This is a genomic window from Sphingomonas quercus (genome assembly GCF_018863195.1).
GTDB classification, from domain to species: domain Bacteria; phylum Pseudomonadota; class Alphaproteobacteria; order Sphingomonadales; family Sphingomonadaceae; genus Solisphingomonas; species Solisphingomonas quercus.
On the sequence record NZ_JAHKRT010000007.1, the window covers coordinates 57,410 to 114,456 of the forward strand.

51 protein-coding genes and 3 tRNA genes (1 of these 54 cut by a window edge) are annotated in these 57,047 nt (G+C 66.4%); 16 read left to right on the forward strand and 38 right to left on the reverse strand.

The window, feature by feature from the left end:
* Positions 1–66: 66 nt before the first annotated feature.
* From KOF26_RS13280 to infA, 7 genes are all read right to left on the reverse strand, one after another.
* On the reverse strand, positions 67–837 hold the full coding sequence (locus KOF26_RS13280; RefSeq protein ID WP_216325804.1) for a molybdopterin-dependent oxidoreductase: 771 nt from the start codon (positions 835–837) through the stop codon (positions 67–69).
* The gene (locus tag KOF26_RS13285) at positions 834–1,595 is read right to left on the reverse strand and encodes a cytochrome b/b6 domain-containing protein (protein WP_253201436.1); all 762 of its coding nucleotides are present in this window, start codon (positions 1,593–1,595) and stop codon (positions 834–836) included. Before KOF26_RS13285 ends, KOF26_RS13280 begins: the two co-directional genes overlap by 4 nt.
* Positions 1,596–1,717: 122 nt before the next feature.
* Positions 1,718–1,981, reverse strand: a complete 264-nt coding sequence (locus KOF26_RS13290; RefSeq protein WP_216325807.1) for a hypothetical protein — start codon at positions 1,979–1,981, stop codon at positions 1,718–1,720.
* Positions 1,982–2,009: 28 nt separating this feature from the next.
* Positions 2,010–2,156 carry a hypothetical protein gene (locus KOF26_RS13295; RefSeq protein WP_216325810.1) on the reverse strand — a complete coding sequence of 49 codons (147 nt, stop codon included), beginning with the start codon at positions 2,154–2,156 and terminating at the stop codon, positions 2,010–2,012.
* A 512-nt stretch (positions 2,157–2,668) separates the two neighbouring features.
* Entirely contained in the window at positions 2,669–2,902 is a 234-nt protein-coding gene (locus tag KOF26_RS13300; RefSeq protein WP_216325813.1) for an antitoxin Xre/MbcA/ParS toxin-binding domain-containing protein, read from the reverse strand.
* The gene (locus KOF26_RS13305) at positions 2,902–3,105 is read right to left on the reverse strand and encodes a hypothetical protein (protein WP_216325816.1); all 204 of its coding nucleotides are present in this window, start codon (positions 3,103–3,105) and stop codon (positions 2,902–2,904) included. The genes KOF26_RS13300 and KOF26_RS13305 overlap by 1 nt, the downstream gene beginning before the upstream one ends.
* A gap of 220 nt (positions 3,106–3,325) precedes the next feature.
* Entirely contained in the window at positions 3,326–3,586 is a 261-nt protein-coding gene (gene infA / locus KOF26_RS13310) for a translation initiation factor IF-1 (protein WP_216325819.1), read from the reverse strand.
* Between the two features lie 324 nt (positions 3,587–3,910).
* Here infA and KOF26_RS13315 point away from each other — a divergent pair, with 324 nt between their 5' ends.
* On the forward strand, positions 3,911–4,387 hold the full coding sequence (locus KOF26_RS13315; protein ID WP_216325822.1) for a nuclear transport factor 2 family protein: 477 nt from the start codon (positions 3,911–3,913) through the stop codon (positions 4,385–4,387).
* A gap of 20 nt (positions 4,388–4,407) precedes the next feature.
* Here KOF26_RS13315 and KOF26_RS13320 read toward each other — a convergent pair whose 3' ends face one another.
* The 5 genes from KOF26_RS13320 to KOF26_RS13335 all read right to left on the reverse strand — a co-directional run bounded on the left by KOF26_RS13320 (position 4,408) and on the right by KOF26_RS13335 (position 7,457).
* The gene (locus KOF26_RS13320) at positions 4,408–5,106 is read right to left on the reverse strand and encodes a spermidine synthase family protein (RefSeq protein WP_253201437.1); all 699 of its coding nucleotides are present in this window, start codon (positions 5,104–5,106) and stop codon (positions 4,408–4,410) included.
* Positions 5,103–5,342 carry a hypothetical protein gene (locus KOF26_RS13325; protein ID WP_216325825.1) on the reverse strand — a complete coding sequence of 80 codons (240 nt, stop codon included), beginning with the start codon at positions 5,340–5,342 and terminating at the stop codon, positions 5,103–5,105. The genes KOF26_RS13320 and KOF26_RS13325 overlap by 4 nt, the downstream gene beginning before the upstream one ends.
* A 59-nt stretch (positions 5,343–5,401) precedes the next feature.
* Positions 5,402–5,608: a cold-shock protein gene (locus KOF26_RS13330; protein WP_216325828.1), complete on the reverse strand. Its 207-nt coding sequence runs from the start codon at positions 5,606–5,608 to the stop codon at positions 5,402–5,404.
* Between the two features lie 681 nt (positions 5,609–6,289).
* On the reverse strand, positions 6,290–6,421 hold the full coding sequence (locus tag KOF26_RS17335; RefSeq protein WP_301183143.1) for a hypothetical protein: 132 nt from the start codon (positions 6,419–6,421) through the stop codon (positions 6,290–6,292).
* 49 nt (positions 6,422–6,470) lie between these two features.
* Positions 6,471–7,457: an SDR family oxidoreductase gene (locus tag KOF26_RS13335; RefSeq protein ID WP_216325831.1), complete on the reverse strand. Its 987-nt coding sequence runs from the start codon at positions 7,455–7,457 to the stop codon at positions 6,471–6,473.
* Between the two features lie 153 nt (positions 7,458–7,610).
* On the opposite strand from KOF26_RS13335, the gene KOF26_RS13340 reads away from it, so the two are divergent.
* Positions 7,611–7,793, forward strand: a complete 183-nt coding sequence (locus KOF26_RS13340; RefSeq protein ID WP_435876855.1) for a DUF5818 domain-containing protein — start codon at positions 7,611–7,613, stop codon at positions 7,791–7,793.
* 364 nt (positions 7,794–8,157) lie between these two features.
* Positions 8,158–9,444, forward strand: a complete 1,287-nt coding sequence (locus KOF26_RS13345) for a tyrosine-type recombinase/integrase (RefSeq protein WP_216325838.1) — start codon at positions 8,158–8,160, stop codon at positions 9,442–9,444.
* Between the two features lie 437 nt (positions 9,445–9,881).
* On the opposite strand, the gene KOF26_RS13350 is transcribed toward KOF26_RS13345, so the two are convergent.
* Together KOF26_RS13350 and KOF26_RS13355 are read right to left on the reverse strand one after the other, a co-directional pair.
* Positions 9,882–11,468, reverse strand: a complete 1,587-nt coding sequence (locus KOF26_RS13350; protein WP_216325841.1) for a DNA polymerase — start codon at positions 11,466–11,468, stop codon at positions 9,882–9,884.
* The gene (locus KOF26_RS13355) at positions 11,461–13,161 is read right to left on the reverse strand and encodes an RNA-directed DNA polymerase (protein WP_363182250.1); all 1,701 of its coding nucleotides are present in this window, start codon (positions 13,159–13,161) and stop codon (positions 11,461–11,463) included. Before KOF26_RS13355 ends, KOF26_RS13350 begins: the two co-directional genes overlap by 8 nt.
* Positions 13,162–13,540: 379 nt before the next feature.
* Between KOF26_RS13355 and KOF26_RS13360 the strand changes: the two genes are divergently transcribed.
* Both KOF26_RS13360 and KOF26_RS13365 read left to right on the forward strand, forming a co-directional pair.
* Positions 13,541–17,317, forward strand: coding sequence for a hypothetical protein (locus KOF26_RS13360; RefSeq protein WP_216325847.1), 3,777 nt, complete (start codon positions 13,541–13,543; stop codon positions 17,315–17,317).
* 34 nt (positions 17,318–17,351) lie between these two features.
* A complete protein-coding gene (locus KOF26_RS13365) occupies positions 17,352–18,353 on the forward strand; it encodes a hypothetical protein (RefSeq protein ID WP_216325850.1) in 1,002 nt (333 codons plus the stop codon).
* Between the two features lie 358 nt (positions 18,354–18,711).
* Here KOF26_RS13365 and KOF26_RS13370 read toward each other — a convergent pair whose 3' ends face one another.
* On the reverse strand, positions 18,712–24,351 hold the full coding sequence (locus KOF26_RS13370) for an autotransporter domain-containing protein (protein ID WP_301183144.1): 5,640 nt from the start codon (positions 24,349–24,351) through the stop codon (positions 18,712–18,714).
* A gap of 857 nt (positions 24,352–25,208) precedes the next feature.
* Between KOF26_RS13370 and KOF26_RS13380 the strand changes: the two genes are divergently transcribed.
* The 4 genes from KOF26_RS13380 to KOF26_RS13395 all read left to right on the forward strand — a co-directional run bounded on the left by KOF26_RS13380 (position 25,209) and on the right by KOF26_RS13395 (position 29,878).
* Entirely contained in the window at positions 25,209–25,508 is a 300-nt protein-coding gene (locus KOF26_RS13380) for a CopG family transcriptional regulator (protein ID WP_216325858.1), read from the forward strand.
* A gap of 151 nt (positions 25,509–25,659) precedes the next feature.
* The gene (locus KOF26_RS13385) at positions 25,660–25,866 is read left to right on the forward strand and encodes a helix-turn-helix transcriptional regulator (RefSeq protein ID WP_216325861.1); all 207 of its coding nucleotides are present in this window, start codon (positions 25,660–25,662) and stop codon (positions 25,864–25,866) included.
* 920 nt (positions 25,867–26,786) lie between these two features.
* Complete coding sequence (locus KOF26_RS13390) at positions 26,787–28,697, forward strand: ATP-binding protein (protein ID WP_216325862.1); 1,911 nt, start codon at positions 26,787–26,789, stop codon at positions 28,695–28,697.
* Positions 28,697–29,878, forward strand: a complete 1,182-nt coding sequence (locus KOF26_RS13395) for a PP_RS20740 family protein (RefSeq protein ID WP_216325865.1) — start codon at positions 28,697–28,699, stop codon at positions 29,876–29,878. The genes KOF26_RS13390 and KOF26_RS13395 overlap by 1 nt, the downstream gene beginning before the upstream one ends.
* Here the strand turns inward: KOF26_RS13395 and KOF26_RS13400 are convergent.
* On the reverse strand, positions 29,875–30,387 hold the full coding sequence (locus KOF26_RS13400) for a very short patch repair endonuclease (protein ID WP_216325867.1): 513 nt from the start codon (positions 30,385–30,387) through the stop codon (positions 29,875–29,877). The two genes, KOF26_RS13395 and KOF26_RS13400, sit on opposite strands and share 4 nt — an antisense overlap.
* Before the next feature lie 71 nt (positions 30,388–30,458).
* Complete coding sequence (locus tag KOF26_RS13405; RefSeq protein WP_216325870.1) at positions 30,459–31,520, reverse strand: DNA cytosine methyltransferase; 1,062 nt, start codon at positions 31,518–31,520, stop codon at positions 30,459–30,461.
* A 477-nt stretch (positions 31,521–31,997) separates the two neighbouring features.
* On the opposite strand from KOF26_RS13405, the gene KOF26_RS13410 reads away from it, so the two are divergent.
* Together KOF26_RS13410 and KOF26_RS13415 are read left to right on the forward strand one after the other, a co-directional pair.
* Positions 31,998–32,345, forward strand: coding sequence for an MbcA/ParS/Xre antitoxin family protein (locus tag KOF26_RS13410; RefSeq protein ID WP_253201438.1), 348 nt, complete (start codon positions 31,998–32,000; stop codon positions 32,343–32,345).
* The gene (locus KOF26_RS13415) at positions 32,342–32,881 is read left to right on the forward strand and encodes an RES family NAD+ phosphorylase (RefSeq protein ID WP_216325876.1); all 540 of its coding nucleotides are present in this window, start codon (positions 32,342–32,344) and stop codon (positions 32,879–32,881) included. Before KOF26_RS13410 ends, KOF26_RS13415 begins: the two co-directional genes overlap by 4 nt.
* A 168-nt stretch (positions 32,882–33,049) precedes the next feature.
* On the opposite strand, the gene KOF26_RS13420 is transcribed toward KOF26_RS13415, so the two are convergent.
* From KOF26_RS13420 to KOF26_RS13445, 6 genes are all read right to left on the reverse strand, one after another.
* A tRNA-Glu gene (locus KOF26_RS13420) sits at positions 33,050–33,125 on the reverse strand.
* A 56-nt stretch (positions 33,126–33,181) separates the two neighbouring features.
* Complete coding sequence (locus KOF26_RS13425; protein ID WP_216325879.1) at positions 33,182–34,555, reverse strand: class II 3-deoxy-7-phosphoheptulonate synthase; 1,374 nt, start codon at positions 34,553–34,555, stop codon at positions 33,182–33,184.
* A 76-nt stretch (positions 34,556–34,631) separates the two neighbouring features.
* Complete coding sequence (wecB, locus tag KOF26_RS13430; protein WP_363182251.1) at positions 34,632–35,735, reverse strand: non-hydrolyzing UDP-N-acetylglucosamine 2-epimerase; 1,104 nt, start codon at positions 35,733–35,735, stop codon at positions 34,632–34,634.
* Positions 35,736–35,813: 78 nt separating this feature from the next.
* A complete protein-coding gene (locus KOF26_RS13435; protein ID WP_216325885.1) occupies positions 35,814–36,488 on the reverse strand; it encodes a response regulator transcription factor in 675 nt (224 codons plus the stop codon).
* A gap of 66 nt (positions 36,489–36,554) precedes the next feature.
* Entirely contained in the window at positions 36,555–37,166 is a 612-nt protein-coding gene (gene folE, locus KOF26_RS13440; protein WP_216325887.1) for a GTP cyclohydrolase I FolE, read from the reverse strand.
* A gap of 23 nt (positions 37,167–37,189) precedes the next feature.
* Positions 37,190–37,266: transfer RNA gene (locus KOF26_RS13445), tRNA-Arg, on the reverse strand.
* 385 nt (positions 37,267–37,651) lie between these two features.
* Between KOF26_RS13445 and KOF26_RS13450 the strand changes: the two genes are divergently transcribed.
* On the forward strand, positions 37,652–37,855 hold the full coding sequence (locus KOF26_RS13450) for a hypothetical protein (RefSeq protein ID WP_216325889.1): 204 nt from the start codon (positions 37,652–37,654) through the stop codon (positions 37,853–37,855).
* 265 nt (positions 37,856–38,120) lie between these two features.
* A tRNA-Lys gene (locus tag KOF26_RS13455) sits at positions 38,121–38,196 on the forward strand.
* Positions 38,197–38,216: 20 nt separating this feature from the next.
* On the opposite strand, the gene rodA is transcribed toward KOF26_RS13455, so the two are convergent.
* From rodA to KOF26_RS13480, 5 genes are read right to left on the reverse strand one after another with little or no spacing between them, the layout of a single operon-like run.
* Entirely contained in the window at positions 38,217–39,338 is a 1,122-nt protein-coding gene (rodA, locus tag KOF26_RS13460; protein WP_216325892.1) for a rod shape-determining protein RodA, read from the reverse strand.
* Positions 39,335–41,356: a penicillin-binding protein 2 gene (gene mrdA / locus KOF26_RS13465; protein ID WP_216325896.1), complete on the reverse strand. Its 2,022-nt coding sequence runs from the start codon at positions 41,354–41,356 to the stop codon at positions 39,335–39,337. The genes rodA and mrdA overlap by 4 nt, the downstream gene beginning before the upstream one ends.
* Positions 41,353–41,862, reverse strand: a complete 510-nt coding sequence (locus KOF26_RS13470; protein ID WP_216325899.1) for a rod shape-determining protein MreD — start codon at positions 41,860–41,862, stop codon at positions 41,353–41,355. The genes mrdA and KOF26_RS13470 overlap by 4 nt, the downstream gene beginning before the upstream one ends.
* Before the next feature lie 5 nt (positions 41,863–41,867).
* Positions 41,868–42,758, reverse strand: a complete 891-nt coding sequence (gene mreC / locus KOF26_RS13475) for a rod shape-determining protein MreC (protein WP_216325902.1) — start codon at positions 42,756–42,758, stop codon at positions 41,868–41,870.
* Positions 42,759–42,766: 8 nt separating this feature from the next.
* Positions 42,767–43,807: a rod shape-determining protein gene (locus KOF26_RS13480; RefSeq protein ID WP_216325904.1), complete on the reverse strand. Its 1,041-nt coding sequence runs from the start codon at positions 43,805–43,807 to the stop codon at positions 42,767–42,769.
* Positions 43,808–43,925: 118 nt separating this feature from the next.
* On the opposite strand from KOF26_RS13480, the gene mutL reads away from it, so the two are divergent.
* Positions 43,926–45,683: a DNA mismatch repair endonuclease MutL gene (gene mutL / locus KOF26_RS13485; RefSeq protein WP_216325909.1), complete on the forward strand. Its 1,758-nt coding sequence runs from the start codon at positions 43,926–43,928 to the stop codon at positions 45,681–45,683.
* 110 nt (positions 45,684–45,793) lie between these two features.
* Positions 45,794–46,219, forward strand: coding sequence for a BLUF domain-containing protein (locus tag KOF26_RS13490; protein WP_216325914.1), 426 nt, complete (start codon positions 45,794–45,796; stop codon positions 46,217–46,219).
* Positions 46,220–46,224: 5 nt separating this feature from the next.
* On the opposite strand, the gene KOF26_RS13495 is transcribed toward KOF26_RS13490, so the two are convergent.
* From KOF26_RS13495 to miaA, 6 genes are all read right to left on the reverse strand, one after another.
* Entirely contained in the window at positions 46,225–46,845 is a 621-nt protein-coding gene (locus KOF26_RS13495; protein ID WP_216325917.1) for a YceI family protein, read from the reverse strand.
* Between the two features lie 141 nt (positions 46,846–46,986).
* Positions 46,987–48,006: a ketol-acid reductoisomerase gene (ilvC, locus tag KOF26_RS13500; RefSeq protein WP_216325920.1), complete on the reverse strand. Its 1,020-nt coding sequence runs from the start codon at positions 48,004–48,006 to the stop codon at positions 46,987–46,989.
* 55 nt (positions 48,007–48,061) lie between these two features.
* Positions 48,062–48,580: an acetolactate synthase small subunit gene (gene ilvN, locus KOF26_RS13505; RefSeq protein ID WP_216325924.1), complete on the reverse strand. Its 519-nt coding sequence runs from the start codon at positions 48,578–48,580 to the stop codon at positions 48,062–48,064.
* 48 nt (positions 48,581–48,628) lie between these two features.
* Positions 48,629–50,404: a biosynthetic-type acetolactate synthase large subunit gene (ilvB, locus tag KOF26_RS13510; RefSeq protein ID WP_216325927.1), complete on the reverse strand. Its 1,776-nt coding sequence runs from the start codon at positions 50,402–50,404 to the stop codon at positions 48,629–48,631.
* A 223-nt stretch (positions 50,405–50,627) separates the two neighbouring features.
* A complete protein-coding gene (locus KOF26_RS13515; protein WP_216325930.1) occupies positions 50,628–51,662 on the reverse strand; it encodes a collagen-binding domain-containing protein in 1,035 nt (344 codons plus the stop codon).
* 66 nt (positions 51,663–51,728) lie between these two features.
* Positions 51,729–52,646 (reverse strand): tRNA (adenosine(37)-N6)-dimethylallyltransferase MiaA, encoded by a 918-nt coding sequence (gene miaA, locus KOF26_RS13520; protein ID WP_435876856.1) that lies wholly within the window; start codon positions 52,644–52,646, stop codon positions 51,729–51,731.
* On the opposite strand from miaA, the gene serB reads away from it, so the two are divergent.
* On the forward strand, positions 52,645–53,529 hold the full coding sequence (gene serB / locus KOF26_RS13525) for a phosphoserine phosphatase SerB (protein ID WP_216325934.1): 885 nt from the start codon (positions 52,645–52,647) through the stop codon (positions 53,527–53,529). The two genes, miaA and serB, sit on opposite strands and share 2 nt — an antisense overlap.
* A 13-nt stretch (positions 53,530–53,542) precedes the next feature.
* Here the strand turns inward: serB and KOF26_RS13530 are convergent, their stop codons facing one another.
* From KOF26_RS13530 to ruvX, 4 genes are all read right to left on the reverse strand, one after another.
* On the reverse strand, positions 53,543–54,454 hold the full coding sequence (locus tag KOF26_RS13530; protein ID WP_363182252.1) for an SPOR domain-containing protein: 912 nt from the start codon (positions 54,452–54,454) through the stop codon (positions 53,543–53,545).
* A 136-nt stretch (positions 54,455–54,590) separates the two neighbouring features.
* A complete protein-coding gene (locus KOF26_RS13535; RefSeq protein ID WP_216325936.1) occupies positions 54,591–55,829 on the reverse strand; it encodes a dihydroorotase in 1,239 nt (412 codons plus the stop codon).
* Positions 55,826–56,785, reverse strand: coding sequence for an aspartate carbamoyltransferase catalytic subunit (locus tag KOF26_RS13540; protein ID WP_216325938.1), 960 nt, complete (start codon positions 56,783–56,785; stop codon positions 55,826–55,828). The genes KOF26_RS13535 and KOF26_RS13540 overlap by 4 nt, the downstream gene beginning before the upstream one ends.
* A gap of 105 nt (positions 56,786–56,890) precedes the next feature.
* Positions 56,891–57,047, reverse strand: the end of a protein-coding gene (ruvX, locus tag KOF26_RS13545) for a Holliday junction resolvase RuvX (RefSeq protein ID WP_216325940.1). It continues 302 nt past the right edge of the window; 157 of the gene's 459 nt are visible here — the last part of the coding sequence; the start codon falls outside the window, past its right edge — the gene reads right to left on this strand; its stop codon occupies positions 56,891–56,893.

Consider the following 57,047-nt stretch of genomic DNA (forward strand, 5'->3'; position numbering starts at 1 on the left):
GTGGCCATAAAGGCCGATTTCCCTGACCGCCTGCCGCCTGCACGGGCGGTGCCGCGGCCTCGCCGGTCAGATCCCGGCATACCAGTCATAGTCGGCGACATCCTCCCAATAGCCGCCCTTGCCGCCGGCGATGCCGTCGAGGGAAGCGACCGCTTCGATGCGCTGCACATATTTGGCATGTTTGTAGCCGAGTTGACGTTCAACGCGCAGGCGGACGGGAGCGCCGTGCCCGACCGACAGCGCCCGATCGTTCAGCGCCAGCGCGAGGATGGTCTGGGGGTGGAGCGCGTCCACCATGTCGATGGATTCATAATAGGGACGGCGCGCGCGCCCGAGGCGATCCGCGCAATGGAAGACGATGTAGCGCGCGCTATCCTTCACGCCGGCGACGTCGAGCAGGGTGGCAAGACGCGGCCCCGTCCACTTTCCGATCGCGCTCCAGCCCTCGACGCAATCATGGCGGGTGATTTGCGCGCGAAGCGGCATCGATCGCAGCTGCGCGACGGAGAACGCCGTCGGCCTGTTCACCAGGCCGTCGACCGGAATCCGCCAATCCACGAAGTTGGAGGCGACATGGGCGGCATAGTCCGGCGTTCCCGGATCGCGCGTGCCATTGGTGCGGAACACCGGCGACATCTGGTCGGGACGATATTCGCGCGCCGGAGCATCGCGGTTCGACAGCAGGCGCTGGAGCGAGCGGTTCCAGTCATCGCCGCGGAACAGCAGGCCCTTGCGAAATGTCGGATCGTCACCGAGCCGATCGCACCCGGCCAGCAAAGAGCCGGCGCCGGCGGCGAATGCGCCCACCAGCCCGCGCCGGGTGATGAGCTTGCTCACGGCGTTTCTCCCGGCACGCGCCACCAGCCCGTGATCATCGAACGAATCCCGTTGATCGGCCCGGCCGCCACCACCAGCAGGAGATGGACGAGGATGAACCCGGCGATCGACATCGCGGCGATGAAATGGATCGAGCGCGCCGACTGCCGGCCGCCGAACAGATCGAGCAGCCAGGGCCAGGCGGCATCCATCGCCGGCGACATGGTGAGCCCGGTCAGAATGACGAGGGGCAGCAACACGAAGATCAGCACCACATAGGCCAGCTTCTGCAGGATGTTGAATGCCGTGGGGTCCGCCGGATCGTGGAACCTGAAGGCGAGATGCTCGCGAATGTCATGCAGCAACGCGCGCGGGGCGAGCTCGCGCAGCCGCATCCGGAAGGCGCGGGCATGGCCGTTGGCCAGCGCGGCGACCATGAACAGGAGCAGTCCGAACCCGAGGATCAGCGCGAAAGTGAGGTGCCATCGGCGCGCGAGCGCGAGATTATATTGGGACGGGATGGTCAGCCACCCGGGCACCCGCCCACCTTCGAAGACGCTGCTGACGTTGAACCAGGGCCTGTCGAAATTCGCCCCATATTGGCCCCAGTAAAGATGCGGATGGGCGTTCAGGATCATGAGGCCCGATCCCAGCATCACCAGGATGGTGACGGCGTTCACCCAATGCCAGATGCGCGTCGCCAGCCCGTGGCGCTTGACCAGCGAGCTCGGCCGGGCCTGCGGCGGGGCAGCCATGTCAGCCGGCTCGGACGTCGCCATATCGCCAATTCTCCCGCATCCCGTCGCCTCGCCGAAATCCATGATGGCATGAATTCGCACGGTGGCGCAGGATGGTTACACCTTCTCAGGCGCGCGGGTAGCTCATTTTAGCAGGCGGGGCTTCAGGAGATTCCCGTGCCGGGCGTCACCGGATGAGCGATCAGCTCCGGCTCGGACGCCAGCTGTATCGCGATCGATCTTATCGACGACCAGGGAAAGAAGACATGTCGCCGATCCTTGCCGCTTTCGCCCAGTACGACGATGCCGACATCATCCGCTCCGGCAAGGATCGCCTTCGAATGCTCCAGCCCGCTGGCAAGCTGCAGCGCGACGACAAGTGAGCCACTGCCGCGATCCAGATGATCCTTGAGCATTTCGAGCAACATCGTCTCCTGAACGATAGCGGGTAACGGGTCAGCTGGTTTCGGACGAAAGCGGCGTTTTGGGGCCGGAGACGAGCTTGTCGCCTGCGACGCGGGCCCGCGCGATCCTCGCCAGCACGATCATCGGGGTCGCCCCCAGCAGCGTACCCACCAGCACGCCGATCAGAAATTCTGTCATCGCTCGCTATGCGTCTAGCGCGCCGCCTGCCAGGGAAGGCCGGGAAGACGCGACATCCTGCAGTTGCAGACCATGCAGGTCGTCGTGAAGTTCCCATTTCCCCAGCGGCTGGCATGCAAATCGGGAACGTGCCGCCCGAACCATTTATGAAACACCGGTGATCTCCTCGATCGGTGGATGCGCGGCCGTCAGGCGAACGTATGGGCGGGGCGGACGAGTCGCGCGGGATGGGACGTGCCCAAGGGGCGGTCGGCCCGGTCCTTCTCGATGAGCCGCGCATAATTTCGCGCGAGTTCCTGATGGGCGTGGCGCGACGCGCTGCAACTTGCCTCGCGCGCACGGACGAGCGAAACCTGATGGCGATAAAAGAGATAATTGAGGTCCATGACTTCTCCTGCTGTTGGTAAGCGGGAGCGCGACGCCTGTCTCTCAGCCACCGGCGCTTACTTCAGTCTGCCGGTGATGTGCCATCTTATCACAGGTCCGTGATTTCGAGGCATGGATTCGTATCCTCAGGCGGCCCCACTGCCCATCAGCGCCTCGACAGCGGCCAATCCCTCGTCACTCGCAATGGCGAGATCGAGGGGGCGCGCGCCGAGCGCCCCGTGATGGGTGTTCAGGAATGCGGTGACGGCGGCGGCATCGCCGAACCGCGCGATCGCCATGCGCGTGACGCGGCCCTGCCGATCGGCCTGCGCCGCTGACAGGGGTTGCGTCTTGACGCGATGGGCGAAGGGGCGGCCCATCAGAGGACCGCCGCGTCGACAAGCGCGCGCTTGCTCGCGAGATCGGCGCGGATCGCCTCGGCATGCTGCAGCCGCTCGGCCAGCACCCGCCATGCGCGCGCCGAGCGGAGGTGGCATTCGCGGACATTGCCGAGCGCGGTGCGGCTGGCCGCCCGTTCGTCAATCTCGGCCTGGGCGAAATAATAACCACTTGTCGTGGACATGCCGATTTCCTTTCAGGCGCCGCTCGCGACGACAATAGATGGATCAGTCGATCATTTCGGCGACGATACGGCGCAAGTCGCGCCTGGAAAGCGGGGCTGTGGTCACCGGAATGGCCTGGAACGGGTGATGGGGGGTTCGGGTCTTGCCGACCGGTAGCGATATAGTCTGAGTTTGCATATTTATCCCTGGCGCAAACGCGCCGATATCAAGTTGGACGCGCTAACGGCGCGGGCCACGACGGGGGCCGGAGCCGCCACCCGCCGTTCTTTCACGGAAGATGATGCGACCCTTCTCAAGATCATAAGGCGTCATCTCCACGATGACTCGATCCCCTACCACCGAGCGAATGCGGTGGCGCCGCATCTTGCCCGCGGTGTAGGCGATGATTTGATGATCATTCTCCAGTCGAACCCTGAAACGGCCATCGGGGAGAATGTCTTCGATCTGGCCGTCGAGGGAGAGGAGTTCTTCCTTGGCCACCCGGCTCAGCCCTGCCCGAGAGTGACGGCTGCCTGCTGGCAGTGCCTGTCAGTCTCCAGCGTGTGACTCGCGAAACACTCGGCGGTGCCGATCGGCATAAACTTCCCTTCGCAAAAACTCGGTGTTCCGCGCGACGTGAACGTCCGCGGAGCCAGCAGCGAGAAAAGGAAGGATCAGCCCGGAGGCTTCAAGTTCCGTCACAAGCGACGTTAGCCCGCCCCATATAGGCGAGGCCGGCTCAATTATCAACCTGGCGCGGCCTGGTTTGACGTAGCCGCGACAGACAATATCATCGGCGCCGATCGATACGTCATTGGAGGGACCATGAAAGCCTATACGCTCGCCGGCATCGTTGTTTGCGGCCTGATTGCCACCGGCTGCTCGAAGCCTGCCGCGCCCCCCGCGCCCCCCGCGCCGGCCGCTGCGGCCGCGCCGACCACGGAGGCCGCGATGCGAGCCGCCGTGGACCGGCACGTCACCGCCGTGAAGGCCGCCAATGTCGACGGCGTGATGGCCGATTATGCCGACGATGCGGTGCTGGTCTCGCCGCCGGGCATGGTCACCCCGACCGGCACTTTCGTCGGCAAGCAGAAGGTGCGCGATTTCTTCGTCTGGTTGTCGACCCCGGCAGTGCTGCCGGCCGCGCAGAGCATGGAATCGAGCAGCGAGATGGTCGGCCCCGATACGCTGCTGTTCCGCTGGACCCAGTTTCCGGGGACGCCCAAGCAGGTAAAGGGATCGGACGTCTTCGTGTTCCGTGACGGCAAGATCGTGTTCCAGACCACCGCCGCGCTTCCCTGACGGATCGGCCGGGCTCGCCCCTAATCTGGCCGCACCGCGAGCCAGATCAGGTGGCGGGTGTCCTCCTCGGTGTCGCCGGACGGGATGCTGACCTCTTCGACCTCGAACCCGGCCTTGCGCAGGCGGCTGGAAAAGGCCGGGTCGGAATAAGCGGACCAGATCGCCAGCACGCCGCCTCCCCGGAGCGAGGCGTAGATGTCACGCAACCCCCAGTCGCAATAGAGCCGGTCGTTGGCGAGGTTGATCAGGCCATCGGGGCCGTTGTCGACATCGAGCATGATGGCGTCGAAGCCCGCCCGCTGCTCGGCGATGACATCGTGAACGTCGCGGATTTCGAGCGAAACGCGGGGATCGCCGAGCGAATTGCCGTGGATCGACGCCAGTGGTCCGTGCGCCCAGCTGACCACCTTGGGAACAAGCTCCGCGACGACGATGGTCGCCGAGGCGGGCAGCGCCGATCGCGCCGCGGCGAGCGTGAAGCCCATGCCGAGGCCGCCGATCAGCACGCGGCTGGCCCGTCGGCCAAGGCGCGCACAGGCGAGGGTGGCCAGGGCCTCCTCCGATCGATAGGCCCAGCTTCCCATCAGCTGTTCCTCACCGAACAGAATCTCGTAATCGTCACCGTGGCGGACCAGGCGCAATTGTCCGCCCCCCGGAATATCGGCCGTATCGATAAGCACCCCTGACGGCCCGAGCGCTGCGGCCGCGGCCAAGGTCAATCAACGGCCTCCGACGATGCCGTCATGAGGGACTCGCCGTCATCGCCCGAGCCGGTGAGAAGCTTGGCCGAGGCGGCCTGGATGCGGGCATTGTCCGTACGCTCGGTCCTGACCGCCAGGGCAGCCCATGCATCGGATGCGCGCTGGCACCGCTCGCGGACATTTTCGAGCGTGGCGGCATCGGCCGCCAACTGCTGTTTGGCGGCCTGGTCCTGGTAGAAATGCAAGGCTGACATTGGGGGCTCCCGAGGATGAGGGGAACAGGCGAGGTCGATGACCTCGCCTGTCTCAATCCTCAGGCAGCCTGCAGGTTCACCGCAGAAGTCTTGCCGCGCCGATCGGTCTCGAGCTCGTACGAAACGCGCTGATCCTTGTCGAGGGTGCGCATGCCGGCCCGCTCGACGGCGGTGATGTGCACGAACGCATCGGTGCCGCCGTCCTCGGGCGCGATGAAGCCATAACCCTTGTCGGCGTTGAAGAATTTGACGGTTCCGGTGATCATCTGGGTATCCTTTATCCCATGTGTGACGGGCATGCGCCACGCGGCGCATCCCGGCTTCGTGAGGCAAGAAAGGGACAAAGGAAGCCTGAGCGGCCCGTTATCCGTCGCAGGCGACGTCAGCATCCCGAATATAGGCGGGTTCGCGTCCGAATCTAGTCCGAATGTCCGTGAGCGTGATCGGCCCTGTCGATTGCGTGCAGCAAGTCATCAAGGGAGGGATCGTGCTCAGGCAGAAATGTCTGCCTCAGCCCCTGGCTTATGATCCTCAGATCGACCCCGAACGCGGGGGCAGGGACGACTCGGTCGCGATCGTCCACCGATATCTCCGCTGGTGGTGAGCTGAAACCGGGTTAAGCGATCGACGCGGTTTTTGTTCCGCTGATGCGCATCCTCGTCGGGGATTATCTGGCCCGTCCTGTCCAGGGACAGGTTGCCTGAGGGAGGGGGCCTCGGTCCCCCGGCGCCGGCTGATCCAAATTAGCGCGCGACGCGCCACTTTCGGCTATACAGAATCTCGACGCCGTCCGTTTGGCGCCGTTTGCCGAGAGTAACTGGAAAGCTCCCGCTCCAAAATCGCCGGAGGAGCTAACTATGCCTCACTTTGAACTATTCACATTGGACGGTGAGTTTGCCTCATGCATCGCTACCTATGACGTCGCTGATGCGGAGGAAGTGCTTGCCTTATGCATGTTGCGACTGGAAGGCTGTGATCTGGAAATCCGGCGTGACGATAAGCTCGTCGCGCGCATAGCCAGGTCTGGCCATGTCACCCGCGCCGTCGATTGCCCCGGATTCGTCTACGCCGGCGGCCATCGGCCCGCCCCGGGCCGGGGCGACTCAGCGTCGAACTGACATCGGACTCCTAGTCCTCCCGCCGGCTCCGCTGCCGCCGCACCGCCAGGAACAGCCCTCCCGCCGCCAGCGACGCGACCAGCGCGGCGGCGGCAAGCCCGGCCCTGCGGGCGGGAGGGGTGCGCAGGCCGCCGTCGATATGGGCGCCGTCGCCGGGAGGGGCCATGACGTTGCCGTCGGTTGCGGGCGCCGACGCCGCTGCCGCGAAATAGCGTTCGAACACCAGCCTGATGGCGTTCGCGTTCAGGGCAGGGGAGAGCGCATGGCCGAGCCGCGCCGCCCAGGTCGCCGTGCCGAGGATTACGCTCGGGCGCGGATGATCGGCGAGACGGACGACCGCTTCGGCTACCGTGCGCGGATCGAGCAGCGGCGGCGGCGCCGACAGTGCCTTGCCGGTGTAGTTGCCGGCATGGCGGATCGCCGGGGTATCGACGAAGGACGGGTAGACGTCGCAGACATGAACGCGCGGATGCTCGGCAAGCTCGGGCCGCAGCGCCTCGGTGAAGCCTCTCAGGCCGAACTTGCTCGCCGAATAGGATGTGGCAAACGGCGCCGCAGTGAAGCCGCCGACCGAGATCATATTGACGAGCACGCCCTCGCCTTGCCCGATGAAGATCGGCAGCACGGCATGGGCGTCGTTCATATGGCCGATGAGGTTCGAGCGGATGATCCGGTCATGCGTCTCGATCGGCACGTCGAGGAAGCGACCGACCGCGCCGACACCGACATTGCTGAACCAAAGGTCGATCCGCCCGGCGAAGCTCTGCGCGGCGGCGGCGAGGGCTTGCACGGCCGTGGCATCGCCGACGTCGGTCGGCACCACCAGCACCTGCACGCCGGCGGCGCGACACGCCGAGGCGACCGTTTCCAGATCGTCGCGGCTGCGCGCCGCGAGGATGAGGTTCCACCCGCGCGCGGCGAAGGCCTCGGCCGTGGCCTGGCCGATGCCGCTGGAGGCGCCGGTGATCACGGCAGTGCGGGTCCGATTGTCAGCCATGAAGCTCGGCTCCGGTTGCGGCGATTGGGTGTCGTTCGGGCAACCCGGGGGGCGGACGGGAGTTCCCCACCCGCCGCCGGCCCCGGTCCGGCGGCGCGGGGGGTTTTTCATGCAAACCAGCGGACGGGAATTGGGATGAATGTCGGAACAAGGGTGAATGAGGTCGGCACGCTGATCCGGGACGGCGGCGCCTTTTACCTGCGGCGCGATGTCGGCGGTCGGTTCGAGCTGGAGTTACAGCGAACACCGGTCGATCTTGTCGAAAAACGGGTGCACCTGGTCGGGACGATCATCGGCCCCGGGCTGGTCAGCGCCGACGGCGTTTCCGCGGCCTGACTATGCTCTGTCGGGCTGGAGGCGTGCGGTGCGCCGGGCGCGGCCCGCTCCGCCTGCCGCGCCTGCGTGACACTGTCTGCGCCGCAGCAGGGCCTGTCTGCGCACCATCTCGATCACCTCCGTTCGGATGGGACGGGCCGGATATGCCGGATGCACTTGCTTAGGGAGGCGCCTCTTGCTCGCATCTCGTGAGCATTAGCGAACTCGGCCCCGTGTTTTCGCCGTGAGAGGCCCCTCTAGGATGTTCATGGACATCCATGGATTTAAGGAAATCAATAACTTAGTCTATTTCTGTCCTTGCATTTCCATAACCGTTTTGGCATGTCTGTTTGGGACGTATTCGTGACGTTTCCTGAGAGCGGCGATGGGTGTTGTTCGGGAAGTTCGGCTGTTTGAGCGCACCACGCGCAGGCGGCTGGCTGTCCGCCATCACCCTTATTGGCGGATGATCTCCGAGGGTGCCCACATTGGCTACTACCGCGGACCTCGCGGTGGCAAGTGGGTGGCCCGTTATCGCGAGGCCGGCTCCAACGAGCCTTACGCGACCCTGTCGCTTGGGACCGCCGACGACATGGTCGAGGCGGACGGCGAGATGGTGCTCAACTACAAGCAGGCGCTCGACAAGGCCAATGCGTGGATCAAGCAGCAAGCCAATGGCGGCCGCACCCTCAATCCCAATCTGACCGTCCGCGACGCGATAAAAGCCTATATCGAGATTCGGGACGCACGGGTGGCCGCGCACGGTGGAAAGCACTCCAGCGGCTATTACACGCTCAACAAATACGCGCTCCCTGACCGGACCCTGTGCAGGATCAAGCTATGCGACCTGAGCGAGGCCGAGCTTCGCGGCTGGCAACGCCGTCTCAAGGGCGTCGGCGCGACCACGAAGCAGCGCGTCGTCACCGACCTCAAGGCGGCGCTGAACCTCGCCTTCGAGGAGCACCGCCGCGCGCTGCCGAGCGACCTACCGATCACGATCAAATACGGGCTCAAGCCGGTGTTCGTCGACGATGCCCCGTCCGAGCCGGCGCGGGACAATCAGGTGCTGGCCGACGACCAGATTCGGCGCATCCTCGCCAAGGGCAAGGAAATGGACGAGGATGGCGACCACTTCCTCCTGACGATGCTGCTGGCCGCCACGGGCGCGCGCTTCTCGCAGGTGACGCGGATGCTGGTCGGCGACGTGCAACCCGAATTCAAGCGCGTAATGGTGCCGCCATCAAGGAAGGGCAGGGGCCGCAAGCCCGGCAAGCCCATTCCCGTGCGGGTGGGACCAGACGTGCTCGCGGTACTGGAGGGAACGGCCGAAGGCCGCAAGGCATCGGAGCCGCTACTGGTCCGATGGCGATACCGTCAGATCTCCCCGACCAAATGGGTGCGTGTCGACCGCCGGGCCTGGACCAGCTCGTCGGAGATGTCGCGCTGGTGGGCGGAGATCGTCAAGGCGGCTGGCTGCCCCGGCGTCATCCCCTACGCCCTGCGCCACAGCTCAATCGTACGAGCGATCCGCAACGGCCTCCCGATCCGGCTGGTGGCCGCGCTCCACGACACATCGGTTGCGATGATCGAGAAGCACTATGCCCGCTGGATCACCGAGAGCCTGGACGAACTGGCGGCGCAGGCGGTTGTGCCCCTGTTACATGCGGCGTGAGGGCAGGCTGCCCTACGCGTCGGGAGGAAGGCGTGAGATACCCACCGCCTCTTTTGTTAGCGGGGACCGGAGACGTCGAACGCCGCTGCCAATGGCGCGGGCCGGACGGGAGTTGGACGTCGGTAGTTGGGCGGTTGAGGGCTGGCAGTTTTTAGGTGCGGTAGAGTGAAATGCGGACCTTCGATTAGCTAGCCAGTGAAACAAAGAAGGCACAACCGCGCCCCTGCAGCTGACCCTTCTCTGATCCCAGAAGCCGCCGTCCATTCAGCATCTGCAACGACACGAAAATTTTTGGTGCCCGTCCATCTTGCTAAGCGGCATAGCAGCAATTTCGGCCGCTCGTTCATAGATCGCCACGACGATCGGTCGACTAAGACCTTAACCTGTTCGATCAGGGTAGAAGCCTTTGGCAGTTGGGCCAATCTGATTTGAGCTCGTCAAACTTCGTTGTCCTTTGGAGCGGAGGAGGTTTGCTCACGTTCGGCAAAGTCACTGATCGACGCCTTGCCCGAGACCCGTCCGCCGAGCACTTCGCTCATAGCCCTCTCGAAGGCCTCGACGACCCCGCCCGGTGTATCGGCGAGCGTGTGCTCGAACAGAAGTGCGTCGTGCATTGGCAGGACGACTCTTACGTCTTCGATGGAGGCTGCCGCCAGCAGCGCGCGCTTGAATATCAGTGAGGCCGTGCCCTGTACCACCTGGCTGACGGCCGAACGCTGCTCCTTGCGGGTGAGCTGTCCCCCGCCGGTTCGACGATAGTGATTGCCTAGAATGGTGGCTACCCGGCCGGCGGTCTGGAACTCGGTCCACACCCCCCTCTTCCAGTCTTCGTAGCGTTGGAAGAGCCGAAACGCCTCCTTCGCCTTCTGCCTGTCAACTCCGAGCGAGACGGCAGCGTCCACAAGCGCCTTGCGGGTCATCCCGTAGGCATAGGACAGGAATAGCTGCTTGGAGGCCTTCCGATTGCCGATAAGCCCTAGGTGCGTAGTCGCGAAGAGCTCGTACATGTCACCTGCCGCATAGAGCCGCTTGAGTTCCTCGTCATCGGATAGTGCTGCCATGATCCCGACCTCGAACTGGTCGAAGTCGACGTAGCCGAGTTGGGCATCACCGTGCGCGGTAATGATCGACCGATATCGTTTCGGGATGTTCTGCAGGCTGGGACTACGCAGTTGCACGCGCGATGTGCGCGAGCCAAACACGTCGACTACCGGTCGCGTAATGTCGGTAGACAGGGTGAGCGAGCCAAGCACTCTACGCGCCGTGCCAAGGGCAAGGAGCGCAATTGTGTCGCCGCCGAAGTCGTTTTCGTGCGGCACGAACTCCAGGAGATATTCGACGGAAACCTCGTCCAGCTCGAAACCTTCTTTGAGCAACTTGGCCTCAATGGCGCGCCTGCTCGGCGTCTCGAGCGGCATGTCGTGCTTCGCGGAATAGTCCTTCAGCAGCAAGAAGTAGTCGTGCTCCGCCTGCATCCGCTTGTCCGAGAGCCCTGCCGTGTCGATCGAGATGCCGGCCGACATCGAGAGCTGGAGCAACCGGTAGGCGGGTACTTCGACGGAAAAGAAGCGCTCGAGCTCGCCTTCGACGGACGCCTGCGCGCAGAGGTCAAGATACATCGCCGCGATCGCCATCGCGGCACTGGCGGCGACCGTTCCGTCAAACGGGACGCCCTTGTTGAACATCTTCTGATACGTGTCACGGACCTCCTGCTCGGCCCCGTATTGCCCAAGCAGTGCCGTGACGTCGCGTTTCTCACGGGCGAGCCGTTCCTCGGGGATTCCGCTAATCGAGATGCGGAGCTCATCGATGTCGATGATCGTGCCGGGCAGCGTGCCCGTGCTGTCGAACAGTGCATCGCGGATCATCCAGAAGTCGTGGCACACTACAATGCCCGGAAATGTGACGACGCTCGCAGCGTCGGTCTCCTGGACCCGCCCGTCCTGGAACCAGTAGAAGGCGTCCGCTCCCCTCCCGGTGAAGTCCTTTATGAAGAGCAGGAGCCTGGAGGCCAGGTCAATCATAGGCGCTGACCTCGTCGACGAGGTTCAGGAGATCAGTGCTCTCCCGCACGGCGAACGGGAGGCCATCCTCGTTACAGTGGCGCTCGGCCCTGGGCCCCGTCCCCTTCAGGCAGGCGGGGACATGGCCGTAGAGCGGACGCCGCGCGTCTTCGTCCAAGACGGACGAGGCAATGAGAAGGTAGCGGGCGTTCTGGTAGGGCAGCGTCGTGAACTCCTGCACGCATTTCTCGATCAGCGCCTTCTCATCGACGCAGCGGAGCCAGATCAGAATGGCGGCCGCCTCGCCCGACTTCATGTCTTCCCGCAGCTTGCGGTCCGCCAGTGCTACGAGATCGTCGGACCGGTGCCTCCGCGCAGCGAGCAGCATCCAGATGTTGTAGTTCTGCCAATCGTGGATGGCCCCATCCTCCGCGAGCAGGAACGCTTCCAGGGCCGGCAGGCAGCGCCCGTCGCGATCAAGCGTGGCGATCAACCGGCAGTACTGATCAGTCGTGACGGCGTGCTCGGACAGCGAGCGCGACAGCGTGTCGAGGAGGTTAGCCGACAACGCGTCGCCCACGTCGAAGAGTCCGGACTCCACGATCTTCGCCACCCGGTTTACCGCGAAGCGAAAGGTCCGCGACTGCGAATCCCTCTCTTCGATGCATCGACTCAGAATCTCGAAGATGTACGTTACCGATCTGGTCACGATTCGCCGGCTGCGGGACTGCCACATCTGGTTGATCGCGATGGTAGAACTGTCCTGTGAGGGGAAGTACTCCGCGACTTTCTTGTTCGATACGTCGGGTGCGAGGATCTCGGTCTTGTTGGCGTTGATATTGAGGCCCACCGTCCGTAGCTGCCGGATGAGATCCTGGAGGGCGCGCCGGGCGTGCAGCTCGGAATCGGCAATGATGCGGATGTCGTCGACGTAGCGGTAGTAATCGTAGCCCTTCCTCGTCATCTCCCTGTCCACGAACGACAGCAAGATATTGGACAGGAATGCCGATGCGTCACGGTTCTGCGGCAGGCCATGGTCGCGGCTGAACGTCCATTGCGTGAGCAGCCGGTCGAGGGTGGCGATCGCGTTGCGGATCTGCAGCTTCTCCGGGCCGGTCGCGGCGAGGTCAGGGACTGCTTGCTCGAGCGCTTTGATGATCTGCACGCGAGAGATGTTCTCGAAGAAATTGCTCAGGTCGGTGACCAGCAGATGCCGTCCCGACTTGCGGAAGGTCAGCGTGACGCCTTCGAAGGTGAACCAGCGGTCGATCTTGTTCTTAAACAGATACTTCTCATTAAGGGGAGCAGGCTCGAACCGATAGCTTAGGACGCGATGGCCAAGGAGTGAATCGTAAAACGGGATCAGAAAACTGCAGATAGCCTGATAGACAAAGCGGTCGAAAAAGTCAGTCTCCAGGCCATAACGTTCCCCGTACCCCTTCTTTGGAATATTACGGACAACGCTGCGCGTACCGCGGTACTCGCCGTTCCATTCCTGCAAAAGCGAGATAATAATCCGCTTCGCCTCAGCCTGATCCTTGAAAAGGTCCTCATAATGAAGGCAGTCAAAATACCAGTCGTCACGCATGTCTTGACGGAGGTGCTTCAGCACCAAGTCGAATCGAACTGGAAATCCAAGCGCCTGGCCGTTCAGCCAGAAGGCGGGACTAAGAGCATAATCGCTCTTTTCGTCAGTCTCACCACTGCTGTTCACTCCAATGTGGTTCCTCGGTTCCAGCGGGTTAAGCATAGGGTTGCGGCGTCGGTTTAATGCGTCTCGATCGGATCGTCACAGCCCGCCGTTCCTGACGAAACTCGCATGTTCTGAATGCCAACGAGTAGCAAGATCTCAAGGATTAGCCGCTGACAAGGTCGAGCTGATCCTTTGCTCGAACGCCAATCTGATCTCGTCTTCCACGCTCAAAAATCCCTTGATTCCCACCATAGCCAACATGACGCTAGCAGCTTCGTCTGGCAACCTGATGTGGCGCAGGATCGGATGGACGAGCGTTCGAAGCTCGCTTCACGTTTGCGCAAAAATCGGCGGGTATCCCCCCTTTCCTGCGCACGCCCGTATCGCCTATGTTCCACGAATGTTCGAGATCACCGGCGAAGATGTTGCACGACTGGGGGATGCTGATCTGCGTACGCTGGTCGCGCGCCTAGCATTGGCGGAGCTTGCCTCCCAGGGACTGCCCCAATCCGCAGTGACGGCGGGCGGGCATCAGGATGCCAGGGACGGAGGGATCGACGTGCGCGTCGAGGTCTTAGGCGCGCTCGCCGCCGCCGATTTCGTACCGAGACCGGTGACCGGGTTCCAGGTCAAGCGGCCCGACATGCCTGCATCCGAGATCATGAAGGAGATGCGTCCGGAACCGGCAAAAGAGCTGCGTCCCGCGATAGCGCGCCTCGCCGAGCGTGATGGGGCGTACATTATCGTGAGCGCGCAAGGATCGGTTGCCGATCAGCCGCTTATAGACCGACGACAGGCGATCCGCGACGCCCTGACGGACTGCGCGGATGCGGACAAGCTCCACACGGACTTTTACGATCGCGAGCGGCTGGCCACATGGGCAAATCGCTACCCCGGTGCTGCAGCATGGGTACGCGCTCGGGTTGGCGCGCCGATGACGGGCTGGCGCGCGATCGGTGCATGGTCGAACACGGAGGTGGTGCAGGGCCATCCTTACCTCGTTAGCGATGAGGCGAAGGTCATCGGTGAGCGGACCGGTGGTCGCGACGAGCTCACGATCCTGCAGGCGCTCGACACCCTTCGAGAGAAGCTGTCGATGCCGCGCCAGTGCATCCGCCTCATCGGCAGGTCGGGCGTTGGTAAGACGCGCTTTGTCGAGGCTCTGTTCGAACCGGGCGTTGGGGCGGCCGCCCCGCTTGATCCTGCATTCTCGGTGTACACCGACTTCGACGAGGATATCGCGCCAAGCACGCGGGAAATGGCGCGTCGCCTCGTCGAAGCGGGCCAGCGCGCGATCCTTGTCATCGATAACTGCAATCCGGCAACGCACAGTGAGCTGGCCACCATCTGCAACCGTCCTGGCAGCCAAATAAGCCTGCTCACCGTCGAATATGATGTTCGTGATGACGAGCCCGAGCGCACCGAGGTGTTCCGGCTCGTCACAACGTCGAAAGGCGCGATCGAGACGTGGCTGCACCGCGAGTTCCCGCATGTCTCACAGGTGGATAGAGGCACGATCGCCCAGTTCAGCGACGGCAACTTCCGAGTTGCCCGTGCGCTCGCCGGTACGGTGGGTCGGGGAGAGACGCTGGGCCGACTGCGTAGCCAAGAGCTCTTCGAGCGGCTGTTCGTCCAGCGCAACGCTCCTGACCATCAGCTGTTGCGCGACGCCGAGGCGCTGGCGCTTGTATACTCATTCGATGGCGAGGATGACGGCCCTTCCGGTGAGCTCGCGAACCTCGGGACACTCGCTGGACGTAGCGTGCGCGAGCTCTTCGGCGCAGTCGCCGAGCTTCGTGGACGCGGCATCATTCAATCGCGCGGCCGCTGGCGCGCAGTGTTGCCCCAAGCGATCGCGAACAGGCTTGCCGCAAGTGCATTGGCCCGCATCCCGCCGAGAGCAGTCGACGGCTTCTGGCGATCAGCATCGGCACGCCAACTCAAATCGTTCGCGCGGCGCATCGGCTACCTCCACGACAGCGCGGAAGCGCGCGAGGTCGTCGGCCGGTGGCTGAATCCCGATGGACCACTGGGGAATCTATTCGAACTGGGAGACATCGGGCTCGACATCTTGCGCGGCTTGGCGCCGGCCTCGCCCAAGGTGGTCCTTGCGGCGATGCACGCGGAACTGGATGGGGCGCGTGGCGAGCGTACCATCGCCACCTCGAACCGATCGCGTAGCGGTTGGATCAGGCTTCTAAAGGCGCTGGCGTACGAATCTGGGACGTTCGAAGCGGCGGCGAAGCTGCTCGCTCGCTTCGTTTGGGCAGAACCGGAAGGCCATAATTCCGATCCGGCGCGGGAGCCATTCGCTGAGCTCTTTCACATCCACCTGTCTGGAACGCGCGCATCGCCTGAACAGCGACGGGGCCTCGCGAAGACGCTTATCGCGAGCGGCGACGCCACACAGATGCGCGCTGGCGCGGTGGCGCTTGGTGCGTTGCTCAAAACCTCCCTCTTCTCGTCGCACGCGTCGTTCGACTTCGGCGCGCGGCCGCGCGATTTCGGCTGGCATCCCACGACGCGTGACGAGATCGATGCATGGTACAATGGCGCTATCGACTTGGCAGTCGACACAGCGCCGGTTCTGCCGGAGGCGAGCTCGCTGCTCGGCAGCCACATACGTGGCATCTGGCATTTTGCAGGTTGCCACGATCGCATCGAGGCTGCTGCGGAACGCTTTCGCGTGAACGGCAGCTGGATCGATGGGTGGATTGGTCTGCGCGGCACGCACCGCTGGGATGGGAATGGCCAGTCCTCCGAGGAGCGAGGGCGTCTAGAGGCCTTGATCAGAAGCGTGGAACCTAAGAGGCTTCTCGAGCGGGCGCGCGCAGTGGTCCTCTCGCACAGCGCGCTCGGTTTCGACATCACGGACGGTGATGAGGCCGATCCGGTTCAGGCCTATCATCGCGCGTCTGACACGGCGATCGATCTCGGAAAGGCGATGGCCACCGAGCATGCCGACCTTCCGGTATTTCTCGGCGAAGTGTTCGCCGGTCATGCCGCGCGGGCATTCGAGTTCGGCTGCGGGCTTGCCGCAGGCTCCAATGATCCCCGCGCCACTTGGGATCTGCTGACCAGCGCGTTCGCCGCCGCAGGGCCCGGACAACGCGAGATCAGCATTCTGGGCGGTTTCGTCTCAGCGCTCCACCGATCCGATGCTGGCGCCACGAACGCGATTCTCGAGGAGACGATGCGGGATGAGGAACTGCGGCACGCCCTGCCTTTTCTCCAGTCGCGCGCCGCGCTGGATCGAGAGGGGCTTGACCGGCTCCGGCGCGTGGCGGCGGCTCGGCTGGTCGAGGCGGAGGATTTCTCGAGCCTCGCATGCGGGGTTGTCGAAGGCACCCAACCTGACCTGCTGGTGGAGATGCTCGATGTCGTCTCCCGCCTGGATAGAGGGTCGGGCGTGGCGCTCGACATCCTCCACACGCGTCTCATGTGCGAAAAGGATAGCGGAGTCGAGCTGCCCGCTGAACTCACCAGCTATGGGAGGGCTCTCCTTTGCCGGGCAGACTTCGGCCTCGCACGAGCCGGACGCGACTATCGGCTTGGCGCTCTGGTGGAATATTGCTTCGCCGGCCCAGACGCGGCCGACGACGCCCGCATCCTCTGCCAGCGCCTCGTCGCCGCGATCAGGGCCTATGAGATCTATGTCCATGACTCCCATTATTTCCTGACTGCCCTGTTCAAGACTCAGCCGCTTCCCGCGCTTGACTGCGTTCTCGACAATGGCGTCGATGGCGCCGACGAGGATATGTTTGAGGTCAGTGTGAGTCGGACCTCGCCATTGGATCAGGTTCCTGCCGCTATGCTGGTCGGCTGGGCCGACCAGGTACCCGAGCGTCGCTACCCCCGCCTTGGCGCTGCAATGTCGATCTTCGTGCTTCGAAATCTCGACGAGGTCACCGGCCTGTCTGACCACTTCATCGGAGTGATGGCGCATGCGCCTGACAAGGCCGCATTCCTGGGCAGTCCTTTCAACACCGTGCATCCGCGCGGATGGGTGGGCTCGCTCGTCGCCAATCTCGAGCATCGCAAATCGGTGCTGGCCGGCTTGGAGCAACTCGGTGACGCCCAGGTGAACGCGTGGCTCATCATAGCAAACCGCACAATCGACAACTGGATTGCGGCAGAACGCGAGCGCGAAAATGCGCAGGAAGAGAGCTTCGAATGATCGCGGCTCGGAGCCGAAAAGGAAAATGTAGCCGATGAGCGACCGCGCCAACGCCTGCGCGATATGCGAGGGTGCCGCCGGTGCGGTGTGCACGACCTTCCAAGTGTCGGGCAAAGATGCGCTCGGTTTCGCCTGCGAGGCCTGCGGCGAATATGAGGTGGCGCGCACCGCCCTGGTCAATTGGTTTGGAGGAACGCGCCGGCTCGACGCGCGCGAGCGCGCCGCTCTGGCGCACCGCGTCCGTATCACCGACCGCTCGTCGGGGCGCCCGCTCGTCACGACGTTCTGGCTGGATCAGTTCGTGCCCACGGCGCGCGTGCCGAGCCCGGCCCTGCAGGCGGCAAATCTCATCCGAGTGGTGGGAGACCATGTGAGCCACACGGGCGAAGGATATTTCATCGACGGAGTCCGGGATGCCACGCTGATCGGATCCTTCAACCAAATGATGTTTGATCAACTCATCCGCGAGCTGACTGAAAGAAAGGTACTGATCAACGCGGGCAGCGCGACCATCCCGAACCCACGCGGACCGGGCGTGCTATCCGGAAGGCTCCATGGGCTCTCGCTTGATGGATGGGAACGGTATGAGGCCGAGCAGCGCGGTAAGATGGCCGGAAAATACGGCTTCATGGCGATGAAGTTCGGGGACGTGGAATTGGATGCCTTCTCCGAACGCGTGATCAAGCCGGAGGTCGAGTCCGCGATCGGCTACACCGTCGTCGACCTGAGGAACGTCTCACGCGCCGGCGTCATCGACAATCTCATGAGGGAGCAGATCAGGGATGCTGCGTTCGTGCTGGTCGACCTTACCCATGACAACTTCGGCGCCTATTGGGAAGCGGGCTATGCGGAGGGGCTCGGCAAGCCAGTGATCTATCTATGCGAACGAACGAAGTTCGAACGCGCTCGAACCCATTTCGACACCAACCATTGCACGACCGTGCTTTGGTCAATCAGCGAGGAAGATCAATTCCGTCGTGAACTCGTCGCAACTCTCCGCCGATCACTGAACCTGTTCGCAAAGGAGACGGATTAGAGAGCAGGCCGGCACCGGACGCCTCTTCGGCTCAAGCCATCGCTCGCAACGCCGCCTCCAGATGGCAACCAGGTCGGCGGGGTCCTCGAGCCCGGTGCTTGACCGGGCGATCCTGCCGCCATAGTCGTGGGCCGGAGTTTCCGGCTCGGAATAGAGCATGATGAGTAAGTTCGCGTGGCCGCAGCGGCGAAAATTACGCTTCCCACTCCATAGCGGACCATTCCGCTCACCTGAATAAATGACCGCTTTAGGGCGGAGCCGCTCGCACCTCGAACGACTTGAATTAGGGCGCATATCTGCCGTGGCCCCGATCGGTTTGAGCGGGAGCCACGGCACTTTATCCCCTCAACGATATCCCTCAGAACCGCACGGCTAGCCCGACACGGCCGCTATGCTGGCTGGCGCCGCTCGCCATCTGGCCCTGATAGGACAGGCCCAGCGTGGCGCTGGGGCTCAGGGCGAAGTCGAGGCCGGCTTCGACCGTGGCGGCGTTCCGGGTGATCGGCACGCCCGCCACGGTGAACGCATCGCCCGCGGTGAAGGACTGGACCGACACCGGCACCACCTCCCCGAAAGCATGGCGCCAGCCGAGCGCGCCGCGCGCCGTCGCCTGCATCCCGCCCAGGTCGAAGCCGCCCGCCGCGCGCAGGCCCAGCGTGGAGAAGGTCGCGTCGGTGGTCTGGCTGCCGGCCTTCACCGCCGCCGCGCCGCCCTGTTCGGTGAAGCCTTTCGTCCGCAGCGACACATAAGCGAGGCTCGCGAACGGCTCGAACGCGCCGAGCTTGTAGCCCACGTCTCCGAACACCTGCGTCGTGCCGGCCTTGTAATCCGCCCGCGGCGTCTCGTTCAGGCCGGGGAACGCCACCGCCCGCTTGGTGTCGAGCTTCTGCCATGCATGGGCCAGCCCGCCGCGCAGCGCGAAGCCGCCCCATTCACCGCCGGCATAGGCGCCGAGATGGTAGCTGTCCGCATCGCCCGATGAGGCGCGGCCCGCCACGGTGAAGCTGGTCCGGCCATAGCCGCCGACCACGCCCACTCGTGCGCCGCCAACGTCCGTATCCGCGCCGAGCAACAGCCCGCCAGTGGAATGTGTCAGCCGCGCGGCGTTGCCGTCGCTCGCCGTCCGGGCCCAGGCCCCGAACGCCCGGCCCCAGATCGCCCGCCCGTCGCCCGCGCGCAGCCGCTCCACCGCCGCATCCCGCACGAACCGGCTGTCCTCGATCAACGCCGTCCTGGCCGACGCATGCACCTCGCCCGAGAGCGCATCATAGGCGCCCCGGATCACCCGCGCGTCATCGGCCAGCAACGCCACCGCGTCATACACCGGATGCCCCGCCGCGAACCCGATGCTGTCGAGCGCGCCCGCCGCCGCCCGCTGGTTGCGCGTATCCGCCGCCGCGGCGAACGCCACCGCGTTGCGCGCCAGCGTCAACGTCACATTGTTCGCGTCATAGCCGAGCGTCGGCGTCAGGAAGGCATAGTTCGAGGCCACGCCCGCGAACCTGCCCGACACCCCGCCATCCGCCGTCAGGATGGTGTAGGTCGCGCCCAGCCCATAGGCCCCGTTCTCGCCGATATGGCGCACCGATCCAGCCAGCGCCGCCGTGCCGGTGACATGGACGAGATCGCTCGCCACACCCGCCGGATCGACTTCCACCTCCAGCACCGATCCCGCGTCGAAAGACAGGTCGCCGTCCACCGTCAGCGTGCCGATCGAGTTGCCCGGCGCCAGCGTGCCGCCGGCCGCGATCGTCACCAGCGAGCCCTTGCCGGAGCCGATCGTGCCATGGCCGCCGAGCGTGCCGCCGCGTGCCACCTCGAACGATCCGCCGACCCGCGCGCCTTTCCGCCCGGAGGAGGAGCCGACCACCAGCTTGCCATCGTCCACCCGCAACAGGCCATCAAAGCCCGATCCGTCGCCATCATAGGCGAGCAGGCCGCCGCCGGTCTTGACGAACAGGCCGCCACCGCCGAGCCCGCTGTCCACGCCGAGCGTCTCGCCGCCCGCGACATCGAACGTGCCGCCGCCGATGGAGTTGATCGCCCGCGTCGTCGTGAAGCCGTCGGGCACCACCAGCCGGCCGCCGTCGAGGATCACGTCCTCGCCCGCGGCGCCCAGGCTGGCGTCGCCCGTCACTTCAAGGATGCCGCCCGCGATCGTCGTGCCGCCGGTATAGTCATTGGCGCCGGAGAGGATCAGCGTGCCGAGGTCGGTCTTGACGAGCCCGCCCGTGCCCGTGATCGGCGCCGAGAGGGTCGCGACATAGGCAGCGCCTGCCGCCGTGCCGTCGCCGACGCGAATCGGGGTTTGGGCGTCGGTCAGCACCAGCGCGTCGCCGGTCACTTCATAGCCATGGACCGCGAATTGCAGGCCGGTGGCGGGGACGGGGGCCGCGCCCTCCACCCGCACCACGCCCGGCGCGGCGGCGAAGATCGCCGGCGCGGTGGAGGCGTCGAGCGCCGCGGTGGCCGTGCCCCCGGCGTTGCTCCACAGGGTCGCGCTGGTCCACACGCCCGCGCCGCCGGTGATCGTGCCGGCCTCGCCCGGCACCGGGTTCCAGAAGTTGAACGGGCCGGCGGGCGGGGTCGGCGACGTGCCGCCACCGCCGCTCGATCCGCCCGAGGCTTTCGCGACGGTGAGGTTGATCTGGCCTTCGATCGAGGTCTGGATGCCGAGATCATAGCCCGCGAGCGTGTCCGCCGTCAGCGTGCCGCCCTTCTTGGGGGCGAACGCGCCGTCATAGTCGACCAGCCGGTAAAGCCCCGCGCCGAAGCTCTGCCCGGCGGTGACGGCAATTTTCGTGTCGCCATACACGTACACATCGCCGGCGACGTCGAACAACGCCGTTTCGGACGGCGCGCCGAGCGCGACGTTCACGGTCGCGCCGTTGAGGCTGAGGTAGCCGCCGATGGCGAGCGTCTGGCCCGTCGCGCCCTTGATCGCGCCGCCAACATCCACGTCGACATCGCCGGCGACCGAGCCGCTGCCGCCAAGCGTGGCGCCGCCGTAGACATCCACATCCCCGCTTTCCATCTCCCCATTGACCTCGATCCCGTTGATCGAGCCGTTCACCAGCAGCGTGCCGCCGGTCACAGCGGTGGTGCGGGCATAGGTGTTGGCGCCGGACAGCGTCAGCGTGCCGCCGGCCAGCGTCAGCCCGCCGAATATGTAGAGGCCGCTGCCGATGTCGAGGGCGGCGCCTTTGATGTCGCCCGCGAACTCGCCATTGGCGTTGGTGATCGTCAGGTTGTGCACGCCGACATCCACGACGCTGCCCGCGACACCGGACAGCGACTTGATGTTGACCTTCGTCATCTCCGAATCCAGCAACAGGGTGGTGCCGGCGGCCGCCAGCTCGACGCCGCTGCTGTCCTCGATCGTGCCGGTCTTGCCGGTCGCGCCCAGCGCCAGCGTGCCGCCATAGATGATGGTCGGGCCGGTATAGGTGTTCATGTCGGTAAGCGTCAGCGTGCCGGCGCCGCTTTTGGTCAGGCCGCCTCCGTTGCCGGTCATGTAGCCGTCAAAAGTCCAGTTGCCGTCGCTATCGACCGTCAGCGTCTTGTCGTCGAGGACCACCGCGCCGGTGCCGGAAAGGCCGCCGATCGTCGCGCCGCCGGTCGTGCCGGAAATATCAAGCCCACCATTGGCCGTCACGCCGCTGGACTGGGCGATGCTGCCCGCGCCGGAAAGGTTGAGCCAACTGCCGCCGCTGATCGTCGTCGCGCCGGTATAGCTGTTCGTGCCGGTGAGGGTCTGCATGCCGCCGGTCAGCGTCACGCCGCCGGTCCCGGAGAGCGCGCCCGCGAAATCGCCGCCGGCATCGGTTATCGTCAGCGTCTTGCCGCCCAGCGCGACAATGCCCGCGCCGGCCAGCGATTTGATGCTGGCCCCGCTGTTGGTGCCGCTGATGTCGAAAACCGTCTCCGCCTTCACCGTCACGCCGCTGCTCTCGGCGATGCTGCCGCTGCCCGACAGCGCCAGCGTGCCGCCGCTGATCGTGGTCGCGCCCGTGTAGAAGTTCGTCCCGGTCAGGATCAGCTTGCCGACGTCCACCTTGTTGATGCCGCCGTCAATCTCGCTGTCACCCACCTCCCCATTGACCAGCTTGGAGGCGATCGTCGCCGTCATGCCCGCGCTGGCGTCCGTGCCATTGCCCACCCAGATCTTCGTCTGCTGATTGGTCAGCGACAGCGGATCGCCGGTGATGGTGTAGCCGGTCGTCGCGAATTGCAGGCCGCCGCCGGGAAGCGCGATGTCTTGCCCGCCATTCGACACCGTCACCGTGCCGCCCGTCGTCCCCGCGAAGATCGCCGGATTGTCGGTACCGCCGTCGAACGTGGACGCGCCCTTGCCGTCGACATTGCCCCACAACGTGCCGTTCGGCGTCCACGTCCCCGCGCCGCCGAGCGTGGCGCCCGGCTTCCAGAAGATGAACGGCCCGGTCGCTGGCACCCCATCCATCACCAGCAGGTTGAACTGGCCAGCGGTCTGCGTGTCGATCGCAAGCATGTGGTCGCCCGATCCGCCGACCTCCACCGCCGTCAGCTTGCCGTCCCCGGAGAGGGCGCCGCCATAGGCGATCAGCCCGTAAAGCCCGTTGCCGTAGCCGAAGTCGGTGCTGCCCGTCACCTTCACCGTCGCCGTGCCGTTCAGGGAGAGATCGCCCGCCACCTGGAACAGCGCCCCGCTCGGCGCGCCTGTCGTGCCGGGCTGGTTGAGGGTTGCCGAGATGATCGCGCCGTCGGCCAGCGTCAGGCTGTACATGCTGAGCGTGTCGCCCTCCACACCCGCCAGCGTGCCGCCGCTGTTCACGGTGACAAGGCCGCCGCTGCCGTTGCCGATTTTCCCTTTGCCCGTCAGCGTGCCCCCGCTGTTGACGGTGACGGAGGACCCGGCGTTGTCGAGCGTGGCGTTCACGGCCAGCGTGCCGCCATTGACGATCCATGGCGTGGCGCTGGCTATGGTGCCGGTAAACGTCCAGTAGCTGTCGCTATTTTTCTCGAACTTCTCGAAGCCTACGAAGGTGGAGATGTTGTCGATGAAGCCGTATCCCGTGCCGCCGAGGATCAGCGTGTCGGCGCTCCCGCCTGCCGACACCCCGCCTTTGATGATGGAGCCGGACCGCAACTCCAGGCTATTCTCGCCGCCGGTGAAGGTGATGGCGGCGGCTTGGCCAGTCGCGCCCATGCCACCCGCGATCGTGCCGGAATTGATGATCGTCACATTCGCGCCACGCACGCCCGCGCCGCCCGTGCCGCCATATAGAGGGGTGCCAGTGGGTGTGCCACCACCATTGCCGCCCTGTATGGTTCCCGAATTGGTGATGGTGATGCTTCCGGTGATCATGCCACCGTTGCCGCCGGCCGCGCCGTCAGAGGGTGTCGTTCCCTTGCCGCCGGAGCCGATGCCGTCGCCCCCGTCCGCCATCGAGCCGCCCGCGCCGCCCGTGATGCTTCCTGCATTGTCGATCGTCACGTCACCGATGAGATTGCCGCCGGCACCGCCCACGTCGGTCGTATTGTCGCTGACGCCGCCACCGCCGCCGCCGCCGCCGATGCCGGCGCCGCCACCGCCACCATGGCCGCTGGTGGAGCCACCCCCTCCGCCGGTGATCGTGCCGGTATTGGAGAGGGGGAATAGGTTGAGTATGCCGACGCCATCGCCGCTACCGCCCGTACCTCCGCTGCCGCCATCGCCGCCGCCGCCGCCGCCGCCGCCGCCGCCGATGCCGGCACTGCCTCCGCCGCCACTGGAGGAGCTGGCAACACCGTTAACGCCAGTGCCCGAGGCGTTGTTCGCACCACCCGGGATGCCAAATCCGAGTGCGCTCCAGGTGCCCGCGCTCCCGCTCTCGGCGGTTTGCGCCCATGCCGCCTGCGGCAAGGCGATCAGCCCCAGCGCCAGCGTGGAGGCAAGCGCGGTCGAAACCAGCGCGCGCCGCCGCACGGAAGGCGCGGCAAGCTGGCCGGCATGCTGATGGGTGCTCTGGTATGACAACGCGACGTCCTCCCTGTTCGCATGATGGCGCGCGCGGGGCGCGCGCCTCCCACCACCAGCCCCCGGCCCAACGGCACGGACGACACTGGCGGGGCTCAAAAACCGCTCTGTTCCAATGGCCCGACATGCACCCACGCCAGACCCGACCCCCCACAAGGGCCAACCAACTCACTTCATTATATGAACAGAGAGGCATTAATGAGTTACGGATGATGAGAAATTAAATTGAGTAGTGCGCAAGATTGAATTCGAGACCGCGCCGGCAAGGGCGTCGAGCCCACCCGCGCCCCTCCTAGCCCGAACGCCGGCGAGAGGGCGTCGCTCCGCCATGCGGATGCTCCGCGCCACCCTCTCGCCGGGAACAAACGTCCGGGGAACGCGCCGCGCCGCCAGCAATTTGCCCCCGACACGGCGGCCAACTCGGCGCATCCGCAAGGCGGATGCAGGCGTTCGGGACGCACACCCTGCGGGCGTAATGTGCAATGGACCCTACGCACGGGTGCTGCGGCGAAAATATCGCGCTAGATCAATGAGATGCGCATGTAATACGCGTGCGACACCGGCCCGCAATCCTGTATTACAGCATATACGGCGTCTCATAAGCCACAGGTATCATCCTGAAATATAAGGAGGTTATTTGTAATACTTGTAATGCGACCCGATTTCCGGGGCGTGTCCCCGTGACCCGATGTGAGGGGGACCGGCTGGCGGTGATCGGGCAACGGGGAGGGGGCCGTCGACCCGATCCGGTCGCCTTCCCACGCTCCAACGCACCCTTGAAAATATCATTTCTAGGGCGTAACTGTATTGTGCTTCATGACACTCCGTGAGGGTCCCGGATTGGGAGTCCTTACGGCATGGTTACGATTGTTGTTCGCGTTGACGACGCGCTCCACGCGCGGCTGGCCCGCCGTGCCTCTGGCGCGAACCTGTCCTTCTCGGCCTTCGTGCGCGCGGTGCTCGAACAGGCGATGGACGATCGCGGCCGCTACGTCTTCTCGTCCCACGACGAGATCCTCGCCACCGCGATCCAGATCCTCTCGATCGTCGCCACCGCGGTCGGCCAACAATCGCCCCGCGCCCTCGAACAAGGCATGGCCGAGGCCCGAAGGATCCTGGCCCAACGCGGCCTGTTGGGCGGGGAGGGCGCACAATGAACGTCCTTCTTTGCCACCACCCGCCCGCCCCCGAACCCCGAGGCGGTGCCCCACACCCCACCAACGCCCCCCTGCTCTCCGATCAAGAGGGCAGGGAAGGGCGCCCCAAGCGCACCCCGCCAGCCCCGCGCCGACAGGGCGGAGGACAATCATGACGCCACACGAAAAGCCCCAACACCCCGCCGAACCCGAAGCCATCACGGTGAGGATCCCGACCGCGCTGCGAATGCTCGGCCTCAGCCGCTCGCAATTCTACCTGATGATGAAAGACGGCGAGATCGAAACCATAAAAGTCGGCCGCGCCACCCTCGTCGTGGTGGCAAGCCTCCACCGCTTCGTGGCGGCGAGAAGGCGGTGAGGGGTGGGGGCGGCGTGTATTGGCTGATAGTTGATAGGTGACTTTTAGAAGATCGCGACGGAATACTGTCATTTGCGAGGCAGGGGATCACATCTCACGCTCGCTTCCGCTCGCGATAATCGTTGACGGACCAGTAGGTCTGTTGAGATCTCAAGTTTCTCGGCGGTGCCACGACCAGGATTCGGAGAATCACAACCGATTTGGACCTTCTATTCAGGCTCAATCCGGTTCGATCCAGTGGGCTTTCAATACGGTGGGCCCGGATTCTGTCACTTCCGCCCCTCCGGCGAACAAAACCGCTTGCGGCGCTCCGCATGCTTTCAAACTTACAATATTCTTTGCTTCTTAGCCTACGGTCGCTAGCGTAGCATCGGACTGGGGGGCGCTGTTATTGTTTAGGCGGGGGATTGTCGGTCGAATTGCGGATGCGACGACCCCGTGGTCGCCGACGACTGACGGTGCGCGCGGTGAATGGCGATGGTAGCACTGCTCAGGCGGGTTGCCGCTCTCCTTCGCCGCATCTTTGGATTATCGCCGCAGTCCAAGGAGCCGCTTCCGGCTCCTTCCGATCCTTTGTCCGATCGGCGGCCAGGGCCCGAGAATCCGCCGCAAGAGCAGTCAGCGGAAGAGCAATTGGCCGTGGATGGGCAGGGTCCGAAGCAGACTGCGAGCGCCGCGAGCGAAATCGAGGAGGCGACCGCAGATGCTGCGAGCGGCGCCTCGGCGCCGCCCAGCGCAGAGGGAATCGAGCGGTCGGCGACATGCGGCCCATCGATCACGCTGTACCGCACATCTCATCAGTCCACAGTGAAGAGGGCGAGGGGGGCGGCAACAAGCCGGAAGGCATGGCCGGTGAACGATGTCCGGCAATTGCATCCGGGTGGCGCGCCGCGCATGGTCGTTCGGATGAGGGGTTAGCCATGAACGATCAAGCTGCTGAGAAGCTCGCCAACGAGATACACCGGGCGCGCGTGAGCGGAGATGTCGTTCACGCGACGCTTCGTGTCGACGATCGCGTCCTCGCGCGTGTCACCGATGGCATCTATCGGCGGCCTTCGTCCGCCTTCCGCGAGCTCATCTCGAACGCCTACGACGCGGACGCGACCGAGGTCATCCTCCAGACCGACGCGCCGCGTTTCGATCGCGTCGTTGTGCGCGACAACGGCCGCGGGATGTCGCCCGAATCCCTGGCCGACCTGGTGACGCACATCGGCGGTAGCTCGAAGCGTACGGCGAAGGGGAAGCGGCTCGGAACCGTCAGCGAAGACGATCCGACGCTATCGGTCGGAGGTCGCAGGCTGATCGGCAAGATCGGCATCGGGCTCTTCTCGGTCTCGCAGCTGACAAAGCACTTCCAGGTGATCACGAAGCGGCGCGGCGATGCGTTCCGTACGTCCGCCGTGATCGTGATGAAGACGCACACCGAGGAGATGCTCGCCGCCGCGTCCGAGGGCGATGTGTTTGAGACCGGCACGGTGAAGATCACCAGCGAGCCGGCCGCTGACGTCGACACGCAGGGGACCGAGATCATCCTGCTGGAGCTGACCCAGCAGGCGCGCGAGCTGCTGCAGAGCCTGGACCGGTGGTCCGAGCTGGATCGCGCCGAGGCCGGCGACATCGAGGGATTGCCCCCGAGCCCGCCCAGCTACCACATCGGCCGCGTGGCCGCCGACGACGCCGACATCTTCCTCGAGCGGCCAAAGCTGCCTTGGCTGGCGTCCGACAGTCCGAAGGACAGGTTCCGCAAGCTCTACAATGCAGTCCGCCAGGAGGTTCGCACCCGCAAGGCCACCCCGAATGTCCAGGAATCGCTAGACGGCTATCTCGGGATGATCTGGCTGCTCAGCTTGGCCGTGCCGGTGCCTTACATCGACAAGCATCCGTTCGAGCTGACCGCGGACGACGGCATCGGCTTCTACCGACTGACGAGCAGGACCGCGGAGGCGGTCGAGCTTTCGGACGGCGAGACGATCGGCGCGCATCTCGGGCTCACCAGTTCGGTCGATCCGGTCGGGCCGTTCCGCGTCCTGCTCGACGATGTCGAGCTGCTCCGCCCGGTTTCCTTCGACAGCCAGCTTCACGGCACCAGCGATATCGGGCGGCCTCTGATGTTCTTCGGCAAGGTAACATCGGGGCTTGGGGCCGTGCCGCCAGAGATCGGCGGGGGTGCGCTGTCCTTCGAGGCGTATCTGTACTGGAACCAGAAGATCACGCCAAAGGAGAACAACGGCTGTCTCGTCCGCGTGAACAATGCGAGCGGTGTTCTCTTCGACCCGTCCTTTCTGAGCTACCAGGTCTCCGAGCTGACGCGGCTGCGCCAGCTGATGTCTGAGGTCTTCATCACCGAGGGCCTCGACGCTGCGCTCAATATCGACCGCGAATCCTTCAACTTCAGCCATCCCCACTACCAGTATCTGCAGAAGTGGGTCCATTTCGCCGTCCGCCAGACGACCAACAAGTTGAAGGGGTTGAACAAGGAGCTCCTCGAGGCGAAGCGCGCGAAAGCTGAAGGTGCTCGCGTTTCCCGCCTGGAAACCCTGGTGGAACGGGTATGGCGGTCTCGCCGGGGAGTGGACTCGGAGCCGCCGCCGGAGGTGCGGTTGGCCGCCCGCGGCCAGTCTATGCTGACCGACCGTGATCGCGGCGTACTCGTCTTCGACGCGGATGCGCTTGAGGCCGAAGCGTCCAGGCGCGACAGCACCGTCGAGCCGGCCCAGCTCGAGGCTTTGGTGAAGGTGCTGTCCGCCTGGGGCTTGCTCGAGGAGATGAGCTGGGATGACCAGCAGTCGCTCCTTGCCGACATCGCCGCTGTGTTCGGGGTGCGGTCCTGATGGATGAGTTCAGCGACGCCGACATCGTCGGCCGCATCGCCCACCGCCCGGTCGCAGAGGAGCCGGCGCCGCGTCCGTTCAAGCCCTGGCATCGCCCGCGCAAGCAGTGGATCAGGCGATACCAGTGGCACGATTCGCTCGTCGACATGCTGCGGGAGACCCACTTTCCCGCAGACGCCCGCGTGATGCGCTACCTGAGCCTGCCCGGTGAGGATCTACTGGACGTGCGGGTTCTCCGCGAGGCTTGCGAGCAGGCTGGCGTGGATCTGCGTTTCACCGGCCTGAACGCGGTGGGCGCCGGCTCTGCGCGTGACGTGCAGCTGAACATCGCGGAGAGCGAGGTTCGCGGCCTCTCCGGCATACATAAAGGGTCGGCGATCCTGCGCGAGCGCTTCGAGACGGTCGCGAACACCAGGTCGCTGGCATTCGCCGAGGTGCGCGATGGCGGCCCGTTTCACGCGGTAAACATCGACCTGTGCGACCATCTCGCACTCCGCCCGCAAGACGGCGGAGGGCACACCATCATCGATGCGCTTGCGGAAGTGATTCAGCTGCAACTGCAGCACGCGATGCATCCATGGCTGCTGTTCTTGACTACCCGCGTCGCGCCAGACCAGATCGATGCGCGCAACCTAGCCGCGCTGATCAGGGCGGTCACCGATAACGTCGCCACCAGCGCCGCTTTCGGCGATCGGACGGCTGCGCTGCTCCGCGCCGAGGCGGACGGCCTGCAGGCGGCGCTCGATGATCCAGCGAGCCTCGATCCCCAGGCGTTCATGAATCTCTTCGCGCTGGGTTTCGGCAAGTGGCTGCTGAGGTTCGTCGGCGCGGCCAATCCCGGGCGCACGCTCCGGATGCTGCCGAGCTGCTTCTACGCCGTGCGCCCGGATCGACCGGACATGCTGTCACTTGGTTTCCGGTGCGACGTGCCACGCGCCCCGGCGCAGGACCGGTATGCGCTCGTCGGCGAGCGCTGGGCTGACCCTGTCGCTGCCGAGGTGAATCACGCGATGGGACTCCTCGACGAGACAGAGCGACTGATGGATCTCGACGCGACACTGGCCGGCGACCACCAGTTAATGGAAGCAGTCACGATTGAATCGGCAGCGCTCCTGCGCGCCGCTCACTACGACGTCGACGGTAACCCCGGTTATCGCGGGTGGCTGGACGCAGCTGCTTAAAAATCCCTTGGATCGCGGGGCCTGACACGGGCTGGTGCAGGGCCCAAGCCATCATCCGGACCATCGTGGTGGGGAAGCAGGATATCTGGCTTGCGCTGCGGCATTAATTCCAGGAGTCGGGAATTGAGCCCGGGTTTCCGCGCCTCGCATTCCCAGATCACCTCGACGTTCCAGCCGAGCGCAGCGAGTGCCGCCGCCGCAGCGGTGTCGCGCTCAGAATTTCGCCTGAACTTCTCCGCCCAGTATTCCTGCCTAGTCCGTGGCATCCGCGCATCACGGCATCCCGCGTGCTGATGCCAGAAGCATCCGTGAACTAGGATAACGGTGCGGTGGCGGGGTAGCACGATATCCGGCTTGCCGGGCAGATCACTGCGGTGAAGGCGGAAGCGGTAGCCAAGCCGATGGAGGGCTCGCCTGACCATCATCTCCGGCTTGGTATCCTTGGATCGAAAGCCCGCCATCATTTTGCGGCGCGCCTCCGCCGAAAGGACGTTGCCAGCTGGTTCCATTTACCTCAGCTTGGGCGCCGAGGGTGTGGTTTCAAGGCGCCACGGCTCCGCGACGAGCCGGTTTGCCATAACTATGCGCGAGCACGCGCCTCTGTGGCGGACATCCCGGCCGCCGGCTCGCGTGCGCAGTCGAGCGCGGCTATTTGGGTTCGAATCGACAGCGCGACCGCCGATGCGACTGGCGGCGGCACGGCCTCGCTGATCTGGACGATCTGCGAGGAAAGGCTGCCGATCAGCTCGTATCTCGGTGGGAACCCCTGGAGCAGCATCGCCTCGTAGACGCTCAGCCTGCGCGTGCAGCTGGGATGGATGTGCACCTCGCGGTGCCCGTAAGCGACCGTGGGGCTAGGTTTATCCCATGCGAGGGTCTTGAAGCTGCGGTTGCTGCCGTCACCGGGCTTGAGCGCGCCCGGAGTGGTGAACTTCGCCGACTTCGGCTTCATGCACCAGTGATTGACATGGTGCGGGATCCGGTCCGAGGTCAGCCCTCGCTTGTAGTAAGTCGCGTCGGGTAGGTGGCCAATCGCTTGTCGGACGTCCGGCCGGCGGCCATCGGCAGTCGGTATCTTCGGCGGCGGCGTCCACTTCGCGTCGCCGTAGAGGTCGCTGTTGAACCCAACCAGGAAGAGGCGCTCGCGGATCTGCGACGTCGAGTAGTCTGTGGCGAGGAGCACCGCACGGTTCAAGGTGAATCCGGCCTCCTGGAATGCCGACTCGTATCGTCGGAGCCGATGAGCGTGGCGCTCGCTCAGGAGCCCGGTCACATTCTCCATCACGAAGAATTTGACCGGGTTGCGCTCGTTAAGAGTTCCAAGCAGCTTCGCGTAGGCGAGCGGCAACGAATGTCGCGGATCCGCATCGAGGTACACGGTGTTAGCGCGGCTGAAGCTCTGGCAAGGCGGCCCGCCGATCACACCCTCGGGTGCGAATTCGCTTCCATGTAGCTCGTCGAGCTTTTCGAGGGTGAGCTTCGACACGTCGCCGACGTGCCCGTGGGAGGGACGGCTCTTGCGGTTGTGGTTGTAGGAGGCGATGCTGTCCTTGCGCAGATCGAACGCCAGACCGACTTCGTATTCCCGCGCCTCGAACCCGACATCGAGTCCGCCTGCCCCGCAGAAGAGGCTGAGTAGCATGCAACGCCTCCCCGGATTTGAATCCGAAACGTAGACGCGGGAGGGCGCGCGTGCAAGCTCGATGCGCGCGGTGAGATGATCTTTCATTACTTGATGGGCTCAATCGGTCGAGGGTGTCAACGAGGTCGATGGATGGCGGCGGATTGAGGTTGGGGAAAGGGTTTGGCGACACGCTGAGGGCGTTCTTCGATGCGCTGAACTACGAGCCACTATTCGCGAGTGGATCGCTCTGGACGGTGGCGGGCGGCGGTCGCGACTTAAGCTACCGACTACTTTCCGTCCAATAGGTGCCGTTGGCCGGGCAGCTAGGCGAACGGCCGCTTTTTAGGTTCGGATAAGGCAGCGCTGAACGACCGGTTGGGGCGCAAGCAGCTGGAGAGGAGCGAGGCCACGGCATCCCGTTGCTAATCATGGTTCTGCCCCATATATTGCCCCTGTAGCAAGGCGATTTGTGAGGCGGATATGGCGTCGGCTTTCTTGACTGATGTCGCTGGCCGGGAAGGCGCGGTGTCACCCGAGGTGCTTTCCGGGCGACTGAGGATCAGCAAGGGGGAGCTCGCACTGGCCCTGGGGCTGTCGCGGGATTCGGTGTCGAAGCGCGATCGGATCGGTTCGCCCGCCACCCAGCGGCGGCTTCGGGACGTCATCGAGATCATCAATCGCGTGATCCCGTGGGCGGGTTCTGAGCTGGCTGCATTCGCCTGGTACAGGTCGCAGCCGATACCATCCTTTGGAGATCTCACGGCCGAGGATCTGGTCGTCGCGGGGCGGGGCGAGGTGGTGAAGCGCTATCTTAGCCGGATCGCGGAGGGCGGCTTCGCTTGAGCCTGCCCGTCGAGGCGTTTGAGGGCATCGTCTATCGCGCGCATCATCCGCGTTGGGCCGTTGATCCGGAATCGGGGGAGGGGGCGAGCCGCCATGGCGGGCGCTTCAACCGGCGTGGGACGCCGGCGCTCTATGCGTCGCTCCGGGTGGAGACGGCTTGGCTGGAGGCGCAGCAGGGTTTTCCATTCAAGGCGCAGCCGATGACGCTGTGCGCCTATGCGGTGCATTGCGTGGATATCCTTGATCTCAGCTCGGCGGATGTCCGGCGGGCGGCGGCTGTCACCCTGGAGGAGCTGGCCTGCCCATGGGAGGATCTCGCCGATCGTGGTCATGAGCCGCCGAGTTGGGCGGTTGCCGCGCGTCTAGCCGCTGAGGGCATGGCCGGCATCATTGTCCCGAGTTTCGCGCATCGGGCCGGGTCGGACGACCGCAACCTCATCCTGTGGAAATGGGGTCGGGAAAAGCCACACCAGCTTCGGGTTATCGACGATCATCGCCGGTTGCCGAGCAACGACCTGTCGTGGACCGCCGACTGATTCGCGGCCCGCGAATCGGACCCGCTCAGTAGCCCCGCCGAGGCCGATCGCGACGGTCCGAAAAACCATCCCCCGACGTCCACGGACATATGCCGTTTTCCATTTGGGATGTATTGGGGATGTTCTGGCTTTGATCCGCCGTGCTATCGGCTAAGCCATTGAAATCCCTGGTGACCCCTACGGGACTCGAACCCGTGTTTTCGCCGTGAGAGGGCGACGTCCTAGACCGCTAGACGAAGGGGCCGTCTGGGAGGAGGCGCCCCCTTATGGAGAGAGCGCCGCCCCGTCAAGCGTTGATGTTCACGCCGCCGCCTTGTGGCGTTCGCGCAGCTCCTGGTTGAGCATCTCGGCGAGCAGGAACGCCAGCTCCAGCGACTGGCCGGCGTTGAGGCGCGGGTCGCAATGGGTGTGGTAGCGGTCGGCCAGGCTCTGCTCGGTCACCGCCACCGCGCCGCCGGTGCACTCCGTCACGTTCTGCCCGGTCATCTCGGCGTGGATGCCGCCGCCATGGGTGCCCTCGGCGCGATGCACCGCGAAGAAGCCGCGCACCTCGGCGAGGATCCGCTCGAACGGCCGCGTCTTGTAGCCGGTCGATGCCTTGACGACGTTGCCGTGCATCGGATCGCACGACCATATCGGCGTCCGTCCCTCGCGCTTCACGGCGCGGACCAGGGCCGGCATGTGCTTCTCGATCTTGTCGTGGCCATACCGGGTGATCAGCGTGATGCGCCCGGGCTCGCGGCCCGGATCAAGCACGTCGAGCATGCGCAGCAGCACGTCCGGATCAAGGCTTGGCCCGCATTTCACGCCGATCGGATTACCGAGGCCGCGCAGGAACTCGACATGCGCCGAGCCCTCGAAGCGGGTGCGATCACCGATCCACAGGAAATGGGCGGACGTGTCATACCAGTCGCCGGTCAGGCTGTCCTGGCGCGTCAGCGCCTGCTCATAGGGGAGCAGGAGCGCCTCGTGGCTGGTGTAGAAGCTGGTGCCCTTGAGCTGCGGCACCGTTTCCGGATCGACGCCGCACGCAGCCATGAAATCCAGCGCCTCGCCGATGCGGTCGGCCATCTCGCGATAGCGCTCGGCCCAGGGGCTGCGGCCCATGAAATCGAGCGTCCAGCGATGCACCTGATGCAGGTTGGCATAGCCGCCCTGCGCGAAGGCGCGCAGCAGATTGAGCGTCGCCGCCGACTGATTATAGGCGCGGATCATGCGCTGCGGATCGGGCGCGCGGCCGGCCTCGGTGAAAGCGATGTCGTTGATGATGTCGCCGCGATAGCTGGGCAGGGAGAGGCCGTCGGCATCCTCCATGTCCGCCGAGCGCGGCTTGGCGAACTGCCCGGCCATGCGCCCCAGCTTCACCACCGGCAGCTTCGAGGCATAGGTGAGCACCACCGCCATCTGGAGCAGCACGCGGAACGTGTCGCGGATGTTGTTGGGGTGGAATTCCGCGAAGCTCTCGGCGCAATCTCCGCCCTGGAGCAGAAATGCCTTGCCGGCCGCGACCTCGGCCAGATCCTGCTTGAGCGCGCGCGCCTCGCCGGCAAAGACCAGCGGCGGATAATGGCTGAGTTCGCTCTCCGCCGCGGCCAGCCTGGCCGCATCGGGATAGGCCGGCAGCTGCCGGGCCTCGTGATCACGCCACGTCTCCGGCGTCCAGTTCGCCGTCATCTCTCGTCTTCCCAAAAGCCTGAAGGGTGGGTTTCCTTGCGCGTCCGGGCGCGTGAAAGCAACCGCAGCTTTTCTATCAGCGTGATCGCGCGCGCAGATAGTGCAGGCAGGCCTTGATGATGTGCCGGGCGGCCCGCCCGCGCCCGAACGGGAAGCGCGGTACAGCCATCGCCGCATATGCCCTGGGATCGTCGAGCAGCCGCGTCGCCGCCGCGACGATGCGATCGGCGTTGGTGCCGACGAGGCGGAGGCTGCCGCTGGCGAGGCCCTCCGGTCGCTCCGTCACCTCGCGCAGCACCAGGAGGGGCACGCCGAGCGCCGGCGCCTCCTCCTGCATGCCGCCGCTGTCGCTGAGGATGAGATGCGCCGCCGACATCGCCGCGACCCATTCGGGGTAGGGTAGCGGATCGCTCAGCGTGACCTGCGGCACATCGCGGAGCGCCGCCTGGACCGGGGCGCGGATCGCCGGATTGGGATGGAGCGGCAGCAGGATGCGCACATCGTCCCGCGCGGCGAGCCGGGCGACCGCCGCGCAGATGCCGTCGATGCCGTCGCCGATCGCCTCTCGCCGATGACAGGTGACGAGCACCAGCCGCCGCGGATCGGGCGGGGCGGGCGGCAGGCGCGCCCGCATCGTCAACAGCGCGTCGATCACCGTGTTGCCGGTGATCAGCACCTGACCGCGCACCGCCCGGTCGGCGCCCAGATTGGCGGCCGCCTCCGGCGTCGGCGCGAACAACAGCGCCGCGATACGATCGATGGCGACGCGATAGCGCTCCTCCGGGAAGGGCCGATCCATGTCGTAGGATCGCAGCCCCGCCTCGACATGGCCAAGCGGGATGCCGAGCGAGCGGGCGGCCAGCGCGGCTGCGTAGGCCGAACTGGTGTCGCCCTGAACCAGCACCAGGCCGGGCCGGGCGATGGCCAGCCAGCTTCCGACGGCGGCCTCGATCGCCGCCTCGCGCGCTTCGAGCCCGTCGGCGCGGCGCGGGATGGCGAGGCGATGAGCGGCTGACAGCCCGAAGGCGGCGAGCGCATCGTCGCACATCTCGCCATGCTGGCCGGTGGTGACGAGGCTGGTCGGGAGGCCGGCATCGCGAGCGGCGATGATCACCGGGGCCATCTTGATCGCTTCCGGCCGGGTGCCGATGATCACCGCGATTCCGGGCTCGCTGCTCACCGGATTGAATGGCGGGACACTTTGCATCGCCGCGATGCATAATCTGAATAACCTGCGACAACCACAAATTACGTAATTTCAGGGATTCAGTGGCAATGTGAACCCCTGGCGGCGCACCGTGCGGATAAGAGGGGTGCCGGCCACCACCTCCAGCTTGCCGCGCAGGCGGTACAGGTTGACGTCGATCACGTTCATCTGTGGCTCGATGCTGTGTTCCGGCCAGCACGCGGACCACATCTGTTCGCGCGAAACGATCGTGCCGGCGCGCTCGATGAGGATCCGCAATATGTCGAACTCCTTGGGGCTGAGGTCGATATGGCGGCCACACCAATGCGCACTGCGGGCGCGAAGCCGCACTTCCAGATCCCCCAGCACATGGGCCTGCGCGCCGGTCTCCGGCCGCGACCGGCGCACCAGAGCGTCGAGGCGTGCGACCAGTTCCTCCTCGTCGAACGGCTTGGCCATGCAGTCATCCGCGCCCGCACGCAGCCCGGCGACGCGGCGTCGCGCCTCGTCGCCTTCGAAAAGCAGCAGCGTCGGCACGTGCGCGTCCACGGCGCGCAACTGACGCAATGGCTCCAGATTTTCATCGAGGCCGTCGAGGATCAGCACGTCATGACGTGCCGCGCCGATCCGGCGCAGCATCTCGCCGGCGCGCGTCACGCAGGTGACCTCGTGCAGCTCGGCCTGCGCCAGAGCGGAGACGACGCGCCGGGCGCCATCCCGCCCATCTTCCAGCAGCAAGACCCGCATAGTCCCCTCCGGAGGGGGGGAACTTCCACGATCGCGCGTTACGGCGCAATAGCTTGGCCGGGCGGCCTAATAGCCCATCAGGGCCAGAACCTCGCGCCGGGATCGCTCGTCCTCGCGGAACACGCCCATCATCCGGCTGGTCGTCATCGCCACGCCCGGCGTGCGTACGCCGCGCGCCGTCATGCAGGCATGGCTCGCCTCGATCACCACTGCGACGCCATGGGGGTGGAGATGCTCCCAGATACAGTCCGCCACTTCGGCGGTCAGCCGCTCCTGCACCTGCAGCCGGCGTGCGAAGCCGTGTAGCACGCGGGCCAGCTTGGAGATGCCGACGACGCGGTGGCGCGGCAGATAGGCGATCGCCGCCTTGCCGATGATCGGCGCCATGTGGTGCTCGCAATGCGACTGGAAGGGGATGTCCTTCAACAGCACCACCTCGTCATAGCCGCCCACTTCCTCGAAGGTGCGGCTGAGATGGTGGGCGGGATCCTCGCCATAGCCCTGGCAATATTCCTTCCAGGCGCGCGCCACGCGCCTCGGGGTGTCGAGCAGCCCCTCGCGGCCCGGGTCGTCGCCGGCCCAGCGGATCAGCGTGCGTACCGCGTCCTCGACCTCTGGCGGCACCGGTAGCTTCGCGGGCGGGGCGACCAAATCCCCATCGGTCGGCTCTTCGGCCACGGCAATCTCGAACTAGCGAAACCTGGTGGCCCCGGCAGGACTCGAACCTGCGACCTGCGGTTTAGGAAACCGTCGCTCTATCCGGCTGAGCTACGGAGCCACGCGCCCCACCTATCGACCATTTTCACCCAACGCAAATCGGCGGCGACAGGCGCCAGGTTGCGGCCGTCAGCGTTCATTAAGCCTCGCCAGCGCAAGGGTTTGGCTGAATGACGCAATCGATCACGTTGATCCTGATTCATCGCCGCGTGGTTTTCGATGCGAACGTCCTATGATGTGCATATGTCATGCAGCTGCAAACAGTGTCGGCCAAACAGTTCGCCTGCTCCCTCAGGGGCAGAGTTGGTGGCTTGTGCGTCGATTGGTTGCCGGGCTTACGCTGGCGGTGCCCGGGCACGTGAAATTCATGGCGTCCGGATTGCGTCGAGGATGATCACGGTGCGCCGAGTCGGAAGGGGAGGCGTTCCTTTTTTACGTGAAAGTGAATGATGGTGTATGTTGATCTCGGCTGGCCGATGGCCGCCGCCGCCGGGCGCGGCGAGGAGGCGGCCCGGCTGATGCTGGAAGCGTTGCGCATTCTGGATGAGATCGGATCGCCCGCCGCCGGGCATCTGTCGATGGCGCTCGACGATCTGGGCGTCGCTACGCCGATCCCACGTTTCGCCTTCACCGACCTGGACATCGGCTAGCCGACCGCGCGCGCCTGCGAGACAAATATGTCGCATCGCCCGCAATCGTGAAAAAATGGCGGGATTCCGTCACCGCTGTGGTGCCGGCCTCTCTATAATCAACATGAGTGCTGGCGAGGCTGATGCCCTGCCACGCCTCGCTGATCGAACCTTGGCGGCCGTGCCGACTGGCGCGGCCGCCATTTTTCGAATGGCTTCCGGGATAGCGCTTTACAGACCCCCATACCCCTGCTAACCGGCCGCCTCCCAAGCCGATCCGGCTTACGGACGCATAGCTCAGTTGGTAGAGCAGCTGACTCTTAATCAGCGGGTCCCAGGTTCGAGCCCTGGTGCGTCCACCATATTTTCGAAGTTGCCGAAATCAGCCGCGGTAGCGGCGGCCGCCGCGGTCGGCCTCGCGATCGATGGCCATCAGCAGCCCCAGGCACAGCATCACCGTCATTACCGCCGACCCGCCGAACGAGACCAGCGGCAGCGGAATGCCGACCACCGGCGCCAGCCCCATCACCATCATCAGGTTGATCATCACGTAGAAGAAGATGGTCGTCGAAAGGCCGGCCGCGGTGAGCCGCGCGAAGCGGGTGTTGGCCCGCCGGGACACACCCAGCCCCCATTGGCAGAGCAGGATGAAGGCGACGATCAGGAGCAGGCCGCCCATCAGTCCCCATTCCTCGGCCATGGTCGCGAAGACGAAGTCGGTCTGCCCCTCGGGCAAATAATCGAGGTGACTCTGGGTGCCTTGCAGGAAGCCCTTGCCGAAGATGCCGCCCGAGCCGATCGCGATCTTCGACTGGCTGATGTGATAGCCGGCGCCGAGCGGATCGCTCTCCGGATCGAGGAAGATCAGCACGCGGTTGCGCTGATAATCCCGCAGCACGAAGAAATAGGCGAGTGGTGCCAGCGCGCCGAGCGCGAGCCCGCCGCCAACGAACAGCCGCAGCGGCAGCCCGGCCAGAAACATCACCGTCAGCCCACCCGCGGTGATCATCAGCGCCGTGCCGAGATCGGGCTGCAGCATGACCAGGAACGCCGGCACTGCGATCAGCAGCGCCGCCGGCCAGATCGCGCTCCATCGCCTGACCTCGCCCGACGGCAGCATGTCGTAGAAGCGCGCCACCGCGAGGACGATCGCCGGCTTCATCAACTCGGAGGGCTGGAGACGGACGAAGCCGAGGTCGAGCCAGCGCTGGCTGCCGCCCGCAATGCCGCCGAGAAGCTCCACCGCAAGCAGCGAGACGAGGATCATGGCATAGGCCGGCAACGCCGCCTGGCGCAGCCGCGCTTCGCCGATATGGGACAGGATCACCGCGCCGAACATGAACGCGATCAGCTTCACCCCCTGCGACAGCGCCCATGGCCGCATTGATCCGCCGGCCGCCGAATAAAGCACTACCAGCCCGAATCCGCCGATCAGCAGCACCAGCAGCAGCATCCGCCACGGCAGGCGCGCGAGTGCGCTGGGGATCAGCGTCTGGCGGCTCATCGCGGCACGTCCGGACTGGGCGGGATTTCGGCGGCGGTGTCGGTGGCGGGGCCGGGCGGCGGAGCGGGAGGCGTCTGGCCGATCGGCGTCGGCGCGGTGGGGGCGGCGTTGGCGGCCTGGGCGGCGCGCCAGCGCGTGGACTTGGCGGCCATCCGCGCCATGATCCCGCCGCCCCATTTCTCCTCATTGGCCTCGAGCGTGCGCATCGCGCGCGGCTGGTCGAACAGATAGGTCATGATGTCGCGCGCCACCGCCGCGGCTTCCGCGCCATGGCCGGCATGCTCGAGCGTCACGGCGGCCGCGTAGCGAGGCGTGTCGGCGGGGGCGAAGCAGATGAAATGGCCGTGGTCGCGCAGCCGCCACTCGCCGCTGTCGCCGAGCGCCTTGGCGCGGCCGGCGAGGCGATCGGCCATGCTGATGCGGCGGACCTGCGCCGAGCCGGTCTTGCCGGCCAGCAGCACGCCCGGCACCTGCAGGCGCGCGACCGCCGCGGTGCCGCCGCCATTCACCACCGCGCTCATCGCCTCGCGGACGAGGGCGAGATGCTCGGGGTCGACATCCATCGCCGGCGGCACCGCCTCATTGGGCTCGTGGATCAGCCGCGGCTCGATCTTGCGACCCGAGGCGATGCGCGCCGCCATCACCGCCAGCTGTAGCGGATTGGTGAGCATATAGCCCTGGCCGATCGAGGTGTTGACGGTATCGGCCACCGTCCACGCCTTCTTGTATTTCTGCTCCTTCCACGCGGCGTCGGGAACGGTGCCGAAGCGCTGCGAGACGACGGGCAGCGGGTATTTCTCGCCGAGCCCGAGCCGGCGCGCCATCGCGGCGAGCCGTTCGATGCCGAGCTTGCGCATCATCGTGTAGAAATAGATGTCGCAGCTCTGCGCGATGGCGCGGCTCATGTTGATCGCGCCGTGGCCACGCCGGGACCAGCAGTGGAAGGTGCCGGCGCCGACGCGATAGGCGCCGGTGCAGCTCACCGTCTCGTTCGGATCGACGCCTGCCTCCAGCAGCGCGAGCGCGTTCATCGGCTTGACGGTGGAGCCGGGGGGATAAAGCCCCTGCAGCGTCTTGTTGACGAGCGGCAGGTGATCGTCGGCGGAAAGCATATTCCATTCGGAATGGCTGATGCCGGCGGAGAAGCTGTTCGGGTCGTAACAGGGCATGGAGGCCATGGCGAGCATGTCCCCCTTGGCAACGTCGATCACCACCACCGATCCGGACTGATCGCCCAGCCGCCGCGCCGCATAATCCTGCAAGCCTGCATCGACGGTGAGATGGAGATATTTGCCGGGCACCTCCGGGCGCATCGTCAACTCGCGCACCAGCCGGCCGCGCGCCGTCACCTCGGTGCGCTTGGCGCCGGCGCGGCCGCGCAACGTCGCGTCCATCGTCTTTTCCAGCCCCTCCTTGCCGATGCGAAAGCCCGGCGTGATGAGCAGCGGGTTCTTCTCCCGCTCGTAATCCTCAGCCGAGGCCGCGCCGACATAGCCGACGAGATGGCCCACCGCCGGCCCCGTCGGGTAATGGCGCGCAAAGCCCCGCGACGGGGCGACGCCGGGCAGGTCGGCGAGCCGCAGGTTCACCGCGGCATAACGATCCCAGTCGAGGTTGGACGCGACCTGCACCGGCCGATAGCCGGCCGCCTTGGCGAGATCCTCGTGGATGCGCTCCACCTCGTCCTCGGGCAGGTCGAGGATGGCGCGCAGCGTCGCGATCAGCGCGTCCGCATCCTTCACCCGATCGGGGATGAGATCGACGCGCAGATCGGGGCGGTTGACGGCGATCGGCTTGCCGGAGCGGTCGACGATCCACCCGCGTCGCGGCGGTACCAGGATCGACTGGACACGGTTGCTCTCCGCGAGATCCGAATAATGGGCGTTCTCGGCGATGGCGAGCCACGCCATGCGGCCGGCAAGCACCGCGCCAATGCCCATCTGCGCGCCGCCGATGAACAGTGCACGGCGGGTGAAGGTGAAGCCCTGCTGGGCCTCGGTCAGCACCTTGCGGGTCATTGCGGCAGCCGCCACACGTCGAGCTTCGCGCACACCCGCTGCGCCAGCGGGAACAGCAGGATCGCGGCGACCAGCGTCGGCGCCGTCATGCGCAGCGCGCCCGCCCCGCCCATGAACCGCGCCACCGCCCAGCTGCCGAGCGTCGCCACGCCGCAGGCCACGCCGGCGAACAGCCATTCCTCCCACCAGCCGCGCCAGCTCATGCGATCCTCCGCCGCGTCGATGGCGAGCAGGATCGCCGTCCACAGCACCATCGCCGTGCCCAGCGGCCGGCCCGAGAGGAGATCGTCGGCGAGCCCGAGCGGCAGCCCGATCCACGCCGGCCAAAGCTCCGGACGGAGCAGCCGCCAGCCGAGCAGCATCAGGAGACCGACCGGTGGCAGCAGCGGCACGCTTGCCACCACCGGCAGCAGCACGAACGCCGAGCCGATGATCGTCGAGATGACCGGTACCGCCGCGGCGCGTCGCCGCATACGGCGCAATTCCGTTTCGTGCAGGCGCTGCATCGCGCTCATTGCGCCAGCGTCGGTTCGGCCCGCGACGCTTGGTTGGCCGGTGGCGGCGGGGCGAAGGGGCGCTCGACGATGACGAAGTCGAGCCGGGCGGGGTCGGCGAGGGGGCGCGCGATCGCCACGTCCTCGCGCCGCTCGGTGACGAGCGCCACCGGCACGTTGGGCGGGAACACGCCGCCGATGCCCGAGGTGACCGCGATGTCGCCGGGCTGGAACGGGTTGGCGCCGGCCGAGAGCGGGCGCAGCTCGACCATCCCGTCGCCGCGTCCGGCAGCGAGCGCGGGAGCGCCGTCGCGCAGGCGGCGCACCGGCACCACGCTGCCGCCGTCGGTGAGCAGCATCACCCGCGAGGCGAGCTGGCCCGCCTCATAGACCCGGCCGACCACGCCTTCCGAAGAGCGCACCGGCATCCCCGGTCGCACGCCGTCGCTCCGTCCGGCGCCGATCGTCGCCATGCGGCGGATATCGCTGGCGGTGGAGCCGAGGATGCGGGTCGAGGCGACCCGCTCGGGCGAGCGCTCGATCAGCCGGGTGAGGCGGCGCAGGCGGCGATTTTCGGCGCTGTCGATCTGCGCCTGGACGAGCTGTTGCCGGGTCGCCACCAGCTCGGCGCGCAGGACCCCGTTTTGGGTTCCCGCGTCGAGATAATCGCCGATGCCGTCGAATACGTCGCCGAGGCTGCGCACCCCCGATCGCCCCGCCGCCGAGATGGGGGCGGTGAGGTCCAGCACGCCCGCGCGCAGCAGCGCGAAGCCCGGCGGATCGAACCGGGCGACGAGGATCAGCCCCAGCCCCACCACGATGCCGGCCACGGCCACGACATAGCCAATGAACAGGCCGTATTGAGCGCGGCGGGAAAAGCCGGGGCGCCGGTTTGACGGCGGCGCCATGACTGATCCTACGCCGTGTGCAGCACGCCGCGGAAGATTTCCTCTTCCAGGGCGCGCCCGGTGCCGAGCGCCACGCAGGTCAGCGGATCATCGGCAACGGTGACCGGCAGGCCCGTCGCCTCGCGCAGCACCGCGTCCAACCCTTCCAGCAGGGCGCCGCCGCCGGTCAGCACGATGCCCTGGTCGACGATGTCCGCGGCGAGCTCCGGCGCGGTGTTTTCAAGCGCGATGCGGACCCCTTCGACAATCGTGCCCACCGGCTCGCTCAACGCCTCGGCGATCTGCGCCTGGTTGATGATGATCTCCTTGGGCACGCCGTTGACGAGGTCGCGGCCCTTGATCTCGATCGTCTTGCCGATGCCGTCGGCCGGCGGATGGGCGATGCCGACATCCTTCTTGATCCGCTCGGCCGTAGCCTCACCGATCAGTAAATTGTGGGTGCGACGGACATAGGAGGCGATCGCCTCGTCCATCTTGTCGCCGCCGACCCTGACCGAGGTGGTATAGGCAAGGCCGCGCAGCGAGAGCACTGCGACCTCGGTGGTGCCGCCGCCGATGTCGACGACCATCGATCCGATCGGCTCGGTGACCGGCATGTCGGCGCCGATCGCGGCCGCCATCGGCTCCTCGATCAGATAGACCTTGCTGGCGCCAGCATTGGAGGCGGCGTCGCGGATGGCGCGGCGCTCCACCTTGGTCGAGCCGGACGGCACGCAGATTACGATCTCCGGCCAGCGCAGCGGGCTCTTGCGGCCGCCATGCACCTTGCGGATGAAATATTTGATCATGTCCTCGGCGACGTCGATGTCGGCGATGACGCCGTCGCGCAGCGGCCGGATCGCCTCGATCGAGCCGGGCGTCTTGCCCATCATCACCTTGGCGTCGTCCCCGACCGCGCGGACGCGGCGGATGCCGTCCACCGTCTCGATCGCGACGACCGACGGTTCGTTGAGGACGATGCCCCGCCCGCGGACGTAGACCAGCGTGTTGGCAGTACCCAGATCGATTGCCATGTCCTGCGACATGAACTTGAAAAGTCGTGAGAACATCGCGTGACCGTCTTCCGCCGCAGTCTATAAGGATCGCGCCCTGGGCCCGCCCACCCACGGATTTTGGTCCGTGAAAGCCCTGTCGCGGAAGGCCGTCCGTTGGGCTAGAGGCTGTCCCATGTCAATACGCCGACTGCCCGACGGACTTGTGAATCGCATCGCTGCCGGTGAAGTGGTGGAAAGGCCGGCTGCGGCGCTTAAGGAACTGGTCGAAAACGCCATTGATGCCGGCGCGACACGCATCGCCATCACCCTTGCGGCAGGCGGGATCGACCGGATCGAGGTCGCCGACGACGGCTGTGGCATCCCCGCCGGCGAGATCGCGCTGGCCTGCGAGCGCCACGCTACCTCCAAGCTGCCGGACGAGGCGATCGACGCCGTCACCACACTGGGCTTTCGCGGCGAGGCGCTGCCCTCGATCGCCTCGGTCGCGCGGCTGACCATCGAGAGCCGCGTGCGCGGCGCCGATGGCTGGGCGCGCACGGTCGACAACGGCGTGGCGGTGGGCGAGGGGCCGGCGGCGATCCCGCCCGGCACGCGGGTGCGGGTCGAGGGCCTGTTCGAAAAGGTGCCGGCGCGGCGCAAGTTCCTGCGCTCGGCGCGCTCGGAATATGCCGCCTGCCTCGATATCGTCCGCCGCCTCGCCATGGCCCGGCCGGAAATCGGCTTCACCGTCGAGCATGACGGTCGCCGCGCCCTTTCCGTCCCGCCGGGGGAGGATCGCCCCCAGCGGGTCGCCGCGCTCACCGATCGCGCGCTCGCCGAGAACAGCGTCGCCCTCGACCATGTTCGCGAGGGCGTGATGCTGGGCGGCGTCGCCGGCCTGCCGACCTTCAATCGCGGCGTCGCCGATCACCAATATCTGTTCGTCAACGGGCGGCCGGTGCGCGATCGACTGCTCGTCGGCGCGGTGCGCGGCGCCTATCAGGACATGCTCGCCCGCGATCGCCACCCCGTCGTCGCGCTGTTCATTGATCTGCCTGGCGACCAGGTGGATGTGAACGTCCACCCGGCCAAGACCGAGGTGCGCTTTCGCGATCCCGGGCTGGTGCGCGGCCTCATCGTCGGCGGCCTGCGCGCCGCGCTCGACGCCGCCGGCCATCGCAGCGTGCAGCGCCCGTCCGAAGCGGCGCTCGGCGCCTGGGTGACAGAGCCGGTGACGGCGCCCTCCTTCTCCTATGCCGCGCCCACCGGCTATGCCCGACCGGCGACCCTGCACGATGCGGTACCCGGCTATTCGGCGCCGCCGATGGCCCGCGCCGAGCCTGCCGCGGCGCCGCCCCCGGCCTCGGTCAGCCATCCTCTCGGCGTGGCGCGGGGCCAGGTGGCCAACACCTATATCGTCGCGGAGGCCGACGACGGGCTGGTGCTGGTCGACCAGCATGCCGCGCATGAGCGGCTGGTGCTGGAGCGGATGCGCGCCGCCATGGCGGGGTCCGGCGTCGCCGCCCAGACGCTGCTGCTGCCGCAGGTCGTCGAACTGGACGAACCGGCCTGCGACCGGCTGGAGGCGCGGGCGGATGAGCTGGCCGGGCTCGGACTCGAGCTGGAGCGGTTCGGGCCCAAGGCGGTGCTGGTGCGTGCCACCCCGGCGCTGCTCGGCGGCGCGGATGTCGAGGGCCTCGTCACCGATCTCGCCGACGAACTCGCCGCCTTCGGGGAAGCGCTGGCGCTGCGCGAGCGGCTGGACCATGTCGCCGCGACCATGGCGTGCCACGGGTCGGTGCGCGCCGGCCGCGTGCTGTCGGTGGCGGAGATGAACGCGCTGTTGCGTGAAATGGAGATCACCCCTCATTCGGGCCAGTGCAACCACGGCCGCCCCACCTGGGTAAAGCTGGGCCACGCCGATATCGAGAAACTGTTCGGCCGACGCTAGGCGAATTATCGTTTCGCAGGACAAGAAGTCACATCCTTTACGTTCGGCTAACCGTCCATTAAGGGTATGTCAGGGGCGCATGAGGGGCGTCATCCTGAATAGGGTGGGCCATGTTTCAATTGACGTTCGTGAGTGCGGCACGCGCAGGACTGAGCTGGGCAGAGATCGACGCTATTGCTGTTGCGGCGCAGCGTAATAATCATGACGATAATATTACCGGAATTCTTATTTATAACGGCTTCCGATTTCTTCAAGTCATTGAAGGGGAACGGGAAATCGTGTCGTCCCGCTATGCCCGCATCTGCGCGGACCCGCGCCATGTCGAACCCCGGCTGATCGCGGCGCGCACGGTGCCGGAGCGGGCCTTCCACGGCTGGGATTTCGCGTGTCAGGAAGTACTGACCGCGGAGGACGGGCGGTCGTTCGCCCGCACCATCGCCGATCGCACCCCGCTGCTGCGCGATCGGACACTGCAGATGCTGTTCGACAGCTTCGCCCGGCCGGACCCGTCGGACCGTCCTGCCCGCGCCGCCTGAGCGGATCAGCCGGCCGGCTTTTCGAACGCGGCGGCGATGATCACCGTCACCTCATCCGAAATTCCCGGCAGGCCATAGGTCACGCCGAACTCGCTGCGCTTGATATGGGCGCGGCCCTCGAAACCGATCGTCGCCGTCTTGCGATTGGGATTGGTGCCGGCACCGTGGAACAGCACCTCCAGCGCCACCGGCCGCGTCACCCCATGCAGGGTCAGTTCGCCCTGCACCAGCGCCCCGGCCTGGCGAAGCTGGATGGCGGTCGAACGGAAGCGCATGGTCGGGAATTTCGCGGCGTCGAAGAACATCGGTGAGGCCAGCTCCTCGTCGAGCCTCGTGCTGGTCGTGCGCACGCTGGCGACCGGCACGGTGACGTCGAGAGCCGCGGCGGCCGGTCGCGCCGGGTCGATGGTCAGCGTTCCGGAGACCTCGGAAAAATGGCCGTAATAGGGCGTGAAGCCGAGATGATCGACGCCGAACAGGATCTGGGTGTGGCCCGGCTCCACCTGATAGGTGCCGGCGGCGACGCGGCTCGGATCGGGCGCGCCGGGGATGGCGTTCGGCGCCTGCGCTCCGGTGGCCGAGGCCACGGCGAGGAGGGCGAGTGGCAGGAGCAGGCCACGGCGCATCGGACGATCTCTCTCGAAAGACGAAGGGGCGGCCCTTCTCGGCGCCGCCCCCGTTTCTGTCAAACTTCACCCACCAGCTTCGCAGCCTTCAGGGTGGCGATGCTTCGGGGAAGCCCGCTGCCTCCCCGAAAGCGCGCCGGATCAGTTCTTTGCCTTGTCGACCAGCTTGTTCTTGGCGATCCACGGCATCATCGCGCGCAGCTCAGCGCCCGTCTTCTCGATCGGATGCTCGGCCTGCAGCTTGCGCGCCGCCTTCATCTCGGGATTGCCCATGCGATTGTCCATCATGAAGCGCTGCACGAAGCGGCCCTGCTGGATGTCGGCCAGCACGCGCTTCATTTCCTTCTTGGTGTCGTCGGTGATGAGGCGCGGCCCGGTGTGATAATCGCCATATTCCGCCGTGTTGCTGATCGAGTAGCGCATGTTGGCGATGCCGCCCTCATACATCAGGTCGACGATCAGCTTCACTTCGTGCAGGCATTCGAAATAGGCCATTTCCGGGGAGTAGCCGGCCTCCACCAGCGTCTCGAACCCGGCCATGATCAGGTGGGAGAGGCCGCCGCAGAGCACCGCCTGCTCGCCGAAGAGATCGGTCTCGCATTCTTCCTTGAAGGTCGTCTCGATGATGCCTGAACGGCCGCCGCCGATCGCGCTGGCATAGGAGAGCGCCACGTCATGGGCGTTGCCCGAGGCATCCTGATGGATGGCGATCAGGCAGGGCACGCCGCCGCCGCGCTGATATTCGGAGCGCACCGTATGGCCCGGGCCCTTGGGCGCGATCATGAACACGTCGATGTTCGCCGGCGGCTCGATCAGGCCGAAATGCACGTTGAGGCCGTGGGCGAAGGCGATCGCGGCGCCGTCGCGGATGTTCGCCCGGATGTCGGCTTCCCAGATCGCGGACTGGTGCTCGTCCGGCGCGAGGATCATGACGATGTCGGCCCAGGCGGCCGCTTCGGCGGTGGCCATCACCTTGAAGCCGGCCCCCTCCGCCTTCTGCGCCGAGGCCGAGCCCGGGCGCAGCGCGATCGCCACCTCGGTCACGCCGCTGTCGCGCAGATTCTGCGCATGGGCATGGCCCTGGCTGCCATAGCCGACGATCGCGACCTTCTTGGTCTTGATCAGGCCGATATCGGCGTCGCGATCATAATAAACGCGCATGTCTTGTCGTCCCTTCTTCCTGCCGCCCCCAGGCGGCGCGATTGCTGTGTGTTGATTACTGGCCGGCGTCGCGCCCGCGGGCGATGGCGGCGACACCGGTGCGCGCCACCTCGACAAGGCCCACTTCCCGCATCAGCTCGAGGAACTTGTCGATCTTTTCGGTGCCGCCGGTCACCTCGAACACGAAGCTGGAGATGGTCGCGTCGACGACACGCGCGCGATAGACCTCGGCGAGGCGCAGCGCCTCGATGCGGTGGTCGCCCGACCCGGCCACCTTCACCAGTGCCAGCTCCCGCTCGACATAGGGGCCGAGCGCGGTGAGGTCGGTGACGCGATGCACGGGCACCAGCCGGTCGAGCTGGGCGATGATCTGCTCGATCACCGCCGGCGAGCCCTTGGTGACGATGGTGATGCGGCTCACCGCCTCGTCCTCGGTGATGTCGGCGACGGTCAGGCTCTCGATATTGTAGCCGCGCGCCGAAAACAGCCCGGCGATCCGCGCGAGGATGCCGGATTCATTGTCGACGATAATCGAAAGCGTGTGCCGCTCGGCGGCCTCGGGGCGGATGTGCATCGGTTTCGCTCGGATCGAAGGGGTGGAGAGGGGGCAGGCGCGCCGCGCTCAGACCAGCGCGCGCGCCTCGTCGTCCATCTCGCCCGATACCTCGTTGGCCTGGAGGATCATGTCGGTATGGGCGGCCCCGCTCGGGATCATCGGGAAGCAGTTGGCGAGCTTCGTCACCCGACAATCGACCATCACCGGGCCGGGATGGTCGAGCATCGCGGCAATGCCGTCGTCGAGCTGATCCAGCGTGTCGATGCGCAGGCCGCGCCAGCCATAGGCCTCCGCCAGCCGCACGAAATCCGGCAGCGCCTCGGAATAGCTTTCGGAATAGCGGCTGGAATAGGTCAGCTCCTGCCACTGGCGGACCATGCCCATATATTCGTTGTTCAGGATGAACACCTTCACCGGCAGGCGATATTGGGTGGCGGTGGCCATCTCCTGGCTGTTCATCTGGATCGACGCCTCGCCGGCGATATCGATGACCAGCGCGTCCGGATCGCCGAGCTGGGCGCCGATCGCCGCCGGCAGGCCGTAGCCCATCGTGCCCAGCCCGCCGGAGGTCAGCCAGCGATTGGGATCCTCGAAGCCGAAATGCTGCGCCGCCCACATCTGGTGCTGGCCGACCTCGGTGGTGATGATCGGACGGCGGGCGTGGGTCGCCTCCCACAGCCGGCGGATCGCCGTCTGCGGCATGATCGCCTGCGCGTCGGGCGCGGGCGGCACGGCGAGGCAGTCCTTCGCGCGCCACCGGGCGATGCGCGCCTGCCAGTCGGTCTGGTCGACCCGGGCATGGCCGCGCTCGCGCCAGATGCGGATCATCTCGTCCAGCACCCGGCCGACATCGCCGACGATGCCCATATCGACGCGGATCACCTTGTTGATCGAGGAACGGTCGATATCGACGTGGATCTTCTTCGCTCCGGGGGCGAAGGCGTCGACCCGGCCGGTGACGCGATCGTCGAAGCGCGCGCCGAGGGCGAGGATCAGGTCCGCCTCGTTCATCGCCAGATTCGCCTCGTAGGTGCCGTGCATGCCGAGCATGCCCAGCCAGTCCGGATGGGAGGCGGGGAAGGCGCCCAGGCCCATCAGCGTCGAGGTGACCGGCGCGCCGGTCAGCGACTGGAGCTGACGCAGGGCGGCACTCGCCTGCGGGCCGGAATTGATGATGCCGCCGCCGGTATAGAGGATCGGCCGCTCCGCCGCCGCCAGCATCTCCACCGCCGCTTCGATCAGCGCCGGGTCGGCTGCTTCCTGCGGACGATAGGTGGGGCGGACGCGCACCACCGGGTCGGCCGCCGCGTCGACGTCCGCCGGCCACGGCGCGGTGGCGATCTGGACGTCCTTGGGCAGGTCAATGACAACCGGGCCCGGCCGTCCGGAGGTGGCGATGTGGAATGCCTCGTGCAGCGTCGCCGCCAGCCTGGCGGGATCCTTCACCAGATAATTATGCTTGGTGCAGTGGCGGGTGATGCCGACCGTGTCCGCCTCCTGGAAGGCGTCGGTGCCGATCAGGTGTGTCGGCACCTGCCCGGTGATGACCACCATCGGGATCGAATCCATCAGCGCGTCGGCGAGGCCGGTGACGATGTTGGTGGCGCCCGGCCCGGAGGTGACCAGCACCACCCCCGGCTTGCCGGTGGAGCGCGCATAGCCCTCCGCCGCGTGGGCGGCGCCGCCTTCCTGGCGGACGAGGATGTGACGCAGCTTCCGCTGCTTGAACAGCGCATCGTAAATCGGAAGCACGGCGCCGCCCGGATAGCCGAACACGATCTCCACCCCGAGCGCGCTCAAGGTCTCGACCAATATGTCAGCGCCGCTCAGCTCGTCCTTCATCGCTCGTTCCATGCGTTGGGAAGCCGCGCCGATAGCGGCTGAAAATTAGGGTGTCAAACCATTATAAGAAATATTATTCCCACAGCGCCCGCCGGATCATCATTTTATGACCGGCCTTTTGACCGGGCTGAGATAAACAACCGGGCGAAGATAAACAAAAAGCCGCCCCGGGTCTCCCCGGGGCGGCTCGAATGGGTTGGTGTCGAGCCGGGCGAGGCGGGGATCAGCCCGCGATAATCGACCGCCGGCGGCGCGAACGCGCCATCATACCGACCATGCCGAAGCCGAGCAACATCGTGCCCCACGTCGCGGGCTCGGGCACCGGCGTCACCGGGGTACGCGGGCCGGGGCCCTGGAAGGTGCCGAGATGAACCTCGCCGCGCATCGCAAAATTGTTGACCGCAACCGAGCCCTCGATCGACGAGCTGTTGCCCAGCGCCGCATTGACGCCGAGGATCGAGCCGTGGAAGCCCTTCACGTCGATCGTGGTGGCTTCGACGAAGTTCCACAACACATGCTCATTCACCCAGGCGCCGGCGTTGAAGTTGCTGCTCTGGTCGATATCGGCGCCGAACACGTTGATCACGATCGACAGGTTGCCGGCGAGGCCGGCGAACAGCTTGTCGTAATCATTGCCGTCCTCGAACGCCGCCTCGGTCATGTTGAACACGGCGAAGTCGCCGGCGCCGGTGACGTCGAGCTTGTTGGCCTTTGAGGTGATCGTGGCGATCGCCGGCAGCTGCTTCAGCGAAAGGGACAGCGCCGCCAGATCGTTGGCAAGGGTCGTCGTTTCCGTCTGGATCTGCGTCTTCAGGCCGGCGACGCCGGTGGTCGCGGTCTTGGTGCCGCTCGGGTTGAAGCCGCTCACCGTGCCGCCGGCATCGATGTGGCCGCCGACGTTCATGTTGATGTTGTTGATGTTGCCGCCGACGCGCACCGACTGCGGCGAGCCGAGCCCCGACTGGACCGCGGCGTTGCTGATGTTGCCGCCGACGGTCAGCGCGGCCCGGCTGCTGTGGGTGTAGGCGCCGGAACCGCCGCTGCCGACTTCGACGCCGGCCGAGTCACCGCCGATGAAGGCCTTGCCCTGCACATGCTGGGACCCGTTGGTCAGGTTGCCGAGTACGATCAGGTTCAGCTCGCGCATCGCCTGAAGGCCGTTCGCGGCATTGCCGAGCGCGGGATTGCCCACGGCGAGGGCGGGCGTGGCGAAGGCGAGCACGCTCGCGCTCGCAACCAGTGCGACGATCAGCTTCATGATGGACCCCGGCTCTCTAAATAGCTGCGCCGGCCTTAAAGGTGGCGCGGAAATCCCGCAACGGTTCTAAACGGCGCGTAAAGGATGAACTTCGTTACTGTCTACAAACGGCACATGCGGCCAAGCCTCGGGAAACTGGTGCCTGATCCACGTTTTCTGGCGCTTGGCGTAATTGCGTGTGTCCTGTTGAAGTTGGCGAAGCGCGGCGTCGAGCGTGATTTCGCCGTTGAGATGGCGGAGCAGCGGCGGCACCCCGATCGCCCGCATCACCGGTAATGCGTGATCCAGCCGCCGCGCTTTGAGCGCCGCCGCCTCATCGAGCGCGCCGGCCGCGATCATCGCCGCCGCGCGGGCGTCGCAGCGGGCATAGAGAAGCTCGGTGGGGGGCAGGATTACGAGCGGCTGGAGTGTGATGCCGTCGGCGATGCCGCCGCTTCGCCTCGCCCGCCAAATGAGGATCGACTGGCCGGTCGAGCGCACCACCTCCAGCGCGCGGGCGATGCGGGCGGTATCGCGCGGGCCGATGCGCGCCGCCGCCTCCGCATCTTCACGTTCCAGCGCGGCGCGGGCGGCGGCCACGTCCAGCGCGCGGACGGTGGCGCGCACCTCCGGGTCGATCTCCGGCACCGGCGCGATGCCGTCGAGCAGCGTGCGGATATACATGCCGGTGCCGCCGACAAGGATCGGCAGCCGTCCCTCGGCATGGGCGGCCGCGATCGCCGCCCTGGCATCCCCCGCCCATTGCGCCGCCGAACAGGCATCGGCGCCGTCGACATAGCCGAACAACCGGTGCGGCACGCGCGCCTCCTCCTCGGCGCTGGGGCGGGCGGAAAGAATTCGGAGATCGCGATAGACCTGCGCGGAATCGGCGTTGACGATGACGCCGCCAGTCCGTTCCGCAAGCGCCAGCGCATGAGCCGACTTGCCGCTCGCCGTCGGCCCGGCAATAAGCGCCACCGCCGGCCGGCCTTGTGGAGAGATCATGTTCATCGCAACCCTGATAGCAGCCGATACGATCGGCCGCGGCGATATTTCCGCCGCGCGTGACGCGCTCGCCGCTGCTGGCGCCAACCCGGTCGAGCCGCGCTGGCTCGACGAGGGCAAGGCCGCGGACCTTCCCTTCACCGGCGATGCCGTCGCCGCTCGCGCCGCGCTCGAGGGGCTGGCCGCCGGCGTCGATGTCATCGTCCAGCCGGAGGCGGGGCGCGCCAAGCGGCTGCTCGTCGCCGACATGGATTCGACGATGATCACCATCGAGTGCATCGACGAGCTCGCGGATTATGCCGGCATCAAGGCGGAAATCGCCGCCGTCACCGAGCGCGCGATGCGCGGCGAACTCGATTTCGGCGAGGCGCTTGCCGCCCGCGTCGCCCTGCTCAAGGGCCTCGCCGCGGACTCGATCGACCGCTGTCATGCCGAGCGGGTGGCGATCATGCCCGGCGCCCGCGCGCTGATCCGCACCATGCGCGCGCGGGGCGGGCGGACCGTGCTGGTGTCGGGCGGCTTCACCGTGTTCGCCGATCGCGTCGCCGCGGAGATCGGCTTCGATCGCGCCATCGCCAACCATCTCGACATGGCCGACGGCGCGCTGGCCGGTACGGTCGCCCAGCCCATCGTCGATGCCCAGACCAAGGTGACGACGCTGCTCGCCGAGCGCGACGCGCTTGGCCTCATGCCGGAGGAGACGCTGGCGGTGGGCGACGGCGCCAACGACATCCCGATGATCCAGGCCGCCGGCCTCGGCGTCGCCTATCATGCCAAGCCGCGCACCGCGGCGGCGGCGGCGGCGCGCATCGACGCCTGCGATCTGACCGCGTTGCTCTACGCGCAGGGCTGGCCGCGCGCCGAATGGGCGGCGGACGAGTAAGGGGAGGGGCGGCTCAGGGCGCGACCAGGAAACAGCCCTTGCCGGCCTTCTGGATGGCGGCGCACGCGCTCGCCGCCGCCGCCTTGCCGGGGAAGGGGCCGGCCTGCAACCGGGTTACCCCGTTCGCCGGCATGAAGCGCGGCGTCAGATCGCGCAACGTCGCCAGGCGGGACAGGTCCGTCCAATAATTCTGCGCCGCCTGCTCCTGGCCGAAAGCGCCGAGCTGGATGCGCCAGCCGCTGCCCGCCGACACCTTCGCCGGGTGCACGGTGGCAGCCGAGGCCGGGGCGCGAACGGCCGTCTCCGCCCGGGGCGCGGCAGCAGGAGCCCCGTTCGCGCCGAGCGCGCTGGCCAGTGCCGCGCCCCTCTGCCTGTCGGCGACGTTGATATAGGTTTCCATCGTCGCCAGACTGCGCTTTGCGGCATCGAGCCCGCCGGCGGCGGCCCGGCTCATCATCGCGTAGGCGCGGGGCCAATCCTTGGCCACGCCGTCGCCGTTGAACAGCGCGGTGCCCAGCACATATTGCGCGCGCGGCTCGCCCGCGGTGGCGGCCTTTTCCAGCCACGAAAACGACTCCGACCGTCGCGGCGAGGTGAACAGCATGAGGCCGAGCTGCGCCTCGGCGTTGAGATAGCCCTGATCGGCTGCCTTGCGATACCAGGATTGGGCCTGATCCGGATCCGCGGGCACGCCCTCTCCGCGGCGATAGGCCTGCCCGAGATTATACTGCGCCTCGGCATTGCCCGCCGCGGCGCGCGATCGCCAGCCCGCGATGGCGGCGGCGGAATCCTGAGGGGTGGTATTGAGGAACACTGTCGCCACCTGATGTCCGGCTGGCGCGTCTGTCTCCGCGGCTTGCGCGGCCTGGGTGGCGAGGGTGACGGCCATCGCCGCCGCTGTCAGCTTGCCTATGCACAGTCCCACGGTGAACCCGTCCAGCAATGCCTCCCCCGAGTGCCGCAATGCGCAAGGGCGAGTTGTTACGTAAATGACTTAATATTTGGTTACCTCTGGGCAGGCGTCGGCCATTCGCCGGCGTCGTGAAGGGGGCCTGTGCCGCTCAGCCAAGCGGCTGCCCGCCCTTGATCGTGCGCAGCACCTTGCCCTGCACGGGGAGGCCGTCGAACGGGGTGTTGCCCGCCGCGCCGGCCATGCGATCGGCGTCGATCTTCCACGGCGCATCGGCATCGACGATGACCAGATCGGCTGCGGCGCCCACCTCCAGCCGCCCGCCCGGCAGCCCGAGCAGCCGCGCCGGATTGGTCGACACCAGCGCGAACAGGCGCGGCAGGTCGATCACCTCGTCTCGCACCAGATTGAGCGACAGGGCGAGCAGCGTCTCGGCGCCGGCCATGCCCGGCGCGGCATCAGCGAAGGGCAAGCGCTTTGCCTCCGGCCCACGCGGATCATGGCCGGAACAGATCACGTCGACGGTGCCGTCGCGCACCGCCTCGATCGCCGCGCGCCGGTCATCCTCGCAGCGCAGCGGCGGGGAGAGGCGGGCGAAAGTGCGGAAGCCCGTCATCGCGATATCGGACAGCATCAGATGGGCAGGGGTGATCCCGCAGGTGACCCGCACGCCGCGCGCCTTGGCGGCCCGGATCAGCTCGAACGCGCGCGCCGTCGTCACCTGGCGGAAGTGCAGCCGCGCGCCGGTGTCCTCGGCCAGCATCAGGTCGCGCGCCACCGCCATCGCCTCGGCGGCGGCGGGGGCGGCGGCAAGGCCGAGGCGGGTCGCGGTCTCGCCCTCGGTGGCGACGGCGGCGCCGGTGAGTCCCTCATCCTCCGCGTGGGTGATGACGAGCATGTCAAGGGCCGCCGCATAGCTCAGCAGCCGGTGCATCACGCCGGCGTCGGCGATGCGCGCGCGGCCGGTGGCGACGGCGCAGGCGCCGGCCGCCTTCATCAGCCCGATCTCGGCAAGCTCGCGGCCCTCGAGCCGGGCGGTGGCCGCCGCGATCGGGTGGATCCACACATCAGGCTTGCCGGCGGCGGCGGCGCGCTGGATCAGGGCCGCGTCGTCGAGCGCGGGCGCCTGATCGGGCATCAGCGCGGCGCGGGTGATACCCCCGGCGGTGAAGCCCGGCAGGTCGATGGCGAAAGCGCCGAGATCGACCAGCCCCGGCGCCACCACCGCGCGCCGCACATCGGCGACCGCATCGGAGCTGCGCAGGGTGATGTGATCGAGATCGCCGAGCACCTCGATGACGCCGTCGCGCGCGAGCAGGCAGCCCTCGCGTACCGTGCCGGCGACGGGATCGACGAGCCGCGCGTTGCGCAGCGCCAACGCCCGGCTCATGCCCAGCCCTCCACCTTGCGGCGGCGCCGGGTCAGCACGTCGAGACAGGCCATGCGCACCGCCACCCCCATCTCCACCTGTTCGGTGATCGCCGAGCGAACGGCATCGTCGGCGAGGGCGGAGGTGATCTCGACGCCGCGGTTCATCGGGCCCGGGTGCATGACGAGCGCGCCCGGCGCCAGCCGGTCGATCCGCTCCGGCGTCAGGCCGTAGAGCGCGTGATATTCGCGAGGCGAGGGGATGAAGCCGCCATGCATCCGCTCCGTCTGAAGGCGAAGCGCCATCACCACGTCGGCATCCCTGATGCCGTCCTCGAGATTGGTGAAGACCTTCACGCCCATCCGCTCGATATCCCGGGGCAGCAGCGTCGGCGGACCGACCACGCGTACCTCGGCATTGAGCGCGGTCAGGCAGAGAATGTTCGAGCGCGCCACCCGGCTGTGCAGCACGTCGCCGCAGATCGCCACCACCTGATTCTCGATCCTGCCGCGCCGCCGCCGGATGGTCAGCGCGTCGAGCAGTGCCTGGGTTGGATGCTCGTGCCGCCCGTCGCCGGCGTTGAGCACCGGGCAATCGACCTTCTCGGCGATGAGCTGCGATGCGCCCGAGCTTTCGTGGCGGATGACGATCACGTCCGGCCGCATCGCGTTGAGCGTCACTGCGGTGTCGATCAGCGTCTCGCCCTTCTTCACGCTCGACTGGGCGACCGCCATGTTGACGACGTCCATGCCGAGCCGCTTGCCGGCGATCTCGAAGCTCAACAGCGTGCGTGTCGAATTCTCGAAGAAGGCGTTGATCTGGGTGAGGCCGAACAGCCGCTCGTCATGCTTGGCGGTGGCGCGGTTGAGCGTCACCCATTGCTCCGCCTCGTCGAGCAGGAACAGGATTTCGTGCGGCTGAAGGCCATAGATGCCGGTGAGGTGGCGATGCGGAAAGGGATGGACGCCGTCGGACATGAGCCGGTCCGATAGGCGAGGGGAGGCCGGGGGGCAACAGGGTGGTGGGACCACCGCTGTGCGGCGGGGAGCGCCCATCCGGCGAGGGCGGGTGTCGTGGATGCCTCAGCGCATCAGCGCGTCGATCGCACCTTGCAGGATATAGGCGGCGGCCATCTTGTCGACCGCCTCGGCGCGCTTGGCGCGGCTCGCGTCGGCTTCCAGCAAGGTCCGCGTGACCGCCGCTGTCGACCAGCGTTCGTCCCACAGCAGGATCGGGCGC

Coding starts and splice junctions, on each gene's coding strand:
- KOF26_RS13285 (WP_253201436.1), bottom strand. CDS start 1,595: ATGGCGACGTCCGAGCCGGCTGACATGGCTGCCCCGCCGCAGGCCCGG.
- KOF26_RS13290 (WP_216325807.1), bottom strand. CDS start 1,981: ATGTTGCTCGAAATGCTCAAGGATCATCTGGATCGCGGCAGTGGCTCA.
- KOF26_RS13295 (WP_216325810.1), bottom strand. CDS start 2,156: ATGACAGAATTTCTGATCGGCGTGCTGGTGGGTACGCTGCTGGGGGCG.
- KOF26_RS13300 (WP_216325813.1), bottom strand. CDS start 2,902: ATGGGCCGCCCCTTCGCCCATCGCGTCAAGACGCAACCCCTGTCAGCG.
- KOF26_RS13305 (WP_216325816.1), bottom strand. CDS start 3,105: ATGTCCACGACAAGTGGTTATTATTTCGCCCAGGCCGAGATTGACGAA.
- KOF26_RS13315 (WP_216325822.1), top strand. CDS start 3,911: ATGAAAGCCTATACGCTCGCCGGCATCGTTGTTTGCGGCCTGATTGCC.
- KOF26_RS13325 (WP_216325825.1), bottom strand. CDS start 5,342: ATGTCAGCCTTGCATTTCTACCAGGACCAGGCCGCCAAACAGCAGTTG.
- KOF26_RS13330 (WP_216325828.1), bottom strand. CDS start 5,608: ATGATCACCGGAACCGTCAAATTCTTCAACGCCGACAAGGGTTATGGC.
- KOF26_RS17335 (WP_301183143.1), bottom strand. CDS start 6,421: ATGGCCGCCGGCGTAGACGAATCCGGGGCAATCGACGGCGCGGGTGAC.
- KOF26_RS13335 (WP_216325831.1), bottom strand. CDS start 7,457: ATGGCTGACAATCGGACCCGCACTGCCGTGATCACCGGCGCCTCCAGC.
- KOF26_RS13345 (WP_216325838.1), top strand. CDS start 8,158: ATGGGTGTTGTTCGGGAAGTTCGGCTGTTTGAGCGCACCACGCGCAGG.
- KOF26_RS13350 (WP_216325841.1), bottom strand. CDS start 11,468: ATGATTGACCTGGCCTCCAGGCTCCTGCTCTTCATAAAGGACTTCACC.
- KOF26_RS13360 (WP_216325847.1), top strand. CDS start 13,541: ATGTTCGAGATCACCGGCGAAGATGTTGCACGACTGGGGGATGCTGAT.
- KOF26_RS13365 (WP_216325850.1), top strand. CDS start 17,352: ATGAGCGACCGCGCCAACGCCTGCGCGATATGCGAGGGTGCCGCCGGT.
- KOF26_RS13380 (WP_216325858.1), top strand. CDS start 25,209: ATGGTTACGATTGTTGTTCGCGTTGACGACGCGCTCCACGCGCGGCTG.
- KOF26_RS13385 (WP_216325861.1), top strand. CDS start 25,660: ATGACGCCACACGAAAAGCCCCAACACCCCGCCGAACCCGAAGCCATC.
- KOF26_RS13390 (WP_216325862.1), top strand. CDS start 26,787: ATGAACGATCAAGCTGCTGAGAAGCTCGCCAACGAGATACACCGGGCG.
- KOF26_RS13395 (WP_216325865.1), top strand. CDS start 28,697: ATGGATGAGTTCAGCGACGCCGACATCGTCGGCCGCATCGCCCACCGC.
- KOF26_RS13400 (WP_216325867.1), bottom strand. CDS start 30,387: ATGGAACCAGCTGGCAACGTCCTTTCGGCGGAGGCGCGCCGCAAAATG.
- KOF26_RS13405 (WP_216325870.1), bottom strand. CDS start 31,520: ATGCTACTCAGCCTCTTCTGCGGGGCAGGCGGACTCGATGTCGGGTTC.
- KOF26_RS13425 (WP_216325879.1), bottom strand. CDS start 34,555: ATGACGGCGAACTGGACGCCGGAGACGTGGCGTGATCACGAGGCCCGG.
- KOF26_RS13435 (WP_216325885.1), bottom strand. CDS start 36,488: ATGCGGGTCTTGCTGCTGGAAGATGGGCGGGATGGCGCCCGGCGCGTC.
- KOF26_RS13450 (WP_216325889.1), top strand. CDS start 37,652: ATGATGGTGTATGTTGATCTCGGCTGGCCGATGGCCGCCGCCGCCGGG.
- rodA (WP_216325892.1), bottom strand. CDS start 39,338: ATGAGCCGCCAGACGCTGATCCCCAGCGCACTCGCGCGCCTGCCGTGG.
- mrdA (WP_216325896.1), bottom strand. CDS start 41,356: ATGACCCGCAAGGTGCTGACCGAGGCCCAGCAGGGCTTCACCTTCACC.
- KOF26_RS13470 (WP_216325899.1), bottom strand. CDS start 41,862: ATGCAGCGCCTGCACGAAACGGAATTGCGCCGTATGCGGCGACGCGCC.
- mreC (WP_216325902.1), bottom strand. CDS start 42,758: ATGGCGCCGCCGTCAAACCGGCGCCCCGGCTTTTCCCGCCGCGCTCAA.
- KOF26_RS13480 (WP_216325904.1), bottom strand. CDS start 43,807: ATGTTCTCACGACTTTTCAAGTTCATGTCGCAGGACATGGCAATCGAT.
- mutL (WP_216325909.1), top strand. CDS start 43,926: ATGTCAATACGCCGACTGCCCGACGGACTTGTGAATCGCATCGCTGCC.
- KOF26_RS13490 (WP_216325914.1), top strand. CDS start 45,794: ATGTTTCAATTGACGTTCGTGAGTGCGGCACGCGCAGGACTGAGCTGG.
- KOF26_RS13495 (WP_216325917.1), bottom strand. CDS start 46,845: ATGCGCCGTGGCCTGCTCCTGCCACTCGCCCTCCTCGCCGTGGCCTCG.
- ilvC (WP_216325920.1), bottom strand. CDS start 48,006: ATGCGCGTTTATTATGATCGCGACGCCGATATCGGCCTGATCAAGACC.
- ilvN (WP_216325924.1), bottom strand. CDS start 48,580: ATGCACATCCGCCCCGAGGCCGCCGAGCGGCACACGCTTTCGATTATC.
- ilvB (WP_216325927.1), bottom strand. CDS start 50,404: ATGAAGGACGAGCTGAGCGGCGCTGACATATTGGTCGAGACCTTGAGC.
- KOF26_RS13515 (WP_216325930.1), bottom strand. CDS start 51,662: ATGAAGCTGATCGTCGCACTGGTTGCGAGCGCGAGCGTGCTCGCCTTC.
- serB (WP_216325934.1), top strand. CDS start 52,645: ATGTTCATCGCAACCCTGATAGCAGCCGATACGATCGGCCGCGGCGAT.
- miaA (WP_435876856.1), bottom strand. CDS start 52,646: ATGATCTCTCCACAAGGCCGGCCGGCGGTGGCGCTTATTGCCGGGCCG.
- KOF26_RS13535 (WP_216325936.1), bottom strand. CDS start 55,829: ATGAGCCGGGCGTTGGCGCTGCGCAACGCGCGGCTCGTCGATCCCGTC.
- KOF26_RS13540 (WP_216325938.1), bottom strand. CDS start 56,785: ATGTCCGACGGCGTCCATCCCTTTCCGCATCGCCACCTCACCGGCATC.